Raw genomic sequence first — 57,259 nt, forward strand, 5'->3', positions numbered from 1 at the left:
ACAGGTTGACGGCCGGGTCCAGTGCCGCGTTCACGAGCGGGAAGCGCCCCATCAGCACCCCGATGGGGACGGCCAGCGCCGCCGCCAGCCCGAACCCGGCGAGCACCCGCAGCGCGCTCGCCGTGAGGTGCTCCAGGAGCGTGCCGGAGTAGGCGTCGTCGTACAGGCCGCCGAAGGCGAAGTCCCACAGCAGCCGCGCGACGACGTCCGGGGCCGGGAGGAACCCCATCTTGATGTCGAAGAGCAGCACCCACTCGCCGCGCACGCCGAGGTCCCAGAGCAGCAGGAGGAGGGCGACGAAGCCGAGGCCGAGCGCGCCGTGACCGATCCGGCGTCGCCAGAGCGCGGCCCTCACGAGTCCGCCGGCTCGTCGCGGGAGGCGAAGGAGGTGTCGACGACGTCCTCGATCGCGGGCGCCTGGTCGATCATGCCGAGCCGCTCCATCTGGGCGGCGAGGTTCGCGATCTGCTCCTCGTAGGTGGGGGAGAGGTCGGAGCGCAGCCAGAAGTTCTCGAGCGCGGTGGCGAAGACCGCCTCGTCCCCGCCGTACTCCTCCACGAGCTCGGGGAGCCACTCGTCCTGGTTGTCGACCATGTACGCCGTCGTCGCGGCGTGGGTGTCGACCACCTCCTGCACGGCGTCGGGGTGCTCGTCGATGAAGTCCTGGCTGGCCAGCAGACCGATGTTGACGCGGCCGATCTCGGTCTCGTACGGCGAGGCCAGCTCCGTCCCGCCGGCCCCGAGCGCGAGGGAGACGCCGATCTCGGGCGCGAGGAACGCGTCGATCTGACCGGTGTCGAAGGCGTTGAAGAACTCGGGCGCGGACAGCGACACGAGGTCGACGTCGTCGGTCGACATCCCGGCCTCCTCGAGGAGGAGCTGGAGCACGACGTACTGCGAGCTCGACTCCAGGTAGCCCACCGGGCGACCCTCGAGGTCGGTGATGTCGTCGATGCCCTCGGCGGCGACGAAGCCGCTGCCGCCGTCGGACGCGGCCGCGACGACCTTCACCTCACGGCCCTGCGCGGCGCCGGCGATGGTGGCCGTGATCGAGCCGACCGCCATGTCGACGGTCCCGCTCAGGAGGGCGTCGTTGAGCGCGGGCGCCGTGTCGAGGGTGATGACCTCGTAGTCGATGTCGCCCGTGGCGTGGTCCTCGTAGAGGAACGGGGCGTAGAAGTGCGGCTGGCCGCGCAGGGTGCCGATCGTGACGGTCGTGACCTCGTCGTCGTCACCGCCGCCGGTCGACGTGCAGGCGACGGTGCTGCCGAGCAGCGCGACGAGGGCGGCGGTGGTCCCGAGGCGGGCGGGGATCCGGAGGGGCATCGAGGGCTCCTGAAACGGGGGTCGGGGAGATCCCCACCCTCTGCGACGTTCGTTTCACGCTCGTTGCGCCGACGTTGTGGGGGACGCACTCTCCGGGGCGCCCCGTCACCATCGCGTGACACCGCACGGCGAGCCGTTGGCAGATACTGCTCAACGGGGTACGCCGCGGATCGTCAGACGTTCGGGTACGGGTCCCCGAACTGCTCGAGCGCCTCGAGGTAGCGCCCGCCGACCTCGATGCGCGTCACGTTCCGGTAGCGCCACCGCTCCGGCTCGCGCGCCCACTCGCCGTCCCGACCGAGGTAGTGGATGACGAACCGCTTCCGGCGCAGCTCCAGCAGCCGTCCCAGCGTCATCGGCTCGTCCCGGAGCACCTCGAGGTGGACGGCGACGAGCCGGCCCTCGGCCTGGGCGCGGGCCAGCAGCCCCCGCGCGTCGACGTCCGTCTCGACCTCGTACGTCGCGACCTCCGCCCCCGGCGCCGCGAGTGCCCGGCGGTGGTAGGCGTCGTCGTCGCGGAACAGGATCCGCGAGACGTCACACAGGCGGAGCGCGACGATCCCGTCGAGGTGGACCCCGTCGACGAGCTCGTGCAGCACGACCCAGTCGTCGGTGAGCGCGACGACGAGGCCGTCCGTCATGCCCACCTCGAACCCGTCGCGCACGACCTTCGTGATGCGCCCCTCGGCGAGGGCCGCCTCCAGGCGACGTCGGATCTTCGGTGGCTTCACGGTCCGGATCGTCGCAGAGCCGCGAGCAGCCCGCCTCCGCGTTTCCTCAGACCCCCAGCTCGTCCGCGTCGACGATCCGGTACGCGTACCCCTGCTCCGCCAGGAACCGCTGGCGGTTGGCGGCGAAGTCGGCGTCGACCGTGTCGCGCGAGACGACCGTGTAGAAGCGCGCCACCTTGCGGTCCTCGCCGGGCCGCGGCGTACCGGGGCGGAGCAGGCGGCCCAGGCGCTGGGCCTCCTCCTGGCGCGAGCCGAACGACCCCGACACCTGGATGGCGACCTCGGCCGAGGGCAGGTCGATGGAGAAGTTGGCGACCTTGGAGACCACGAGCCGGCTGATCTCGCCGGTGCGGAACGCCTCGAACAGCCGCTGGCGCTCCTTCACCGACGTCTCGCCCTTGATGACGGGGGCGTCGAGGGCGGCGGCGAGCTCGTCGAGCTGGTCGATGTACTGCCCGATCACCAGCAGCGGCTGGCCCTCGTGCTGCGCGACGAGGTCGCGGACGACGGCCGTCTTCCGCGACGTGCAGGCGGCGAGGCGGTAGCGCTCCTCCGGCTCCGCGGTCGCGTAGACCAGCCGCTCGTCCTCGGGCAGGGTCACCCGCACCTCGACGCAGTCGGCGGGCGCGATCCAGCCCTGGGACTCGATGTCCTTCCAGGGCGCGTCGTACCGCTTCGGCCCGATGAGCGAGAAGACGTCGCCCTCGCGGCCGTCCTCGCGCACGAGCGTCGCGGTGAGCCCGATGCGGCGTCGCGCCTGCAGGTTGGCCGTCATCCGGAAGATCGGCGCCGGGAGGAGGTGCACCTCGTCGTAGACGATGAGGCCCCAGTCGCGGGCGTCGAGCAGCTCGAGGTGCGGGTAGACGCCCTTCCGCTTGGTGGTGAGCACCTGGTAGGTCGCGATCGTGACGGGACGGACCTCCTTGGTGGACCCGGAGTACTCGCCGATCTCGTCCTCGGTCAGCGACGTGCGCTTGACCAGCTCGTCCTTCCACTGCCGCGCGCTCACCGTGTTGGTGACGAGGATGAGCGTCGTGGCCTGAGCCTGCGCCATCGACGCGGCGCCCACGAGCGTCTTGCCGGCGCCGCAGGGCAGCACGACCACGCCGGAGCCGCCGTGCCAGAACGACTCGGCCGCCTCCTGCTGGTAGGGCCGCAGCTCCCACCCGTCGGTGACGAGGCTGATGGGGTGGGCCTCGCCGTCGACGTACCCCGCGTAGTCCTCCGCCGGCCAGCCGATCTTCACCAGCGCCTGCTTGAGGTTGCCGCGCTCGGACGGGTGCACGGCGACGGTGTCGGGGTCGACGCGCTCGCCGAGCATGCCCTGCACCCGCTTCGCGCGCAGCACCTCCTCGAGCACGGGCCGGTCGGTGGTCGCCAGCACGAGGCCGTGCACGGGGTGCTTGTCGAGGCGCAGCCGGCCGTAGCGCGCCATCGTCTCCGCGACGTCGACGAGCAGGGCGTGGGGCACCGGGTAGCGGCTGTAGGTCAGCAGGGTGTCGACCACCTGCTCCGCGTCGTGCCCGGCGGCGCGCGCGTTCCACAGGCCGAGGGGAGTGAGGCGGTAGGTGTGGATGTGCTCCGGGCTGCGCTCGAGCTCGGCGAAGGGGGCGATCGCCTTGCGACACTCGGCCGCCTGCTCGTGGTCGACCTCGAGGAGCAGCGTCTTGTCGGACTGGACGATCAGGGGGCCGTTCACCCGACAAGGGTACGGAGGCGCTCCTCAGACCGCGTCCACGGCGGTGATCCGGTGCACCGCGAAGAGCCGCTGCTCCTCGCTCCGGTGGTCCCACGCGGTGAGCTGCCCGCCCTCGACGCGCACGGGGTCGACGACGCGCTCGAGGTAGCTGCCGTGGTTGTCCACGTACGCGATCCGCACCGTCGCCCGCGCCTCCACCGCCTCGCGCAGCGTCGTCAGCGCGGCGGCGGGGTTCGTGGGGCCGGCCGACGGCCCGGGGCGCTCGCCGGGCGCGGGGGCGGGACGTGCGTCCGCGGCTCGGTCGCCCGCCCGCACGGCGGTGACGACGGCGCTGACCTGGGCGGCCTCGCGGGCGGCGGTCGCCCCGGCGGCGGTACGGCGCGCGCGAGCCGTCCGCGCCCGCAGCACGTCCGGTCGGGCGACGCGCACGGTCCCGTCGGGTGCCTCGACGACGGGTGCGGTGCCGAGCTCGCGGAGGCGGGGGAGCAGCACGTCGAGCGGCGTCGTGCTGATGAGCACCGTCGGCGCGATGCGGCGCAGGCCCAGGGACGCGGCGCGCGGGTCGCGCTCCAGCACGGTGAGGGCGGCCTCGTCGTCGGTGCGGATGAACGCCTCGGCGTGGCCGACCCGCAGCGTGCCGAAGGTGCGCGCGACGTCGTCGACGAGGTAGCTCAGCGGCTGCGGCACCGGCGTCGCCGAGACGTCCGCGACGAACGCGTGCACCTCGGCGGCCGACCAGCCGACGTCGAAGGCCCGCCGCACCGATCCCTTGGTGAACCGGTAGACCCCCGCGCCGCCCGCGGACTCCAGGTCGGCGACGAGCTGCAGCCGCCGGGCGACCTCCGCCTCGAGCGGACCCGGCGCGACCGCCGTGAGGTCCGCCTGCAGCAGCACCTTGTCGACCGGGTCGGGCAGCAGGTCGTCGAGGGCGGTCACGGCCCCCGCGGGGTCGCCGTCGAGCAGCGCGCGGCCGGCGCGGGTGAGCCCGCCGAGGGCGACGAGGCCGAGCACGGCGGCCTCCTGCAGCGTCCAGGCGACGACGTCGTCCCGCAGCGAGGGACGCCGCGGCCGCAGCCACGCGACGTGGGCGACCAGCGACGGCACCCCGGTGCCGGTGGCCAGCACCGCGCCGTCGGGCAGGGAGCCGAGCACCTCCAGCGTCGTGCGCCGCGTCTCCACCGCCACCGGGTGCGTCAGGTCGGGCTCGAGCGCGTTGGTGGCCTTCTTCGAGCGCTCGTCGCGACGACCCACCAGGCCCACGAGGCGGGGCGAGCCGAGCCACGCCTCGACGAGCCCGCGCCAGCGCTCCGCGACGGAGCGGGTGGACCACGCGTCGTACGCGTCCGTCGGCACCCAGACCGGGTCCCCGTCGGCGTCGGCTCCCTCCGCCAGCAGCCCGGCGGCGTGGACCGTCTCCACGAGCAGGGCGGCCTCGCCCTCGGCGACACCGAGGAGACCGGCGACGTTGCGCAGGTCGCGGACGCCGAGCCCACCACCCCGCAGCAGGCCGGGCGGTCGGGTGCCCCAGGTGTCGAGGAGCAGCTCGGCGCGCCGCACCAGCTCGAAGGCCGCGCCCGCGCCGGCCCGGTCGACCACGGCCGCCGCGCGCTCGGACGTGAGGAGCTCCGGTGCCGCGGTCGGGCCGCCGTCCACCCCGAGCACGATCCCGACCTCGCCCGGCACCCGCACCTCGCCGCGTCCCTTCGGCACCAGCAGGCCGGCGGCGACGAGCTCCCCGATGGGGCTGTCGGTGCGGCCGGAGCCGGGGTCCTCCCTGGTGGTGCCGCGCCCACCGTGCGCGTGCACGTGGTCGAGCAGGGCCCGCGCGGGGCCGGACAGCCCGGCGAGCCGGTCCTCGACCTTCGCGCGGTCCCACGCCTCGGCGGTCAGCGGCTCGATCGGCACCCGGGTCTCCGGCGGACCCACCGACAAAGCGTCGGGCACGGTCGTCACCGGTCGCAGCCCGTCGGGCGCCTGCCAGACGAGGGCGAGGTCGACCAGACGGTCGAGCACCGGCGCCACCTCCGCCGGGTCGAGGCCGAGCACGTCGGCCGCCGTCCAGTGCGGGGTTTGTGTCACGAGCGCCTGGGAATGCAGCACCCGCAGCTCGGCCGCGTCCAGCCGGTCGAGTGCGCGCAGCACGGAGGCACGGGTAGCGGCTCGGGAGGCGAGCTGCCGGGAGTCGTGGGGAGCAGGAGTGGCGAGGTCAGGGCGCTCACGCAGCAGCCGACCCAGCCGGTCGTCCGACCAGGCGCGGAGCTGGTCGGCGAGGCTGCGGTACGCCGGGGGTGCGGTCTGCGAGGACATCCCCTCCACGCTACTGCTCCGCCCCCGCGCACCACGGTGGAAGGACGGATCCGAGGCGTGAACGAAGTCGAGCTCCACCACGGTTCCGCCTCCGACGTCGGACGGGTCCGGTCGCAGAACCAGGACGCCTTCCTGGCGCAGCCGCCGGTCTTCGTCGTCGCCGACGGCATGGGCGGCCACGAGGACGGCGACGTCGCCAGCCGCCTCGTCATCGAGGAGTTCACGCGGCTCGGCAGCCCGCGCTGCAGCTCCCGGGAGGGAGCCGCGCTCGTCATCGCGACCCTCCGCGCCTGCCACGACCGCCTCCTGGAGCTGGCGCAGGCGAAGCACGCCGCGGGACAGACCGAGTGGTTCTCCGGGACGACCGCGGTCGTCGCGCTCGTCGTCGAGGACGAGGGCGGGCCCAAGTGGCTGCTGGCCAACCTCGGCGACTCCCGGATCTACAAGCTGAGCGACGGCGAGCTCGACCAGGTCAGCACCGACCACTCCCTCGTGCAGGAGCTCCACGACGCCGGGGAGATCTCGGCAGCCGAGATGCGCACCCACCCCCGACGCAACGTCATCACCCGTGCGCTTGGGGGGACGAGCTTCGCGCAGCCCGACTTCTTCCTCCTGCCGCTGACGTCCGCCGAGCGGATCGTGCTGTGCAGCGACGGCGTCAACGGGATGATCGACGACGCCCAGATCGGGCACATCCTGCGCGAGGCCGCCGACCCCCGCGACGCGGCCGAGCGCGTCGTCCAGGCCGCCGTGGCGGCGGGTGGCGAGGACAACGCCACTGCGGTGGTGGTCGATGTGGTGGGATTGGCGAGGGCCGGGCAGGTCTACGACTCTGAGCAGCAGCGGATGAGTCTCGAGGAGAAGCTGGGAGCACTTCCATGACAGACGACGTCACCACCGGCGCCGCACGGTCCTACCGTCCCGGCGCCTGGTTCGCCGTGTTCGGCACCGGCGCCAGCGTCCTCCTCCCGCCCAGCCACAAGCACCGTGTCGCCGCGCTCTGGGAGCTCGTCGACGACGGCGCCGCCTTCGACGAGGTGCTCGACGCCCTCATCGCGTCGGGGTTGCGGGACCTGCCGGCGTTCGTGCTGCTCAGCGACGGTGACGACGGCGAGGTGCGCGTCGTCGTGCGCGGCGCCGCCACCGTGCTGCTCCGCCAGGGCGACGACGAGGTCGAGGTGTCCGGCACGGCCGGCGGCACCTGGGTCGAGCGCACCGTCTCCTCCGTCACCGCCGTCACCGTGACCGTCGAGCAGCCGTCGGCCCCCGAGGGCCCGTCCGCCGACCTGCCCATCGGCTCCGGCCTGGTCCGGGTCTCCCGCGTCGACACCCCCGCGGTGGTCGCGCCGGCGGCCGTCGACGACGCCGCTCCCGCCGTGCCGGTCGAGGCCCCCGTGGACGCACCTGAGGACGGGGCGTACGGCGCGGCCGCCGCCTCCCTGGCCGCCGCCCCCGCCGTGCCCGCCACCGTGGGGCCGCTCGGCGACACGCCCGCGGAGGGCGCCGCCACCGACGAGGCCGAGCTGGTCGAGGGCCAGCCGGTCGAGGCGGTCGAGGCAGAGCCGGTGGTCGAGGCGGAGCCCGTGGCGCTGTCGTTCGAGAAGGCCGCCGACCCCGAGCCCGTCGAGCCCGTCGAGCCCGTGGCCGAGCTGGTCGCGGAGCCGCAGGAGGAGCCGGCGCCGGAGCCCCCGCCGTACCCGTTCGTCGACGGCCCCGCCGACGACGCCACCATCGTCTCCCCACCCCTGGTCGCGCCGCCGGCACCGGAGGCCCCGTTCGGCGAGGCGGCAGCCGGCGCCGAGGAGCCCGAGGCGCCGCCGGTCGAGCCGGACGACGGTGCCACGTCGTTCTCGCCGGTGCTGTCCGAGGCGCCCCCCGTGGAGCCGGACGACGGTGCCACGTCGTTCTCGCCCGTGCTGCCCGCCGCGCGGGTGGCCCCGCCCTCCCCGCCCGCCCCGCCCGCGCCGCCGTTCGGGTTGCCCGACGCCGACGAGGACGACCGCACGATGGCGGGCTTCCACCTGTCGTCGCGCCCCGGCATGCAGCCTCAGGACGCGCCGTCGGCGCCGGACTACTCCGGTGACGACCCGCTCGGCGTCGGCCCGGCGCAGGCCGAGCCGGACGACTCCGACACCGGGGCGCTGCCGGCCCCGCCGTCGTGGGCCGCTGCGGCCCCGCCGCCGGCGCCGCCGAGCTGGGCCCCTGCACCGCCCGCGCCCGACCCGGACCGGGACGAGGACGCCCAGACCCACGACGGCATGACGCGGGGTGGCGGCGCCGGCTTCGACCCCGGCCAGCTCGCGCCGCCGCGCGGCATCCCGGGCCAGCCGCCCGCGCCGAGCGTGACGTCCCGCCCGGTGGCGCGCCTCGTGTTCTCCAGCGGGGAGACGGTCGACGTCGACCGCGCGATCCTCGTCGGCCGCGCCCCCGAGGCCCGGCGCTTCACCTCCGCGGAGCAGCCGCGGCTGGTGACGGTGCCCAGCCCGCAGCAGGAGATCTCGTCGACGCACCTCGAGGTGCGCCCCGGCTCCGGCGTGGACCACGGCAGCGCGATCGTCACCGACATGGGCTCCACCAACGGCACCGTGCTGGTGCAGCCCGGCCTGCCGCCCGAGGACCTCCAGCCCGGCATCGCCGTGCAGCTCATCCCCGGCGCGATCATCGACCTCGGTGACGGCCTCACGATCCAGGTGGCCAATCCCTGATGACGACCGCTCCCTCCGACGGCCCCTCGGCTCCCGCAGCCGAGATCGACCGCCGGTTCCTCGCTCTCGCCATCGACCGCCTCATCGGCTGGGGTCTGATGGTCGGCATCGGCGTGGCGTCGTGGTACCTCCTCATCGACGCCGGCCAGGCCGCGATCGGCTGGACCGTCGTCGTGCTCGGCGTGCTGCTCGTGGGCCTCCTCTTCGCGGTGCTCACGGGCCTGCGGGGGCTCACGCCCGGCAAGGCGCTCCTGGGGCTGCGGGTCGTGCACCACGGCACGGGCACGCCCATCGGGATCGGGCCGGCCATCATGCGGTCCCTCATCGTCGCCGCCGGCACGGTGCCGCTCGGCTTCGGCCTCGTCACGCTGGCGTGGACCGTCGTGACGGACCCGGGCCGCCAGCGTCGCGGCTTCCACGACGTCATCGCCAGCTCCGTCGTGCTCGACGTGCGTCCCCGCGCGATCGAGGAGGAGCCCGACTCCGACGACGGTCCCCGCCACGTCGTGAACCTCACCGCTATGCGCCTGCGTCCGGCGCCGGTCACCGCACCGCCGAGCCGCCCGGCCGCACCGGCTGCCGCACCGGCTGCCGCGCCGGCTGCCGCGCCGGCCGGCCGGCCCGGTCAGCGTCCCGCGGCGGCGCAGCAGCCCGCCCGGCCCGCCCAGACGCCCGCTCAGACGCCCGCGCAGCAGCCCGTCCGACCGCAGCCGACCCAGCAGCCGACCCAGCAGCAGCCTGGCCAGCCCGCCGGGGGACGCCGGCAGTCCGAGCAGCGCCCGCCCGCATCGCCGCCGGCTCCCCGCCAGCCGGGCCAGCCGGGCCAGCCGGGCCAGCCGGGCTCCACCGGGGCGCCGGGCCCGCAGCGGCCTCCGGAGCCGGGGCGGCGTCGCCGCGACGTACCCCAGGAGACCGCGCCCCCGCGCGCGCCGCAGGCACCGCCCGCCGACCGCGACTCGACGCGGGCCGGGAAGGCGATGACGCGGTGGCGGGTGACGTTCGACAGCGGCGAGACCTTCGTCGTCGCGGGTCTCGGGCTCGTCGGCCGCAAGCCGGACGCCCGGCCGGGGGAGCAGGTGGCCCACCTGGTGCCGCTGCAGTCCACGGACATGTCGCTGTCGAAGACCCACGCGCAGTTCCACCTCTCGCCCGAGGGGTCGCTGGTCGTCATGGACCGCGGCTCGACGAACGGTTCCTTCATCAACCGCGGTGGTGTCGCGCGCGAGCTGACCGCGGGGCGGGCGGCGACGCTCGTCGACGGCGACGTGGTGCGCTTCGGCGACCGCGAGATGCGGGTGACCCGCGAGGGCTGACCGCGGACGGGGGCCGATAGCCTCGCCCGGTGCGAGGGTCGCTGCTGGTCGCCGGGACGACGTCGGACGCCGGGAAGTCGGTCGTCACCACCGGGCTGTGCCGCGCGTTCGCGCGCCGTGGCCTGCGGGTCGCACCCTTCAAGGCGCAGAACATGTCGAACAACTCGATGGTGTGCGCCCGGGTGCCGGGTGGGGACGAGACCGCCGAGATCGGCCGCGCGCAGTGGACCCAGGCCCTGGCGGCGCGCGCCGAGCCGGAGGCGGCGATGAACCCGGTCCTCCTCAAGCCGGGCGGTGAGCGTCGCAGCCACGTCGTCGTCCTGGGGCGCCCCGGCGGCACGGTCTCCTCGGCGGACTGGGAGACGGGGCGCAGGCACCTGGCGGAGGCGGCGCACGCGGCGTACGACGACCTCGCGTCCCGCTACGACGTGGTCGTGGCGGAGGGTGCGGGCAGCCCCGCCGAGATCAACCTGCGGGCGGGCGACTACGTGAACATGGGCCTCGCGCGCCACGCGGGGATGCCCGTCGTCGTGGTCGGGGACATCGACCGCGGGGGTGTCTTCGCGGCCTTCCACGGCACGGTCGCGCTGCTGGAGGCGGCGGACCAGGCGCTCGTGGCGGGGTACGTCGTCAACAAGTTCCGCGGCGACCCCGCGCTGCTCGCCCCGGGGCTGACGGAGCTGGAGCGCCTGAGCGGGCGCCCGACGTACGGGGTGCTGCCCTGGCGTCCCGACGTCTGGCTCGACTCCGAGGACGCGCTCGACCTCGCGGGCCGCCGCGCCGGCGAGGGCCGTGCCGCGCTGCGGGTCGCGGTGGTGCGGCTGCCGCGGATCAGCAACTTCACCGACGTGGACGCGCTCGGGCTGGAGCCCGACGTCGATGTCGTGTTCGCCTCGTCGCCCGCGGCGCTGGCCGACGCGGACCTCGTCGTGCTGCCCGGCACCCGCGCCACCATCGAGGACCTCGCCTGGCTCCGCGAGCGCGGCCTCGACCGGGCGGTCGCCGCGCACGCGGCCGCGGGCCGGCCGGTGCTGGGTATCTGCGGCGGGTTCCAGATGCTCGGCACGCGGGTGCACGACCCCGAGGGCGTCGAGGGCGCACCCGGGGCGGACGTCGCGGGCCTCGGCCTGCTCGACGTCACCACCACCTTCCACGCCGAGAAGACGCTGCGGCTGCCGAGCGGTACGGCGCTGGGGGAGCCCGCGGCGGGCTACGAGATCCACCACGGGCGGATCGCGCGGGGTGGCGACGAGGAGTTCCTCGGGGGCGCGCGGTCCGGCGCGGTGCTGGGCACGATGTGGCACGGGTCGTTGGAGTCCGACGGCCTGCGGCGGGCGCTGCTGCGGGAGGTGGCCGCAGCGGTCGGCGTCGGGTGGACGCCCTCGGACGTGTCGTTCGCCGCGGCGCGGGAACGGCGGTTCGACCTGCTCGGCGACCTCGTGGAGGAGCACCTGGACGTGGAGGCCCTGCTCGACCTGGTGGCGTCCGGTCCGCCCGCAGACCTCCGCCTGCTGCCCCCGGGGAGCGAACGGTGATCCTCGTCCTCGGAGGCACGGCCGAGGCCCGCGACCTAGCCGCCCGGCTGGTGGCGGAGGGCCGCACCGTGGTGTCCTCGCTCGCCGGTCGGGTCGCGCGTCCGCGGCTGCCCGTGGGCGAGGTCCGGGTCGGCGGGTTCGGGGGCATCGAGGGGCTCGGCCGGTGGCTCGAGGAGCACGAGGTCGCGGCCGTCGTCGACGCGACGCACCCCTTCGCCCGCGTCATCTCGGCGAACGCCGTCGCGGCCTGCGCGGGCCGCGGCGTACCGCTCCTACGGTTGGAGCGTCCCGGGTGGGCGGCGCTGCCCGGGGCGGACACGTGGACGTGGGTGGACGACGTGGCGGGTGCCGCGCGGGCGGCGGCGGAGATCGGCACGCGGCCGTTCCTGACGATCGGGCGGCAGGGCCTGGATGAGTGCGTGGGGCCCTTGCGCGCGGCGGCGGTGCTGGCGCGGGTGGTGGACCCGCCGGAGATCGAGGTGCCCGACGGGTGGCGGGTGCTGCTCGACCGGGGTCCCTACACGCTGGAGGGGGAGCGGACGCTGCTGGCGGAGCACGGTGCGGACGTGCTGGTCACGAAGGACTCCGGCGGCCCGTTGACGCAGGCGAAGCTGGACGCGGCCCGCGGGCTGGGCCTGCCCGTCGTGGTGGTGCGCCGCCCGAGCGCCCACCACCCCGGCCCCCTCGCCCCCGACGTCACCACCGCCCTCGCCTGGCTCGCGCGTCCCTCCGGTTGAGGGGCGTCGGGTTCGGCGCGCCGAGTTGTGGACGACGGCCCGGGGCCGCGGGGCCCGACCCGGGGGGCGGGGACACGCCGGGGGAGGGGCGTCGGGTTCGGCGCGCCGAGTTGTCACGTACGCAGCGTCGCAGCGGGACCGAACGCTGCGTACGTGACAACTCGGCGTGTTCAGACGCGGCGTACGTGACAACTCGCTGCAGCCGCCACCGCCACCACCGCAGCCCCGAGGTCGACGAGGCGGGCGAGGCGGCGGGCGCGGGCGATGTCGCGGACCTCGACCGGGCGGCCGTCACCGAGCACCGGGCGGTCCTCGACGCGCGCGGGGGCGCCGGCTGCGCCGTACACCGTCCGCCCGCCCAGCCTGACCCCCAGCGCGCCGGCGAACGACGCCTCGACGGGGCCGGCGTTGGGGGAGGGGTGCGCGCCGGCGTCACGGCGCCAGGCCCGGAGGGCGTCCCCGGGCCGTCCGCCCACGAGCGGGGCGCACGCCGCCGCCAGCAGGGCCGAGAGCCGTGCGCCCGGCACGTTGAGCACGTCGTCGAGCCGCGCCGACGCGCAGCCGAAGCGCTCGAACCGGGCGTTGCGGTGCCCGACCATCGCGTCGAGCGTGTTCGCGGCGCGGTAGCCGACGAGACCGGGCACCCCGGCGACCGCGCCCCAGACGAGCGGCGCGACGACCGCGTCGGAGGTGTTCTCCGCGACCGACTCCGCGACGGCACGGGCGACCTCCTCGGGGGACAGCTCGGCGGTCCGTCGCCCCACGAGGTGCGTCAGCCGCTGCCGCGCCCCCGCCAGGTCACCGGCCTCCAGCAGCTCCTGCACCGCCGCCGCCTCCCGGTCCAGCGACCGGGCGCCGAGCACCGCCCACGTCGCCACCGCGACGGCGGCGGTCTCCAGCGCGGGCACGCCGCGGCGTGCCCGCGACTCCACGGCCGCCCCGAGCACGGTCGTGGAGCCGACGAGGAGCACGGAGTACGCCGCGCCCCGAGCCCGGGAGTCGGCGTGCATCCGCTGCTCGAGGGCCCCCGCCACCCGGCCGAAGCCGGCGACGGGGTGACCGCGCCGGGGGTCGCCGACCAGCCGGTCGAGGGCGACCCCCAGCGCGAGCCCCGCGGCCCGTGCCGCACCGCGGGACGGTCGGACCATCAGAGCGAGGCCGCGAGGTCCCGACGGGCCCGGTCGGCGTCGTCGGCCGCCGTGAGGCGACCGACCAGCGCGCCGAGCACCACGGCGATGCCGGCCCACATCGCGGCCAGCGTCAGCAGCGAGGACAGCCGGAACTCCCACAGCACGTCGGCCGGGAAGTCGCCGAGCTCGTTCACCGGCGTCATGACGGTGGCCGCGACGGCGACCACCGCGACGTACGCCAGCCCACCGCCGACCACGCCCGCGAACGGCGAGACGCTGCTCCACAGCCGCTGGCCGAGGTACGTCGCGCCGATCGCCGCGAGCACCGACACCAGCAGGAACGCGAAGTAGAGCCCGGTGCGCTCGCCGATCGTGTCGCCGGAGCCGACGGCGGGCGGCGCGGCCGGGTACTTCATCCACGGCACGAGCGCCACCGCCACGAAGCCGAGGGCGCTGGCCAGGACGACCGCCTCGACGGGGCGGATGCGGCGCCCGGGCCGCCCGAGGCGGCCCATGACGCCCGCCGCGACGAGGGCGACGAGGCCGCCCAGCGCGGTGCCGACGACCACCGTGGCGGTCAGCAGGCCCGCCGTCTTCTGCGTCGTGCGGCTCGGGCCGGACTCGCCGTGGGAGTGGCCCTCCGCGCCTGCCTCGTCGGAGGACGAGGCGTGGGAGTGCGCCGCCGTGCCCTCGGCGTGGTCGTGGTCCGCCGCGGGCTCGTCGGCCGGGGCGCTGGCGGAGGCGGACTCCTCGAGCGCGATCGCATCGTCGATGGGCGGCTCGCCGACGGCGAAGCCCACCGCGAAGGCGAGCAGCCCGGCCACGAGGCCGGCGAGCAGCCCGCGCACCAGCAGGGCACGCGGGGTGAGCAGGGTGCGCCCGGATGAGGGCGCACGGGTCCCCTGGATCGTCGTCATCGTCGGACCCGCGCTCAGTGGCAGGGGAAGCCGAGCAGGTGCCGGCCGTCGTGGACCCACTCGTGGATCGCCGTGCCGGCGGGGATCGAGACGGCCCCCTGGTCGGCGGAGACGAAGAAGAGGGCCAACAGGGCCAGGAGGCCGAAGAACAGGGCCCAGGGCGCGAGGGCGCGGAGCGGGATCGCGGGCGCCTCGACGTCGGTGGAGGCGGGCAGGGGTGCAGAGATCGACATGGTCGTTCCTCCTCAGGGATGCAAGCGTCCCTGGTCGTGGGGGTGAGAGCGGACCGTCAGGTCTGGCTCCGTCCCACCTCCGCCGCCAGGGATCGACCTGGCGCAGCGAGGAGGGGCGTCACAGTAGCGCGACTGCGCCGGAATCACACCGGCTTCATCGGGCCCGCAGTCGCACCTTAGAGCATCGGTACGCCGCTCGTCAGTGCTCCCAGGGCAGTGAGCATCGGCCGGGTGCGCTCGGGGGGCCGCACGGCGATCCGCACCCAGCTCGCGTCGAGCCCCGGGAAGGTGTCGGCGCGGCGCAGCGCGAACCCGTCGACGCGGAGCGCCTCCCGCACCCCGGCGCCCGGACGGGCCAGCACGAACGGCGCCGCCCCCGGCAGGTGGGGGATCCCGAGGTCGTCGAGGCCCGAGGTGAGGACGCTGCGCCAGGTGGCCAGGCGCCGTACCCGGGCGGCGGCCTCCGCCAGCGCCTCCGGCTCCGTGGTCGCGCGCAGCACCGCGAGCGCGGCCGAGGAGACCGACCAGGGCGTCTGCACGGCCCGGAGGGCGTCGAGCACGGCGGGCTCGCCGAGCACGTAGCCCGCCCGCACGCCCGGGATGCCCCACAGCTTGGTGAGGCTCCGCAGCACGAGCAGGCCGGGCACGGGCGCGTCGGCGAGGGCGTGCCGCTGGTCCGGTACGGCGTCCATGAACGCCTCGTCGACCACGACCAGGCGCTGCGGACGGGTCAGGGAGCGCAGCGTCGCCGCGGGGTGCAGCCGCCCCGTGGGGTTGGTCGGGTTGCCGACGACGACGAGGTCGGCCTCCTCGGGCACGCGGCTCGGGTCGAGCGCGAACCCGTCCTCCGCCCGCGTCACGAGGTGACGCGCGGGGGTGCCGGCGGCCGCCAGTGCGACGTCGGGCTCCGTGAACTGCGGGTGCACGACGAGGGGGTGCTGCCAGGCGCGGGCGCGCGCCACGAGCGTGAACGCCTCGGCGACCCCGGCGACGGCGAGCACCTCGGCGGGGTCGCGGCCGTGCCGCCGGGCGATCGCGGCCTCGACGGCGCGCACGCGGCGTACGTCGGGGTAGGCGCCCACGTCCTCCAGCGACGCCCGCAGGGCGTCGAGCAGCCAGGGCGGCGGCGGCCCGTCGTAGGTGTTGACCGCGAAGTCGACGAGCGGCGTGCCGTCCGGGGCCGAGGTCTCGACGTCGCCGTGGTGGCGCAGGGGGTCGCGGGGTGCGTCGGCCGGGGCCGCGACGACGGGCTCGGGTCCGCGGGGCGCCGCGTCCGCACGGTCGCCCCGGTGGGGCTGCGCGGCCCGCACCGCGTCGACGAACCGCTGGGCCAGGTGGGGGTGGCCGGCCCAGTGGACGTGCAGGTACGACGCGTGCAGCGTCCCCGTCGCGTAGCCGTCGTCCGTGCGGGGGTGGGCCGCCGTGGGCTCGAGGGTCCAGGCCGGGTGGTGCTCGCCGCCGGTGCCGGCGGGGGGCTCGACCCGGGTGCGGTGGAACTCGTGCCCCGTCACCGTCTCGCCGGGGCGGCCGAGGAGCGTCGCGACGTCCGAGGTGGCGCTGCGGTAGGCCAGCGAGAGCCGGCCCGTCATCGCGGCCGTCGCGGGCAGCGCGCCGACCATGGGGGCGTGGTCGAGGCGGTCCGCGAGGTAGAGCAGCCCCGCGCACTCCGCCACCGTCGGCACGCCGGCCGCGATCGCGGCGCGGAGGTCGTCGCGCAGGGCGGCGTTGCGGCTGATCGCGGCGGCGTGCATCTCGGGGAAGCCGCCGCCGAGGTAGATGCCCCGGACGTCCTCCGGCAGCGCCGTGTCGGTGGTCGGGTCGACGACGACGACCTCGCAGCCGGCCGCCTCGAGCAGCTCCGTCGTCTCCGCGTAGGTGAACGTGAACGCCCGACCGCCGGCGACGGCGATGCGGGGGCGCTCCGGCGTCGCGGGGGCCGTGACCTCCGCTTGCGGGTCCCAGGGCTCCGCGTCGAGGTCGGGGGCGCTCCGCGCGATCTCCAGCACGGCGTCGAGGTCGATCCGCTCGGCCACCTGCGCGGCGAGCCGGTCGAGGGCCGTGGCCGCGTCGCCCCGCTCGGCGGCGGGCACGAGGCCCAGGTGGCGGCTCGGCGCGACGATGGCGTCGTCGCGGCCCAGCACGCCGAGCACCGGGATGCCGACGCCGGCGACCGCGCGGCGTACCTCGTCGGCGTGCCGCGGCGAGCCCGCCTTGTTGAGCACGACGCCCGCGACGCGGACGCCGGGGTCGTACGACGCGAGCCCCGCCAGCACCGCACCCACGGTCCGCGAGGCCGACGAGATGTCGGTGACGAGCACGACGGGTGCCTGGACGAGCCCGGCGACGTGCGCGGTCGAGGAGAAGCCGTCGCCGCCGATCTGGCCGTCGAAGAGCCCCATGACGCCCTCGATGACGGCCACGTCCGCGGGCCGCGGGGTGCGCGCGCCGTGGAGGAGGAGCGGCACGATGCGGTGCTCGCCGACGAGGTGGGGGTCGAGGTTGCGGCCGACGCGGCCGGTGGCGAGCGCGTGGTAGCCGGGGTCGATGTAGTCGGGCCCGACCTTGTGGCCCGACACCTCGAGCCCGCGGCGGGACAGCGCGGCCATGAGGCCGGCGGTGACGGTCGTCTTGCCGTGGCCCGAGGCGGGGGCCGCGACGACGAGGCGGGGGAGGGCGGTGCTCCCGGTGCTGCCGGTGCTCACCACTCGATCCCTCGCTGGCCCTTCTGGCCGCGGTCCATCTGGTGCTTGACCTTGCCCATGTCGGTCACCGTGTCGGCGATCTCGACGAGGCGCGGGTGGGCGCGGCGGCCGGTGACGACGACGAACTGCCGCCCGGGGCGGTTCGCCAGGGTCTCGACGACGTCGTCGACGTCCACCCAGCCCCACTCCATGACGTAGGTGAACTCGTCGAGCACGTAGAGGTCGTGGCGTTCCTCGGCCAGCCGTCGCTTGATCTCCTGCCAGCCCTCGGCGGCATCGCGGGCGTGGTCCTCGGCGGAGCCCTCCTTGCGGCTCCACGACCAGCCCGAGCCCATCTTCTGCCAGTCGACGGGACCGCCCTCGCCGGTCTCCTCGTGGAGCCGGCCGAGGCGTTCGAGCACGGTCTGCTCGCCGATGCGCCACTTGGCGGACTTCACGAACTGGAAGACCCCGAGGTCCCAGCCCTGGTTCCAGGCCCGCATCGCGAGCCCGAACGCGGCGGTCGACTTCCCCTTGCCGTCGCCGGTGTTGACCATGAGCAGCGGCAGGTTGCGGCGCTGCGCCGTGGTGAGGCCGTCGTCGGGCACGGTCAGCGGGACGCCCTTCGGCATCAGGCCACCCCCCGCTCGCGGCTCCCGGGCGTCGCGGTGGCTGCGCGGGCGACGCCCGCGAGGGCCTCGGCGCTCACCTCGTCGACGGGCAGGTGGGTGGCGCGCAGCTCGACCGCGAGCCGGGCCGCGAGCCCGAGCCGGAACGGGCCGGCCTCGCAGTCGACCACCACCGTCTCGATGCCCTGCTCGGCCAGCCACGCGGCGACCTGCCGGGAGCGCGCGACCGGGTCGGCGCCGGCCGTGGCGCGGCCGTCGGTGACGAGCACGAGCAGCGGGCGGCGACGCGGGTCGCGGATCCGTTCGCGGCGGAGCACGTCCGCGGCGGCGAGGAGACCCTCGGCGAGCGGCGTGCGGCCGCCCGCGGGCAGGTCCTCGAGGCGGCGGGCGGCGGCCTCGACCGAGCCGGTGGGCGGGAGGACGAGCTCGGCCTCCAGACCGCGGAACGTCACCAGCCCGACCTTGTCGCGCCGCTGGTAGGCATCCATCAGCAGCGACAGGATCGCCGTCTTCACCTGCTGCATGCGCTTGCGCGCGGCCATCGAGCCGGACGCGTCGACGCAGAACAGCACGAGGTTGGACTCCCGGCCCTCCCGCACGGCGCCGCGCAGGTCGCTCGGCCGCAGCACGAGGGCGCCGCTCCGGCGACCGCGGCCGTGCTGGTGGGGAGCCGCCGCGCGCACCGTGCCCGGCAGGTCGATCCCGCCCGCCCCGGTCCCCGGCGTGTTGCCGATCCGGCGGCCGCTGGACGTGATCGCCCGGGAGCGGCGCCCCGCCTCGCCCTCGCCGGTGCCGGCGACGCGGAGCAGACGGGGACGGTACGGCGCGCCCGCACCCACCGTCGTGACCTCGGCGCTGCCCGGGGTGGTCGTGGTGGGCTCACTCGTCTCCCGGGTCTCGGTGCCCTCGGGGTCCTCCGGCGCAGCGCCGGGGTCCTGGGGGGTCTCGTTCGACGGGCCGTCGGTTTTCCGGGGCGGGGGCGGGGGCGTGTCTCCGGGCGAGTCGGGTCCCCCCTCGGACGGGCCGTCCTCGGGTCCGGGCTGGTCGGGCTGCTCCGGCTCCGGCTGGCTGGGGGGCTCGGGGTCGGGCTCGTCGTCGCCGAGGATGCGGTCGAGCAGCTCCTCGTCGATGCCGGGCGCGTCGAAGGGGTTGCGGCGGCGACGGTGCGGCAGCGCCAGCAGGGCGGCTGCCCGGATGTCCTCGCGGAGCACGTGGCGGCGGCCGTGCCAGGCGGCGTGCGCGATGGCGGTGCGCGCGGTGACGATGTCGGCGCGGAGCCCGTCGACGTCGAACGCGGCGCACACCTCGGCGATCTTCGCGAGCGCGCCGTCGCCCAGCGCCACCTCGGTCACCAGCCCCTGGGCGGCGGCGATGCGGTCGCGCAGGGCGGCCTCGCTCGCGTCGTACCGCTCCGCGAAGGCGGCGGGATCCGCGTCGAAGGCGAGGCGGCGTCGTACGACCTCCGTGCGGAGCGCGGGCTCCCGCGGCGCCGCGACCTCGACGGTGAGGCCGAAGCGGTCGAGGAGCTGGGGGCGGAGCTCGCCCTCCTCGGGGTTCATGGTGCCGACGAGCACGAAGCGCGCGGCGTGCACGACGGAGACGCCGTCGCGCTCGACGGTCGCGCGGCCCATCGCTGCGGCGTCGAGGAGCAGGTCGACCAGGTGGTCGTGGAGGAGGTTGACCTCGTCGACGTAGAGGATCCCGCGGTGGGCGCGGGCGAGGAGGCCGGGCTCGTACTCCGCCACGCCCGCCGACAGCGCCTTCTCCAGGTGCAGCGAGCCGAGGAGACGGTCCTCGGTGGCGCCGACGGGCAGCTCCACGAGCCGGACCGGGCGGGTCTCGACACCGGCGTCGGACGTGAACGGGGCGTCGGGCGACAGCGGGCTCGGGTCGGTCGGGTCGGACGAGAACCGGTCGCCGGCGACCACGTCGATGGGGGGCAGGACGGCGGCGAGCGCGCGGACCGCGGTCGACTTCGCCGTGCCCTTCTCGCCGCGGACGAGGACGCCGCCGATCTCGGGACTGACCGTCGTCAGCAGCAGGGCCAGGGTCATGTCGTCGGAGCCGACGACGGCCGTGAAGGGGTAGTGCTGTGGCATGTGGGGCTCCCGCTCGCTCTGCCATCGGATGGATGCGTCGCGAGGCCGGTCTTCGGACTTCCGCCGTCCTGCGCGAGCAGGCGACGGTCACCGCAGCGGGCCCTGTGCCGGACTCTCACCGGCTTCCCAGATTCTCCCCGCACGCTCCGGTTGTCTCTCCGGACCGTGCTCGCGGGGCACCTCACGAACGGCGCTCACCCTAGTCGGGTCGGTGTCGTCGGCCCGCCGCAGGGCGCTAGCCTGCCGGTCGTGCCCGAGCAGCCGCTTCACTTCGTCGTCGCCGCCGTCTGTCTCCGCGACGACCGCGGTCGGCTGCTGAGCGTGCGCAAGCAGGGTACGGAGCGGTTCATGCTGCCCGGCGGCAAGCTGGAGCCCGGGGAGACGGCGCGTGACGCCGCGATCCGGGAGATCCGCGAGGAGGTCGGCGTCGAGCTGGCCGACGTCGAGCTGCTGGGGGAGTTCCACGGCGCGGCCGCGAACGAGCCGGGAGCGACCCTCGAGTCGACCGTCTTCACCGCCCGCGCCCTGGGGGAACCCGTCGCGTCTGCCGAGATCGCCGAGGTGCGGTGGGTGGACCCCGAGGACCTGCCTGTGGGCCTGCCCCTCGCCCCGCTGCTCGAGCACCAGGTCGTACCGGTGCTGCTGGGGCGGACTCCCGACGCCTGAACGCCGAGGGCGCCGGGACATGCTGCGCCGCCCGGCCACGGGGTGTGGGCGGGCGGCGGTGTGCCTGTCGCTCAGGTGGCGTCTGGTTCTCGCCCTGGCTCTGGTGGCCAGGGGCGGGTGCCGTCGGGGTCGACGAGGTAGCGCAGGCCGAGGGGGCTGGTCCAGATGACAGCGTGGGGTGGCTCGCCTCTGGTGGGGTCGGTGGGTCGGTAGGTCCAGCGTTTCCCTGTTGCCATTTCGCGGTGGGTCTTCATGCGGTGGTGGCGTCGGCAGAGGGGGAACAGGTTGCGGGTCGAGGTCTGGCCGGGTGGGCCTTGCGGGTCGTAGGGGTGGCAGTGGTCGAGGTCGGCGGTGCGTGAGCTGCGGGTGCAGTAGGGGAAGACGCAGCGGGGCCAGCGGGCTCTGACGTGGTCGGCGATCCGGTCGGGTGGGGTGTAGCCGTTGACGGCGTCGTGGTGGTTGAGGTCGATGATCGGCTTGACCGTCACTCGGGTGTCGGGCGATCCGCACCAGGACTGGACCTGCTCGACGGTCACTGCGCCGCGGGGTGCGCCTGGGGTGTCGAGGCGGGCGAGGTCGATGCCGGTCATGCCGGTGCAGGTGTCGATGCCGGGGCCGATCCCGTTGAGGGTGCCGGTGATGGCCGCGTGGTCGAGGTGGACGAACAGCACCACCTCGCGACGCGTGCGCTGAGCGCGTCGCGGCTCGGTCTCGGTCGTCCCGTCACCCGCGTCGTACTCCAAGGTCGTCACCCCGTCGCAGCGCCGTGCGATCTCGCCGAGGGCCATCGACCGGCGGATGTCGATGTTCGGGTCGCAGCCGAGCTCGCCGAGCTGGCGGGCGACGTGCGCGATGCTCCGTTCAAGGTCGAGAGCATCCGCCAGGTCCAGGGAGCCGTGGACGTTCACCGTGCCGCGCAGCGTCCCGGTCAACGGATCGGCGTAACCGACCTCGCCCAGCTCGATCGACAGGTATCGATCGCCGTCAGCCGCATGCCGTTCGGCTTCGGTGGTCTCGGGGTCGAACCTGGCCGCGGCCTCGGCCACCAACCGGTCGACCTCGGCACCGGTGGCCTTGCCCGCGACGTACGCGACGTGCCGGTCGACAAACCCGGCCCCGTCGAAGGTCAGGAGGCGGGTGGCTTGGGCGATCCGCCGGCCCCGCCAGACGTCGACCTCACCTGCCGCGATGCGCGCGTGGACGCGGGGGAGTCGGTAGCGCAGCTCGATCGCGTCCCCGACCAGGCGACGCGCAGCGTCGAACGAACACGCACGCGCTGCGGCGATCTCGCTGATGCAGAACTCGGCGACCACGGGCGCGCCCGGTCCGCCGAGCTCGAGGAAGTGATCCCCGGCCAGAGCCTCGGCGTACGCAGCGTCGTGCCACTCGCCCAGCGTCGTGATCGGGTCACCCACGACGGCGTCCGAGGTGTGCGCGGCAGCCCAGTCACCGACTGCGACGAACGCATCAGCCTCCGCGACACGAGCCGCGTGCGTGCGCTCGCGGACAGCGTCGATCAACGCGGTCGCTGTGGTGTGGGTCCCCCGATCCATGGCGCTTACTCTAGTCGAACGGACGTGCGATCACCACCTCTGAATGGTGATCTGTGGATGAGTCGACGGAGTGGTGGCGGGTGAGCAGACGGCCTCTGGCCGGCGCGGCGTGTCGAGCGGGGGTACCCCGCATGCGGGGGAAGCGCGCGACCCCCGCGGGGTTCATCCCCGCACGAGCGGGGAGCACCACTTCGCCTACGTCCGCCCCGCGCCGTACGTGACAACTCGACCCCGACCGGCCCCTCGGCTCATCCCCGCACGAGCGGGGAGCACACTTGCTGACCTGCGGATTGTCGCAGCGATGCTCGTCCTCGGTATCACTTCGGCACACGCTTACCCCGGAATCGTCCCGAGCCCCACCATCATCACTTCTGACTCAGTCGGCGAACCCGTCGCGCCTCAAGGCCCCGGCGCCGCGCCGTACACCCCGAGCCGCGCGCGTACCGCCGCGGTGATGGTCTCGACCGCGGGGCGCGCGGCGACGTCGGCGGCGATCGTCCGGGCGGCCGCGGCGTACCCCGGTTCCTCCAGCACCCGCAGCACCGCCTCCGCCAACCGCGCCGGACGCTCCAGCCGCACCGCGACACCCGCGTCGACGAGCCGCACGGCGTGGTCCGGCTGGTCGTAGTCGACCGGCCACACCACCGCCGGCAGGCCCGCGGCGAGCGTGTGGCCGAGCACGCCCGAGCCACCGTGGTGGACGACGGCGTCGAAGCGCGCGAGGTCGCGCGCGTAGTCAACGAGGTCGTGCACCACCAGCCCGTCGGGCAGCGAGGTGCCCACCGGCAGCGACGCCCCCGCCCGCCCCAGGCTCAGGTGGAGCTCCACACCTCGCGGGGCCAGCACGGACGCAGCCCGCGCAGCAGCCGCCACCAACGCTCCCCGGTGCCACGCCACGTGCGTCCCGGCCGTCACCAGCACGTGCCGCCGGCCGGGCGCCAACCCGGGAGGGTGGGCCGAGGACGGCGGCGTGAACAGCACCGGTCCCACGTACCGCACCGCGGCCGGCAGCGCCCGCGGGTACTCGATCCCCTCCGGCACCAGTGCCAGCACCCGCTCGGTGGAGTAGATGGCCTCCGACCCGTCGGCCCGGTAGAGCGACCGCAGCCCGATGTCGTCCAGCCGCGCCCCCGCCAGCCGCGGCGCCGCGCGCTTGAAGCCCCGCACGAACCGCCGACCACCCGCGTCCCGCAGTCGGCCGAGGGGTCCGCGTCCCGGGCGCCACCCGCCGACGTACGACGGCGGGCCGCTCCGCGCCTCGATCGCGCAGGGGGAGGGATGCGTCGTCCACCACGGCAGGCCGAGGGCGTCGGCGGTCGGCCCGACCGCGGCCATCGTGAAGTCGGCGAGCACGAGGTCGGGCGGATCGGCGCGCCACACCTCCCGCAGCTCGGCGGCGAGCCGCACCTGCAGCGCCGCCGTCGCCCGGAGCTGACGGACGAGGAGACGGGGGTTGCTGCCGACGCGGTACGGCGGGTCGACGACCTCCGCGACCTCGGCGTCCGCGCCGGCCAGGAGCTCGACCCCGACCGCCCCCGTCAGGGCGACCGCAGGCAGGGCGGCTGCCGTGCTCAGCACCCGCACCTCGAGGTCCGGCTCCCGCACGAGCCGCGCCGCGATGCCCAGCACGGGGTGCAGGTGCCCGGCCATCGGCGGCGCGACCAGGTCCACCCGGGCGCTCACCGTGCACCCCCGGAGCGGGGCAGCAGCTCCGCCACCACCTCCCGGCACACCGCCAGCAGCTCCGGCGCCGCCAGGTAGTCGAGGTGGCCGGCCTCGACCTCGACGTCCGCGGCCCACCAGCGGGCGAGCCAGTCGTGGCGGCTCGCCACCCGCACGGTCCGGCAGGCCGGCGGCCGCGTCGCGACCGGCCCGTAGGCCACGACCACGACCCGCGCCAGCACGTCGTGCGGGAGATCGAGGCGGCCCAGCAGGTCCAGTCCGATGCTCCCCGCGAGCACGAGCGTCCGGTCGGCCTCCCGGAGCCGGGCCTCGACCCGAGCCCGATGCGCCGACGACCACCTCGGCAGCCGGATCCGCACGGCCAGCACCAGGTGGCGCAGGCTCGCCAACCACAGCGGTACGGCGCGGTGCGGCGCCAGCCCCGCGTCGTACGGGAAGTTCCACGGCACCGCCACCCCGTCCGGCAGGTCGAGCGCGTCGAGGAACGCCTGCTGCTCGGGCGACAGCGCGCAGCTGCGGGGATCGCTCTGCCCCGTGCAGAACAGCACCTGCAGGGGCACGCTCATGCGTCGCGGAAGTCGTCGTCGGCGCGCACGCGGTAGGTGCGCGTCCGCCACCGGATCGTGGGGCGCACGGCGCCGTGCACGAGGTGGAGCGGCTGCACGAGCTCGGCCACCACGGACGCGACGGGCCGGTGGAGCACCCGCCCGTGGATCCTCCGCTGCAGGCTCCGCAGCAGGAACCCCCGCGCTGCCAGCACCGCGAGGGCCCCCAGCGGCCGACGCCGTCGCACGGCGTCGCCGAGCACGATCGCCAGCAGCGTCGGGTGGAGCCCGTGGAGCACCGTGATAGCCGCGGCCGTCGCCGGCGGCTGCCGCCGCAGCAGGAGCGTGGCGAAGAGCATCCAGCGGTGCATGAGCGCGACGTAGTGCCGCGGACCGTCGACCGTCGTCGTGATCCACTGCGGCGCGGCCGTCTGGCAGATCGAGCCGCCGCTGCCCAGCACGAGCCGGGCCAGCGCGAGGTCGTCGGTGAGCGCGTGCGCGATGGGCGCGAACCCGCCCAGCGCGCGCAGGTCGTCGACGCGCATCGCCCACGTCATGCCGTTGATGGTGACGGGCGGCAGCGTCAGGTAGGTCGTCGCGGCGTTGGCGTCGACGAACTGGTCGACGAGCGCCGCCCACGGCGTCGCCCCGCGCAGGTAGCCCGGCAGCCCCGTCGCGATCGTCGCCCGCTCCAGGCCGTCGAGCAGCGCTCCGAGGCTCGCGGCCGGCAGCCGCGTGTCGTCGTCGAGGGCGAGGAGCACCTCGTCGTCGGCGCACCCGTCGAGCGCGACCTGCAGCTTCGCGAGCTTCGGGTTCGTGCGCTCGGGGGTGACCGGGCACGTCACCACCTCGATCCGGGTGGCCCCTGCGGGGACCGCCTGCGCCGCCTGCGCCGCCAGCCGCTCCGCGACCGCCCGGCCCTCCGGGTCGTCCTCGTCCACGAGCCACACGAACCGCACGCCGTCGAGCGCCAGCAGGTTGTCGCGCAGCGCGTCCTCGAGGCCGGGGTCGCCCGACAGGATCGGCTGCGCCACCACGACGCGGGCCGACTCGGAGCGTGCGGGCACCCGCGGTCCGGGCACGGCCCGCGCCGTGCGCAGCGCCCACGCCGCCTTGCCGCCCTGGAGGGCCAGGTACCCGGCGGCCGCCGCCGTCCCGACCCTCACGCGCCCTCCCGTTCCCACTCGGCGCGCTGCCACGCGACGAACTCCTCGATGCCCTCGGCCACCGACACCCTCGGCGGGCCGAGGTCGCGCAGCATCTTGTCGGGCACGAACGTCTTCGACCAGGTGAGCACCCCGACGCCGTACGGCGTGATCGGGGGCTCGCCGGGCAGCCGCGCCACCCTCCAGAGCGCCTCGAGCGCGCGGGCTGCGCGCATCGCGGAGCGGATGCTCACGCGTCGCGTCGGCGGCTCGAGCCCGAGCCGCTCGACGACCTCGGTGAGCACCGACTGCATCTCGACGGGCTCCGCGTTCGTCAGGTGGTAGACGCCCCCCAGGTCGTCGCGCTCGGCGAGCAGGAGGAGGTGGTCGGCGAGGTTGTCGACGTAGATCACGTCGCCCACCGCGGGCGTCTCCCGGCCGGTCAGCAGCGGCAGCCGCCCGGCCCTCGCCGCCGCGAGGATGCGGGGGAACAGCACCGTGTCGCCCGGCCCGAAGACCGCGCGGGGGCGGGCGACCACCCACGACCCCTCGTACTCCGCCACGACCTCCTCCGACGCCGCCTTCGTGCGGGCGTAGTCGTTCGCGAAGGGCGGCCCCACCGGGGACTCCTCGGTGAGGTCCAGCTGGTCGCCGTCGCGGTACAGCACCGAGCTCGACGACACGTGCACGAGCCGCGGACGCCCCCACGAGCGGGCGCACCAGTCGACGACCGTCCGTGTCGCCGTGACGTTGTCGGCCTCGAACTCCCGACGGCGGGCGTACGGCGTGGCCCGCGCCGCGCAGTGCACCACGGCCTCCGGCCGCCAGGGCAGGGTCGGGGGCTCCTCGCCGTGGGCGCGCCCGAGGTCGACGCTCAGGTAGCCCTCCGCGTCGAGCCGGCGTCGGCCGATGCCGACCACGTCGTGCCCCGCCGCGCGAGCGAGCTCCGCCAACCGCCCGCCGACGAAGCCCGAGGCCCCCGTCACCACGATCCTCATCCGTCCCCCTCGCTCACACGCTTGATCCGTCGTCGCTTCGCCGTCGGGTCCTCGGTCGGCCACGGCATCGCCACGACCTCCGGGGACCGAGCACCGAGCCGCTCCGCGAGCCGCCCGACCTCGGCCGCCACCGCGGGCAGCCGCTCGGGCCGCCGCAGCGCCACCCGCCACTGCCGTCCGTGCTGCTCCACGCGGTGGTCGCCGAGGTCGCCCGCCAGGGCGAGCGCGTGGCGCAGCACGTCCGGATACACCGGTACGGCGCGGGGCCGGCCCCCGTCGTCCCCGTCGTCCCCGTCGTCCCCGTCGGCCGCGCGGAGCGTCAGCACGTCGTCGGCCCGTCCCAGCACCTCGGTGATCGTGCGACCCGGCCGGCCGCACGGGCACGGGCCGGGCGCCGCGACGAGCACGTCGTCGAGCCGGTGGCGCACCACGAGCTGCGTGGTGCGGGTGAAGTCGGTGACGACCGGGTGGAACCTGCGGTGGTCGAGCCACGCAGGCTCGACGTGCACGTGGCCCTCGTTGAGGTGGAGCCGACCGGCGCGGCAGCTCGTGGCCAGCAGGCCCTCCGTCGCCTGGTAGATCTGCTCGACCGGCCGACCGAAGGTCGCCCGCACGACGGCCTCGTCCTCCTCATCGAGGGTCTCGGCGACGGAGACGACCTGCAGCGGTGCGACGCCCTCCGTCGGGCCCGTGCGCTCGGCGATCGCCCGCAGCACGCTGGCGGGCGCGACGAGCACGTCGACGCCGACGAGCGCGGGCAGGTGCTCCTCCAGCGGTGCGCGCAGGTCGTGCCACGAGAAGTGGACCCGGCGGCTGGCGAGCGTCTGGTAGAGGTTCGAGTCGGCCCGGAGGAACAGCGCCACCCGCAGCGGGCGCCGCGCGATCGTGCGCAGCGAGGCCGGCGCGAGCACCTGGCCCATGAGGATGCCCGCCCACAGCTGCCGCTCCTCGGGGGAGACGAGGAAGACGCCGCGCGTGCCGGACGTCCCGGAGGAGAGCCCGACGGTGACGTCGTGCGGGAGGGTCGGGGCGAAGTCGCGCGACCGCTCGGCGGCCTCGGCCACCGCGAGAGCGTCCTCCAGCGCGATCCCGTGCCGGTTGAACGCCGCGAAGTCCGCGAGCACCTCGGCCTTGGTGACGACGGGCAGGTCGGCGAGCGGTCGGCCCGCCCAGGGCCGGTAGAACGACGCCCGCGGCACGTCGCGCCGCAGGAAGGTCGCGAGCCCGCGTGCCCGGGCCGCGTCGTGGTGGCGGGGCAGCCACCAGCGCTCGCGGGCCAGGGCCGCGAGGGTCGCCGGCGAGGCGCCCACCTAGCGGGCGCTCCGGTCGGCGCGGGCGGTCCACGCGGCGTACCCGTCCGGACAGTGCGCCGGGAGCACCAGCAGCCCCGCGTCGGCGTGGGCGCGGTGGAGCCGGTGCAGGTCGCCGAGGGTGCCGAGGGCGGCGGTCCAGTCGTCGAACGCGACGCCGGCGAGCCGCGACGGCGGGACGTCCTCGACCACGGCGCGGGTGGACCAGGCAGCGTCGCCGGCGAGCAGCACGGGGGAGCCGTCCTGGGCCGTGAGGACCACCCCGAGGTGGCCCGGCATGTGGCCGGGCAGGTCGACCGCGACGAGGCTGCGGTCGCCGAGGAGATCCCAGCCGCGGAGCGTGGCGGCCCCCTCCAGCACCAGCGGCGTCGCCGACTCCACCGTCGCGACCCGGTCGTCGAGGTCGTCGGGCAGCAGGCCGGGGAGCAGGCCGTGGCGCGTCGCCGCCAGCCGCGACAGGGACCGCACCTGCCGGAGGCCTGCCGCTCCGCAGTGGATCCGCGCGGCCGGGTAGTCGCGCAGACCGGCGACGTGGTCGCCGTGGAAGTGCGTCACCACCACCCGTCGGACGTCGCCGGGATGGATCCCGCGGGCCGCGAGCTGGCGGGGCAGCTCCTCGTCGGACGGCAGGGTGACCGGCAGCAGCGCGCCGTACAGCCGCTCGGGGAGCCGCGCCGTCGCGGTGCGGAAGTGCGACGCGTAGCCGGTGTCGACGAGGGTCCAGCCGAGCTCCGGGCGGTCCACGTGGCGGACCAGCGCCGCGTACGACGGGAACTCGATCATCCGCCGACGCCCGTCACGGTGCGCCAGCGCGTCGAGCTGGCGGCAGTGTCCGACGCGCAGGAGGTGCAGCTCGACCCGCGGCTGGTCGGCCAGCAGGTCGGTCAGTAGCACAGCAGCACGCCGCCCATGCTGATCCCCGCGCCCGTCCCCAGCAGCAGGGCGTGGTCGCCCCGCTGCAGGCGCCCGCTCGAGACCGCGGTGTGCAGCGCGAACGGCAGGGACGCCCCGACCTGGTTGCCGTGGTCGGCGTAGACGTCGACGAGCTGGTCCTCGCCGAGCGCCAGGGCGTGGCGCAGCCACGCGAGCCCGAGGTGGCTGGCCTGGTGGGGCACGACGACGGTGTCCGCGACGGCGACCCCCGCCGCGGCGGTGAGGCGCTCGACGAGCGGCGGCAGGTGGCGCACGGCGAGGCGCAGCGCCGCACCGCCGTCCATGCGGAACCGGGCCCAGTCCGCGTAGTCGCCCTCGCCGGCCACCCGGTCGGGCGCCCAGCGGGAGCCGCCGCCCCTGATCTCGCAGGCGTGCGCGCCGGAGCTGTAGGTCTCGAACCCGGCCGCCAGCACCGCCGACCCGGTGGCGCCCGCGGGGCCGAGCACGGCGGCCGCGGCGCCGTCGCCGAAGATCCCCGACGCGCCGAGGTCGGAGAAGTCGAGGCCGACGGAGGCGAGGTCGCTGGAGACGACGAGCACCCGCTCGTAGCGTCCCGCGTCCACCAGCGTCGCCACGAGGTCGACCGCGGTGAGGAAGCTGAGGCAGCTGGCGCCGACGTCGAAGGACGGCAGCGGTCGCGCCGGCGCGAGCTCCTCGTGGAGCAGCGCCGCGTTGTAGGGCAGCGGCTGGTCGGGCGTGCCGCTGGCCGCCACCACGAGGTCGATGTCGTCGAGGGTGAGGTCCGCCGCGGCCAGCGCCTGCCGGGCGGCCCGCGCGCCGAGGGCGGCGGCCGTGCCCTTCTCGACGTAGCGGACCCGCACCCCCGTCGTCGACTCGACCGTGCCCGGCGCGAGGCCGAGCCGGTCGTCGAGCTCGGCGCTGGTCACCGCGTCGGCCGGCAGCGCGGCGCCCGTGCCCAGGATGCGGAGCGAGCGTGGTCCGAGAGCAGGCACGAGGCCTCCCTTGCGTCGTCGGGGACGGTGGGTGCTCGCGACCCTAACGTCTCGGTGACCTAGCCTTCGGGACCGTGAACCCCACCCGCCCCGTCGTCACCGTCGTCGGGATCGGGGCCGACGGCTGGCCCGGGGTCCCCGAGCGGCTGCGCTCGCTGGTCGCGTCCGCCGAGGTCCTGCTGGGCGGCGAGCGACACCTGGCGCTCGTGCCGCCGGTCGCCGGCCAGGCCCGCACGCCGTGGCCACGTCCCCTGCGCGGGGGGCTGTCCGGCCTCCTCGCGGAGCACGCCGGTCGGCGTGTCGTGGCGCTCGCCTCGGGCGACCCGCTCGTCTCCGGGATCGGTACGACGCTGATCGACCTCCTCGGTGCCGACGCGGTGCGGATCGAGCCCGCCGTGTCCTCCGTCGCCCTCGCGCACGCCCGCCTCGGCTGGGCCGCCGAGAGCACCGTCGTCGTGAGTGCCGTTGCCCGCGACGTACGGCGTGTGCTGCGGGAGCTGGCTCCCGGCCGTCGCGTCGTGGTGCTGTCGTCGGACGCGTCGACGCCCGCGGACCTCGCCGCCCTGCTGACGATGAGCGGCTGGGGCCCGTCGCGGATGACGGTGCTCGGGGACCTCGGCGCCGACGACGAGTCGCGGCTCGAGGGGGACGCGTACGACTGGTGCGACGACGCGCCCGCCTTCAGCCCGCTCAACGTCGTCGCGCTCGAGACCCGCGCGGAGGGAGGCGACGGCGTCGTCACCTGGGCCTCCGGCCTGCCCGACGAGGCGTTCGAGAACGACGGTCCCCTCACCAAGCGTGACCTCCGCGCGAGCGCGCTCGCCCGGCTCGCGCCCGGCCCCGGGGAGCTGCTCTGGGACGTGGGGGCCGGCGCCGGCAGCGTCGGCATCGAGTGGATGCGCGCGCACCCCACCTGCCGCACGATCGCGATCGAGGACGTCCCGTCGCGCGCCGCGACCGTCCGGCGCAACGCCGGCCGCCTGGGCGTGCCCGACCTCCGCGTGGTGCAGGGCCGGGCTCCTGGTGCGCTCGAGGGCCTGCCGACGCCCGACGCGGTGTTCCTCGGCGGCGGCGCGACGGTCCCCGGGGTGCTCGAGGCGTGCGTCGACGCGCTCCGACCGGGCGGGCGGCTCGTCGTCCACGGGGTCACCGTCGAGACCGAGGCCCTGCTGGCCGAGCGCCACGGCGCGGTGGGAGGCGAGCTGACCCGGCACTCCGTCGAGACCGCCGCGCGGCTCGGCAGCTTCCGCGGCTTCACCCCGGCCCGCGCCGTGACCCAGTGGGCCTGGACCAAGACCCAGGAGGAGTCCTCGTGACCGTCCACTTCGTCGGTGCCGGTCCCGGCGCCGCGGACCTCATCACGCTCCGCGCCGCACGGATGCTGGAGGCGGCGGACGTCGTGCTCTACCCGGGCACCTACCTCGACGCCGCCGTGCTCGGCCACTGCCGTGCGGACGCACGCCTCGTCGACACCCAGGACCTCGACCTCGACGCCATCACCGCGGCGCTCGTGGACGCCGACCGGAACGGTGCGGACGTCGTGCGCCTCACCTCCGGCGACCCGTCGCTCTACTCCGCGCTGTTCGAGCAGACCCGCCGCCTCGACGCGGCGGGCGTGGCGTGGGACGTGACGCCCGGGGTGCCGGCGTACGCCGCCGCGGCCGCCCGCGTCGGCCGCGAGCTCACGGTGCCGCTCGTCGCGCAGTCCGTCGTGCTGACCCGCACGCAGGCGCGCTCGACGGCCATGCCCGACGGCGAGCGGCTGGAGGCCTTCGCCGCCACGGGCGCCACGCTCGTCCTCCACCTCGCGGTGACGCGCACCCGCGCCCTCGCCGCGGACCTGAGCGCGTCGTACGGCGCGGACTGCCCCGTCGCGGTGGTCTACCGCGCCTCGCAGCCGGGGGAGCGGGTGCTCACCGGCACGCTCGGCGACATCGCCGACGCGGTCGAGGAGGCGGGGCTGCGCCAGGCGGCGGTCATCCTCGTCGGCCGCGCGCTCGCGGGTCCGAGCGCCTCGGGCGCGGGGGAGTCGTACCTCTACGACGCCGCGCGCGACCGGTCGCTCAAGCGGACGGGACCGGGAGCGTAGGTCGGGTCAGCCCCGCAACGCGTCGCGCACGACCGACTCGCCCGCGTCGACGAGCCGCTGGGCGACGCGCACGGGGTCGGCGTCGAGCGTGCCGGCCACCATGGCACCGTCGCGCAGCATCTGCAGCTGCGCGGCCGCCTCGTCCGCCCGCTCCGGCGCCACGCCGAGGTCGGTGAGGACCCGGGCCAGCTCGCCCCGCAGCCACGCCCGGTGGGTCGCGACCACCGTGCGCACGGGATGGGTCGGGTCGGCGTACTCCGCCGCGGCGTTGAGGAACGCGCACCCGCGGAAGCCCTCGGCGCAGGTGAGGGCGCCGACGCGGCGCGCGTAGGCGCGCAGGACCTCCGCGGGGTCGTCCGGGTGGGTGCGGTGCGCCTCCGCCAAGGCGGCGCGCTCCTCCGCGACGACCTCGTTGAGGTAGGCCACCACGAGGTCGTCCTTGCTCCGGAAGTGGCGGTAGAAGGTCATCTTCGAGACCTCGGCGTCCGCGATGAGCCGGTCGGCGCTCACCGTGCGGATGCCGTCGCGGTAGAAGCGGCGACGCGCGGCGCCGAGGATCCGCTGCCGGACGGCGCTGGGTCGCACCGTCGTCGTCGCCGTGTCCTCCATCGATCTCGTCCTTCCTCGAACCGGGGCTTGTGTCCGGGGCCCGGACCTGTCAACCTGATGTAGACGTACTAGTCACTCTACCTCTCCCGGAAGGAGATCGCGATGCCCACCTCGATCGCGTACACCGCCTCTGCCACGGCCACCGGCGACGGCCGCAACGGCCACGCGCGCACCTCGGACGGCCAGATCGACGTCGAGCTCGTCGTGCCGAAGGAGATGGGCGGCGCGGGTGGCGGGACCAACCCCGAGCAGCTCTTCGCGACGGGCTACGCCGCGTGCTTCCTCGGCGCGCTCAAGGCCGGTGCGAAGCAGCACGGCATCGAGCTCCAGGACGTCGCCATCACCGCCGAGGTCGGCATCGGCCCGCGCGAGGACAACGGCTTCGGCCTCGCGGTGAAGCTCATCGCCGAGTTCGGCGGCGGCGTCTCGCAGGAGGACGCGGAGAAGGCGGTCGAGGTCGGCCACTCGATCTGCCCCTACACCCACGCCACCAAGGGCAACGTCGAGGTCGTCACCGAGGTCGAGGTCGCCTGACCTCCGTCCCCGCGGCGACGGCTCGACGACGCCCCGGCATCACGAAGCGCCCGCTCGTGCCACCCCCTCGGTGGCGCGGGCGGGCGCTCGGCGTTCCCGCCCCACTAGGCTCCCGCCATGTCCTCGGGAACGCCGGTGCTGGCCGCTGACGTCTACACCCTCGAGCTCGTCGCGGTCCGCCGCTCGTGGCCGCGCCGGCTCGGTTTCGCGGTCTACGCGATCCTCGGTGGGCTGCTCGGGGACACGCCCCTGCAGAGCCGCGGCGACATCGTCGTGCGGCGTCGCGACGACGGCAGCGAGGCGCTGCGGATGGACGCCGGGGCCGATCCCGACGCCGAGCGGTTGCTCCAGCACGTGCACGACCACCTGCACCACCTCGACGCCGCGACCTTCGAGGAGTCGTGGGGCATCCGCTGATCGCGGCCGGGTTCAGCCCACCGTGCGGGGCGTCCACACCCTCCCGTGGTCGACCCGGGTGGACGTCGCCCCGACGATGAGCAGGCACTTCATGTCGATGCTCGTCGGGTCGAGCTCGCCCAGGGTCGTGACGCGCAGTTCCTCCTCGTCGCGGCCGACGTCGCGGCCGACGACCACGACCGTGCCGGGGGCGCGCACCTCGAGAAGCACCTTGAGCGCGTCGCCCAGCTGGTCGGGACGGCTCGCCGAGCGCGGGTTGTAGATCCCCAGCACGAGGTCCGCCTCCGCGACCGCGCGCAGTCGCCGCTCGAGCACGTCCCACGGCTTCAGCCGGTCCGAGAGGCTGACGACGGCGAAGTCGCCGCCGATCGGAGCCCCCGCGCGGGCCGCCACGGCCTGCACCGCCGAGACCCCCGGGACGACGCGCACGCCCACGGCGGCGTACGTCGCGTCCTCGGCCGCCGCCGCGACCTGCGCCTCCAGCACGGCGGTGGCCATGCCGAAGACCCCGGCGTCGCCACCCGAGACGACGGCGACGCGCTCACCGCGCCGGGCCAGGTCGAGCGCGAGCCGGCCGCGGTCGACCTCGACGGTGTTGCCGCTCGCGTGCCGGGTGAGGCCCTCGCGGTGGGGGACGCGCTTGACGTAGGGCGCGTAGCCGACCACGTGGTCGACCTCGGCCAGCACGGCGGAGGCCTCGGGCGTCAGCCAGTGGGCGGGCCCGGGGCCGAGCCCGACGACGACGACCTCGGCGGGGGTGTCGCGCGCTGCGGACACTTCCGCGGACACCTCCGCGGACGCCGCGCCCAGCCGGGGCGTGGCTGCCTCCTGCGTCCGTCGGCCGACCCCCTGCAAGGAGTCGCCGGCGACGACGATGAGCGAGAAGTACGGCACCGTGTCGGGGTCGACGTCCGCCACGCGCAGGTGACGCTCGGTGTCCATCGAGGCGCGCTCGACGTAGACCGCGTGCTCCAGCCGACCCGCCGTGGCCAGGGCCCGCCGCACGGTCGGGAACCGCCGGCCCAGCTTCATGATGATGGCGCCGTCGGTGTCGGCGAGCCGGCGCGCGAGCTCCGTCTCCGGCAGCGTGCCCGGGAGGATCGTCAGCACGTCGGTCTGCCGCACCAGGGGCGAGGCGATGGTGGCGGTGGCGGCCGCGAAGGCCGGCACGCCCGCGACGACCTCGGTCGCGAAGCGCTCCGACAGCGCGTCGTGCATGTACATGTAGGACCCGTAGAACATCGGGTCGCCCTCGGCGAGCAGCACGACGTCGCGCCCGGCCTCGAGGTGGGCGGCCAGGCGCGCCGCGGACTCCAGGTAGAAGTCCGCCATCGCCCCGGCGTACCCGCCCGGGTGGTCGGTGCCGCCCGTCGTGACCGGGTAGACGAGCTCCTCCTCGAGCGCGGTGGGCGGGATCAGCCCCGCGGCGATGCGCCGCGCGTTGGACTGCTTGCCGCGCCCCGCGTGGAAGGCGACGACGTCGGCGGCGCCGATGAGCCGGGCGGCCTTGAGGGTGACGAGCTCGGGGTCGCCGGGGCCGACGCCGACGCCGTAGAAGCGACCCGGGGTGACGGCCGGCGTGCTCATTCCGCCTCCTGGGCGATCGCGTTGAGGGCCGAGGCGGTCATCGCGGACCCGCCGCGCCGGCCGTGGACGGTGAGGAACGGGATGCCGTGCGCCGCGGCGTACTCCGCCAGCGCCTCCTTCGACTCCGCCGCCCCGATGAAGCCGACCGGGCAGCCGACGATCGCGGCCGGGGGAGCGCACCCGTCGGCGAGCATCTCCAGGAGGTGGAAGAGCGCCGTGGGCGCGTTGCCGATGGCGACGACGGAGCCGGGGATGCGGTCGGCGAGCACCGAGAGCGCGGCGGCGGAGCGGGTGGTGCCCCACGCGCGCGCCAGGCCCGGCACGCGCGGGTCGTGGAGCGCGCACAGCACCTCGTTGTCGGCCGGCAGGCGGCGGCGGGTGACGCCCGAGGCGACCATGTGGGCGTCCGCGACGATCGGGGCTCCCGCGGCCAGCGCCCGGCGGGCCGCGCCGACGAGGTCGGGCGAGACGACGACCATCGGGGCGAGGTCGGTCTGCCCGGTGCCGTGCACCATCCGCACGACCACCTTCTCGGCGTCGGCGGGCACGTGGGTCAGGTCGGTCTCGGCGCGGATCGTGGCGAACGAGTCGACGTAGATCGCCTGCCCGTCGCCCTCGTAGGGGTAGCGACGGGTCGGGCGCACCGGCTCCGGCTCGTCCACCACCGGGGCGCCCGCGCCGGGGAGCAGCAGCGAGCGCCACGGCGTGACGACGACGCGGGCGTCGTCGGCCAGGCCGTCGAGCAGGATCGTGAGCGTGCCCGGCTCGAGGCGCCCGTCGGGCACCTCGACGTGGCGGTGGGGACCGGCGGGGGTGTCGAGCTCGCCGTACGCCGGCGGGTCCGTCGGCGCCGCGAGCCGCGGGTCGGGCGGGGTCTCCGGGAGGCCGGGTACGGCGAGGGCGGCGGGCAGCTCGTCGACGTGCCACGGCGCCTCGGGGCCGAGGTCCAGCGCGGCCCGGGCGGCCCGGAACGCGTGCGCGACGCGGACCATCGCGGGGACCGCGTCGCCGACGGGCAGCACCGGACCCCACGTGCTGCCCCAGCGCAGCTGGACGGTGGACGCGTCCAGGGCGACGAGGCCGACGTCGGCGCTGCGGGCGACCACGTCGCCGCGGCCGTCGTCGAGCACGAGGAGGAAGCGGGCCGGGAGGTCGGCGAGGTCGGCGTCGGCGCGGATCGCGGCGTCGAGGTCGGCCGCCACGCCGCGGAGGTCGGCCCGGCCGCCGACGAGACCGGTGAGCGGGGAGACCAGGATGTTGCGCACCAGCTCGTGGGTGGGCGACGGCAGCAGGCCGGTGGCCGCGATCGCCGCGACCACGTCGGCGGGGAGCACGTCGTCCACGAGCGGGAGCGCCCGCACCTGCACGTTGGCGCGGCGGGTCAGGTGCAGGTCACCGTCGCCGTACGTCGCGGAGACCGCCGCGAGGGCGCGCAGCTGCCCGACGGTCACGGCCCCGCCCACGAGGCGGAGGCGGACGAGGCCGCCGTCCTCGGCGGGCCAGGGACGGGAGACGCCGGGGCACAGGTCGGTGCGGGTGCGCGTCGTCATGCGGGTCCTCGCTGGTCAGCGGGCCCGTTCGCGAAGCCCGTCGTCCTCGACCAGGTGGCGGCTGCCACCGGGTGCCAGCAGGTCTTCGGACTCGGGGTCGTCCGAGCGGAGCGCCTTCCCGGAGAGCCCTCCAGTGGCTGCGTGCCCCGCCCGTCGCCCACACCGCTGCGCGTCAGTCCCGGACTCGCACCGGGTTCCCTGCCCCCTCGCGGGGGTCGACTGGCGGCGGTGACCCTACCAACCGTCCTCGGTGACGAAGTCGGCGAGCGGTCGTGCGGTGGTCCAGCCGTCCAGCTCGAGCGCCGGTCGGTCGGGGAACGCGGGCACCGGACCGAGGCACAGGACGGCCACCGGCTCGGCGCCCGGCGGCATGCCGAGCAGGTCCGCCAGGGCGTCGGGCTCGAACAACGAGACCCACCCCATGCCCAGTCCCTCCGCCCGCGCGGCGAGCCACAGGTTCTGGATGGCGCAGGCCACCGAGGCCAGGTCCATGTGGGGCATGGTGCGGCGCCCGAACACGTGCGGTTCACGGCCCTCGCGCAGCGCCACCACGAGCAGCTCGGCGCACTCCCGGATGCCCTCGACCTTGAGCCGCAGGAACTCCGCGGCGCGCTCGTCGAGGGCCGCGGCCGTCGCCCCGCGCTCCTCGTCGACGAGGGCGTGGATGCCGGCCCGCAGGGCGGGCGAGGTGATCCGCACGAAGCGCCACGGCTGCATGAGGCCGACGCTGGGACCGGCGTGCGCAGCGGCCAGCAGGCGGGCGAGCACGTCCTCCGGCACCGTCGCGCCGGGCACGAAGCGCCGCATGTCCCGCCGCTCGCCGATGACGCGGTAGATCGCCGCGCGCTCGTCGGCGGCGAAGGCGTGGGGCCGCTCGTGGAGCGGTGCGAGGGTGGGGTCCGAGGGCGTCACGGCGGGCGAGGCTAGCGCCTGTCGCCCGTGGGACGTACGCCACACGACGCCGTGCGGCGGTGTGCTGCTAGGTTCCGGAGCGCCAGTCGTGCTCACGCAAGAGCCAGGGAACCCGGTGCGAATCCGGGACTGACGCGCAGCGGTGAGGGTGACGGGCGGGACATGCGCCACTGGGCCTCGGCCTGGGAAGGCGTCCCGTCCGGACGAGCCCGAGTCCGAAGACCTGCTGGCCGCGGCGTCCGCGCTCCGAGCGGCTGTCGCGTCACCTGTCCTCCTGGCTCCGCGACCGAGCCACGACACGAAGGATGGCCATGCCCACCCGTGCCCGCACCCTGCCCACCCGCGCCCTGCCGGCGCTCGTCGCGACCCTCGTCGCCGCGCCGCTCGCCCTCAGCGGCTGCGCCGCCTCGGAGGCCGAGGACGCGGCCGGCTCCGTGACCCTCGAGAACTGCGGCGAGGAGGCCACCTACGACGCGCCGGTCGAGCGCATCGTGGCCACCAGCAACTCGGCCAACGTCGGCACCCTGCTCCGCGTGGGCGCCCTCGACCGGATCGCCGCGATGTCGCTGAGCGCCGGCAACGACGCGCTCGTGGAGGCGCTCTTCGACGTCGAGGTCGGTGACGTGCCGCGCCTCGCCAGCCCGATCTCGATGGAGGCGGTCGTCGGCCAGGAGCCCGACCTGCTCGTCGGCTCCTACTCGGGGCTGTTCTCGGGCTCGTCCGGCGTCACCCGCGAGGACGCCGCCGAACGCGGCATCCCGACGTACGTCATCTCCGACTCCTGCCGGCAGGATCCGGCGGCCGGCGCCGCCTCGGCGCTCGGCACGATGGACCCGTGGGACGCCGTGCGTGCGGACCTCGAGAACTACGGCACGCTGACCGGCAACGAGGACGAGGCGGCCGCGGCCCGCGCGGAGCTCGACGAGCGCCTCGCCGCCCTGGCCGACGCCCCGCGTGGTGACGCGGCGCCGAGCGTCCTGCTCTTCGACTCGGGCGAGACGGACCTCTACACGTCGGGCCGCAACGGTCCGCCCCAGGGGATCATCGAGGCCGCCGGTGCGACGAACGTCTTCGACGACGAGGACACGACGTGGTTCCGGGCCTCGTGGGAGGCCGTCGCGGAGCGCGAGCCCGACGTCGTCGTGGTCATGGACTACCGCAGCGACGCGGCGGACGAGGTCGAGCAGAAGATCGCGACCATCCGCGGCCAGGCGGCGCTCGCCGGGTCCGCCGCCGTCGCGGAGGACCGCATCATCGTGCTCCCGCTGGCCCTGTTCACGAGCGGCTACGGCAACATCGAGGCGGCCGAGCAGCTGCGGGCCGGGTTGGAGGAGCTGGGCCTGCTGCCCGACTCGGGCACCACGGGCACGATCGACCTCGACGACCTGCCGTGACGAGCGCGGCGACCGAGGTCGCCCGCCGCGTCCCCTCCGCTCCGCTCCTGCTCGTCGTCGGTACGGCGCTGCTCGTCAGCCTGCCGGTCGCCACGGTGTGGGGCACGACGACGCTCGAGCTCGCCGTGGTCGTCGACGTGTGGCGGGCTCGCCTCGGCGGAGCGCCGCTGGCGTCGTCGGCCGACACCATCGTCTGGAACATCCGGGCGCCCCGCGTGGTGCTCGCCGCCCTCGTGGGCGCCGCTCTGGCGGTGGCGGGGACCGTCGTGCAGACGCTCGTGCGCAACCCGCTGGCGGACCCCTACCTGCTGGGGGTCTCCGCCGGAGCCAGCGTCGGCGCGACCGCCGTGCTCACCCTGGGGGTGCTGAGCGTGCTCGGCACGTGGGCGCTCACGGCGGGCGCGATGACCGGGGCGGTGCTGGCGGCGCTCGTCGTCTTCGGGATCACGCTCGCCCAGGGCGGGCTGACGCCGCTGCGGCTCGTGCTCACCGGCACGGTGCTCGCCTCCGCGTTCTCCGCGCTCGCGAGCTACCTCGTCTTCCGCAGCGAGGAGCCGCAGGTCGCCCAGGGCGTGCTGTTCTGGCTGCTCGGGTCGTTGGCCCGCGCGGCGTGGGACCAGCTCCTCCTCCCGGCGCTCGCCCTGGCCGTGGCCGTGGTCGTCCTGGTGGCGGTGCGGGGCTGGCTGGACGGCCTGCTCGCGGGGGCCGACGTCGCCCGCTCGCTCGGCGTCCCGGTGCGCCAGCTCCGCGTGCTGCTGTTCGTGCTGCAGGCGCTCCTGGTCGGGGTGACGGTCGCCGTCGCCGGGGGCATCGGTTTCGTCGGCCTCGTGGTGCCGCACCTCGCCCGGATGCTCGTCGGGCCGCTCCACGGCCGGGTGCTGCCCGTCGCCGCGCTCCTCGGTGCGCTGTTCCTCGTCTGGGTCGACGTGGCCGCGCGGGTGCTGGCGCCCCCGCAGGAGATCCCCCTGGGCGTGGTGACGGGCATCGTGGGCGCGCCGGTCTTCCTGCTGCTGCTCGGACGCCGCCGCTACCGGTTCGGGGGCGAGGCGTGAGCGCGCCGCACCTGGCGGCCCGCGGGGTCGCCTGCGGCCGGGGTCGCCGACCGGTCCTGACGGGCGTCGACCTGGCGGTACGTCGCGGCAGCCGCCTCGCGCTCGTCGGACCCAACGGTGCCGGCAAGTCGACCCTGCTGCGCGTGCTCGCCGGGCTCGACGCGCCCCACGCGGGCGTCGTCGAGCTCGACGGGCGGGCGCTGCGCGCCGTACCCGCGCGGGAGCGGGCCCGGCGGCTCGCCGTCGTCTCCCAGCACGAGCTGCCCCCGGCGGACCTGCAGGTGCGGGAGCTCGTCGCGCTCGGCCGGCTGCCGCACCGCTCGCCGTGGCGGTCCGACGACGCCGACGGGCACGCGGACGCGGCGCTGGAGCGGCTCGGGCTCGGCCACCTCGCCGGTCGGGCCGTCGACCACCTCTCGGGTGGTGAGCTCCGACGGGTGCTGGTCGCGCGCGCCCTCGCCCAGGAGGCGGAGGTGCTCCTGCTGGACGAACCGACCAACCACCTCGACCTCCGCCACCAGCACGAGCTGCTCGCGGCGGTCCGCGAGCTGGGCGTCACGGTGGTGGCCGCGATCCACGACCTGGACCTCGCGGGGCGCTACTTCGACGACGTGGCCGTCGTCGACGCCGGCTCCGTGTCGGCGCCCGCGCCGGCTGCCGACGTCCTCACCCCCGCGCTGCTCGCCGACGTCTTCGGCGTCGCAGCCGTCCGTCTCCAGCACCCGGTCACGGGACGCTGGCACCTCGTCGTCGACCCGGAGGAGAACGCACGATGACCGATCCGACGACCACCCCGAGGACGGACCCGGTCCTGCTCGTGGGGATGTCCGCCCGCGAGGCAGCGGCGCCCGACCGCATGGCGGCGATCGCCGCGACGCTGGGCGCCGAGGTGGCCCACCTCCAGGTGGGCGACCCGTCCCTGTCCGCGGCGCTGACCCGGCTCGCGGACGCGGGCGCGCGCCGCGTCGTGCTGCTCGGCGCGAGCCTCGGCACCCTCGCCCCGGCGAGCTCCTGGCTGCGACGCGTCGCCGCGCACTGGTGGCGCGAGCGGGGCGAGGCGGGGGAGCACCGCCCGGAGGTGGCGGTCGCGACGACGCTGGTGCGCGACGAGTCCGACCTCGAGCGCGGCCCTCTCGACGTCACCCGCCCGATCCACGGCAACGAGGCCGGACTGACCTCGGAGGCGTGGGAGGCCGTCCCCACCCACCGCCACCACGTGCTCGTCTGCCGCGGTCCCCGGTGCAGCGCGCGGGGCGCCGACCGCCTCGCCGAGGGGCTGTCGGCCCACCTCAAGCGGGAGGGGATCGGCGACGACACCGTGCTCGTCACCGGCACCGCCTGCCAGTTCCCCTGCAACCAGGCACCGGTGGTGACGGTGCAGCCCGACGACGTCTGGTACGGCGCGGTCCAGCCCGACGACGTACCGGAGCTGGTCGCGGAGCACCTGCTCGCGGACCGCCCGGTGGACCGCCTGCGGCTCCCGCGGGTCAGGTCATCGACAGCGGCTGCGCCGTCGACTCCAGCACGCTGAGCCACAGGTCGCCGTCGGGGGAGACGTTGTGGGAGCGCTGCGTGACGGCCGGGATCGGCACGTTCACGAAGCGGTGCCGGCGACGACCGACCACCATGTCGGTGCGTCCCGACATGGCGGCGTGCACGGCGGTCTGCGCCAACCGCGCGCAGTAGACGGCGTCGGCCGGGTCGGCCGGCACGGAGCGGATCGTGTAGCCGGGGTCGAAGTAGCGCAGGGTGACGACCTCGTCGCGGGCCGCGTAGTCGGCCCTGATCCGTTCGAGCACGTAGCGGGCCGGGTCCGCGAGCACCGCGTTGCCCGACGCGTCGGTGCCGCCCTCGCCGGCCTCGGCCAGCAGCTCCTGGGCGGCGCCCTCCGCGACCACGATGACGGCGTACCCGCGGTCCGAGACACGGCGCCGCAGGTGCGCCAGCAGGCCGTTGGGCCCGCCCATGGCGAACGGCACCTCGGGGATGAGCACGAAGCTCGCCGTCTGCGCGGCCAACGCGGCGTAGCAGGCGATGAAGCCCGCGTGCCGGCCCATCGTCTTGACGACGGCGACGCCGTTCAGCGCTCCCTGCGCCTCGACCTTGGCCGCGGTGATGGACTCCGCGGCCTTGGCGAAGGCCGTCTGGAAGCCGAAGCTCTGCCCGATGTGGGGGATGTCGTTGTCGATGGTCTTCGGCACGCCGACCACGGCGATCTCGAGTCCGCGGCGCTCGATCTCCTCGTGGATGACGTGCGCCCCGCGCATCGAGCCGTCGCCCCCGACCACGAAGAGGATGTCGATCCCGTGGCGCACCAGGGTGTCGACCATGACGCCCGGGTCGCGGGCGCCGCGCGAGGAGCCCAGCACGGTGCCGCCACGCTCGTGGATGTCGGCGACCGTGTCGCGGGTCAGCACCACGGGGGTGAGGCCCGAGGCGGGGTCGAGCCCGGCGTACCCGTTGCGGAAGCCGAGCACCTCGGGCACGCCGTAGTGGTCGTCGAGCGCCCGCACGACGGCGCGGATCACGTTGTTGAGCCCCGGGCAGAGCCCGCCGCAGGTGACGATCGCGGCGCGGGTGCTCCGCGGCGGGAAGTAGAGGCGCGCCCGCGGTCCTCCGGCCTCGAAGGTCGCGATCTCCTCCCAGGGCACCTCGCGGCCCTGCACGAGCTCGACCGTGTCGTCCATGAGGATCCGGTCGCTCTCGGCGACGTAGTACTGGTTCGTCGCCCGACCCTCGACGTACGAGGCGAGGGGGGAGTCGAACCTCGGGGCTCCGAGGGTCTTGACCTGCAGGTCGGCGAGGGTCACCACGGGTCCTGACCCTAGCGGGCGCGGAGCCTGTCGGCACGGTGGCCTAGGCTGCCTCCGACCTTCCGCCGACGGACCCAGGAACCCGGTGCGACTCCGGGGCGGTTCCGCCACTGTGAACGACGCCGCGACGTGCGACGTCCAGCCAGACACTGACCGACGGCGGTCCGATCCGACGGGGCGAGAACCCCGAGGAGGAGCTCTGCCGTGCCGCGCTTCGCGCTCGTCTCCACGTCCGACACCGACCTGCTCTCGGCGCGCGCCAGCGGCGCCGACTTCGTCGTCGCCAACCCGTCGCGCCCCGCCCACGAGGGCATGGGGGCCGAGCTGGCCGCCGCCGACCTCGTCGTCGCCCGCATCCTCGGCGGCCCCGACGACCTGTGCAGCGGCTTCCGCCGCGTCGTCGGCACCGGGGTGCCGACCGTCGTGCTGGGCGGCGAGCAGGTGCCCAACGCCGCGCTGATGGAGCTCTCGACGGTGCCCGTGGGCGTCGCCGCCGAGGCGCACCGCTACCTCGCCGAGGGCGGCCCGGGGAACCTCGCGCAGCTGCACGCGTTCCTCTCCGACACGGTGCTGCTGACCGGCGAGGGCTTCGAGCCGCCCGTCGTGCTGCCCGCCTGGGGCTGGGCCGAGCGCCCGGACGCCGCGCCGACGGCCGACGGTCCGCGGGTCGGGATCCTCTACTACCGCGCCCACCACGCCTCGGGGAACACCGCCTTCGTGCACGACCTGGCCGACGCGGTCGACGCCGCGGGCGGGGTCGGCCTGCCGATCTTCTCCTCGTCGCTGCGCACCGCTCCCGACGCGCTGTACGACGCGCTCGGCTCCCTCGACGCCCTCGTCGTCACCGTCCTCGCGGCGGGCGGCTCGACGCCGGCCGGGGCCAGCGCCGGCGGGGCCGACGAGTCGTGGGACGTCGAGCGGATCGCCGCGCTCGACATCCCGGTGCTGCAGGCGCTGGCGCTCACGAGCAGCCGCGCCGAGTGGGAGGAGTCCGACGACGGCGTCACGCCGCTCGACTCCGCCACGCAGATCGCCATCCCCGAGTTCGACGGCCGCATCATCACGGCGCCGTTCTCGTTCAAGGAGGTCGACGCGGACGGGTTGCCGCGGTACGTCGCGGACGCCGAGCGCTGCCGCCGCGTCGCCGGCATCGCCACGGCCCACGCCCGGCTCCGGCGCACCGAGGCCGCCGAGAAGCGGCTGGTGCTCATGCTCTCGGCGTACCCGACCAAGCACTCCCGCATCGGCAACGCCGTCGGTCTCGACACCCCGGTCTCCGCGATCCGGCTGCTGCGCGCGCTCCGCGCGGCCGGCTACGACCTCGGTCCCGCCGACGGCGAGATCACCCGCCTGCTCGACCTGCCCGACGAGACGGCGGCGGGCGACGCGCTCATCCACGCCCTCATCGCGGCCGGCGGGCAGGACGAGGAGTGGCTCACCGCCGCGGACCTGACGGACGCCCACGTGCGGATCACGCCGGAGCAGTACGCCGCGTGGACCGCCGACCTCACCCCGACGCTGCGCGAGGGGATCGAGGAGGCCTGGGGTCCCGCGCCCGGGAAGCTCTTCGTCAACGACGAGGGCCACCTCGTGCTCGCCACGCTGCGGGCCGGCAACGTCGTGCTGATGATCCAGCCGCCCCGTGGGTTCGGCGAGAACCCCGTGGCGATCTACCACGACCCGGAGATGGCGCCGAGCCACCACTACCTGGCGGCCTACCGCTGGATCGCGGCCGACCGGGCCGACGGCGGCTTCGGGGCCCACGCGGTGGTGCACCTCGGCAAGCACGGCTCGATGGAGTGGCTGCCCGGCAAGAACGCCGCGCTGTCGGCGGACTGCGCGACCGACGCGGTCGCGGGCGACCTCCCGCTGGTCTACCCGTTCCTCGTCAACGACCCGGGCGAGGGCGCGCAGGCGAAGCGCCGCGCCCACGCCACGATCGTCGACCACCTGGTGCCGCCCATGGCGCGGGCCGAGGCGTACGGCGACATCGCCCGCCTCGAGCAGCTGCTCGACGAGTACGGCAACATCGCCGCGATGGACCCGGGCAAGCTGCCCGCGATCCGCGGCGAGATCTGGACGCTCATGCAGGCCGCCCAGATGCACCGCGACCTCGGGCTGGACGAGCGTCCCGAGGACGACGACTTCGACGACTTCATCCTCCACGTCGACGGCTGGCTCTGCGAGGTCAAGGACGCCCAGATCCGCGACGGTCTCCACGTGCTCGGCGGTGCTCCCCAGGGCGAGGCTCGGGTCAACCTCGTGCTCGCCATCCTGCGGGCCACCCAGGTGTGGGGTGGCCAGGCGGGCGCCGTACCGGGCCTGCGGGCGGCCCTCGGCCTCCCGACGGGGGCCGGCAAGGAGCCGACCACCGCGGAGGTGGACGCCGTCGAGACGCGGGCCCGGGCCCTCGTGCTCGGCCTGGAGGAGCGGGGTTGGGACCCGGCCGCCGTGCCGGAGGTCGTCGCGGCGCTCGAGGGCGACGCCGACCCGGCGGTCGCGCAGGTGCTGACGTTCGCCGCGACCGAGGTCGTGCCGCGCCTGGCGCGCACCACCGACGAGCTGACGGCGGTGCTGCACGCACTCGGTGGCGGGTACGTGCACGCGGGTCCGTCGGGATCGCCCCTGCGTGGCCTCGTCAACGTGCTGCCGACCGGCCGCAACTTCTACACGGTCGACCCGCGCGCCGTGCCGTCGCGCCTGGCCTACCAGACCGGCGCCGCGATGGCGGAGTCGCTGCTGGCCCGCCACCGCGAGGACACGGGGGAGTGGCCCGCCTCCGTCGGTCTCTCCGCCTGGGGCACGTCGGCGATGCGCACCAGCGGCGACGACGTGGCCGAGGTGCTCGCGCTCCTCGGCGTGCGCCCGACCTGGGACGAGATGTCACGCCGGGTCAACGGCCTCGAGCCGGTGCCCCTCGACGAGCTGGGCCGGCCGCGCATCGACGTGACGCTGCGCATCTCCGGCTTCTTCCGCGACGCGTTCCCGCACGTGGTGGAGATGCTCGACGACGCGGTGCGCCTGGTGGCCGAGCTCGACGAGCCGGCCGAGCTCAACTTCGTGCGCGCCCACGCCCAGGCCGACCTCGCCCGCCACGGCGACGAGCGCCGGGCCACGACCCGCATCTTCGGCTCCGCGCCGGGGGCCTACGGCGCCGGTGTGCTGCAGGCGATCGAGTCGGGGAACTGGCGCACCGACGACGACCTCGCGGAGGTCTACACGGCGTGGGGCGGCTTCGCCTACGGCCGCGACCTCGGCGGCGTCGCGGCGACGGAGGACATGCAGGAGAACTACAAGCGCATCGCCGTCGCGGCGAAGAACCTCGACACCCGCGAGCACGACATCGCGGACTCGGGCGACTACTTCGAGTACCACGGCGGCATGGTCGCCACCGTCCGCGCGCTGACGGGCACCGCACCGCGGGCGTACGTCGGTGACTCGACCTCGCCCGACGCGGTCCGCACCCGCTCGCTCGCCGAGGAGACGGCGCGCGTCTTCCGGGCGCGCGTCGTCAACCCGCGCTGGATCTCGGCGATGCAGCGCCACGGCTACAAGGGCGCGTTCGAGCTCGCGGCGACGGTCGACTACCTGTTCGGCTTCGACGCGACGGCCGGCGTGGTGCGCGACGACATGTACGAGTCGCTCGCCCGCGCCTACGTGCTCGACGAGGGCGTGCAGGCCTTCCTGCGCCAGTCGAACCCGTGGGCGCTGCGCGGCATGGTGGAGCGGCTCTCCGAGGCGGCCGACCGCGGCATGTGGGCCGAGCCGGACCCCGAGGTCATCGCGGCCATGCAGCAGGTCTACCTCGAGGTCGAGGGCGAGATCGAGGACCGGTGAACCCGTCGTGAGCCAGCGCCGCCTCCACGTCGTCGGCCTCGGCTGCGGCGACCCCGCGCAGCTGACCGGCCAGGCGGTCGCGGCGCTGCGCGGGGCGGCCTACGCGCTCGCCCCGCGTAAGGACCGCGGCGCCGGCGACGACCCGCTCCTCGCCGTACGACGTGCCCTCCTCGCCGAGGTCGCCCCGGGTCTCGAGGTGGTCGAGGTCACCGACCCCGAGCGCGACCGGTCGGCGCGCGTCGCGGGTGACGCCGCGGCGTACCGGGGTGCGGTGGCGGACTGGCACGCGGCGCGGACCGCGGCGTACGAGCGGGTGCTCCTCGAGCGGCCCGGCGACGTGGCGCTGCTGGTGTGGGGCGACCCGGCGTTCTACGACTCGACGCTGCGGATCGTCGACGCGGTGCTGGCGCGGGGCGCGGTGACGGCGGAGGTCGTGGTGGTGCCGGGCATCTCGAGCCTGCAGCTGCTGGCCGCGGCCCACCGCATCGTGCTGCACGAGGTGGGCCAGCCGATCACCGTGACCACGGGGCGGCGGCTGCGCGAGGCGGTCGACGGCGGCGCCGACAACGTGCTCGTCATGCTCAACGCGTCGCTCGACCTGGCCGGGCTCGAGGACTGGACGATCTGGTGGGCGGCCAACCTGTCCGCGCCCAGCGAGCGGCTCGTCGCGGGACGGGTCGGCGACGTGCTCGGCGACGTGCTCGCGGCGCGCGCGGCGGCGAAGGCCGAGGCCGGGTGGGTCATGGACGCCTACCTGCTGCGGGCGCCGGGGGCCTGACGGGTGCGGGACGGACCGGAGAGACCGGCTGAGCTCGACGCGCTGCTGGCCGCCGTCGACGCCGTGCACGCGGCTGACGCGCGCTTCGCGACGTGGCCGGACCCGTGGGACGGCCCGCCGTCCGACGACGCCTACCGCCGGGTCACGGACCCGGAGCGCTACCGCACGGTCGGCGCGCGGGTCGAGGCGTGGTGCCGCGTGCTCGTGGAGGCGGGCCTCGGCGTGCGGGAGCCGGCGGTCGTGCCCTGGGGCTGGACGCCCACGAACGGGCCGGAGGACCTCATCCGGTTGCGACCCGCCGTCGACGGCGCGCTGCCGCTGCTGCTCGACGTCGGATCGACCGGCGTGCAGGGCGACAACGTCCGGATCGGGGTCGGTGAGCCGGCGGTGGAGGTGGCGATGGTCCCGCAGTGCGGCTGCGACGCCTGCGACGACGGGTCGGAGGAGCTGCTCGACGCGGTCGACCGTGTCGTCGGCTCGGTCGTGGCGGGCGTGCTGGTGCACGAGTCCGGCGACGGGTGGTCGAGGACGGTGACCCCCGAGGGGTGGTCCACGTCCAACGCCGACCGGGCTGACGCCGAGCGGGCGGAGGCCGAGCGCACCGGCCGTCGGCGGTGGCGGACCGTCGCCGGGTCCGCGTGGTGGAGCTGACCGGGACGAGCGGACCTCGCCGGTGACAGATCTGCGGAACGGATGCCGTCGGGAGGCCGCGAAAGGGGCACGAACGACGTCGGATCAGCCCCCGTCGCTGTCGTCCGTGACCCTTTCCGGGAGGGGCCTCGCACCACGCGTCGTTCAGGCCCCGGGGTCGTGGCGATCGAGCACAGATCTGCGGAACAGATGCCCACGGGAGGCACGCCGAACTGCGTTTGTTCCGCAGGACTCCGGGGCGGCGGCCTCAGCCCCAGCCAAGCTCGTCGGGTGGGTACCTCCAGGTGTTCCACGACGGCCCCACGGTGACGAGCAGCCCGTGGTCGGGCACGCGGCGTACCCGCCCCTCGACCTCCACCTCCGCGAGACCGGCGCGGACGCGGCAGACCTTGGCGCGGAAGTCGCGGGTCTCCGCGTTCAGCCAGTTGACCGTCTCCAGCCCGTCCGTGTGCCGGGTCGCGGGGTCGTCGAGACGCTCGCCCGCGGTGGCGGCGCCGATGTCCAGCGTGCGCCACCCGCGCTCGCCCGCCACGTGCACCGCGAGCACGAGGGTCTGCAGGTGGGTCGACTGCACGAGGAACACGTCGGCCCGGAGGTCGCCGTTCCGGTCGTTGAGGAGGTGGCGCGTGGTGGGGTACGGCGCGAGCGCGCCCATCTCCTCGTCGCGCACCCAGCGGCCGATGGCGTCGAGCAGGCCGTCGAACGCGTGGCCCTTGTTCTCGCGCTCGGCAATCCGGAACGGGGCCACCTGGCGTGGCTCCCGCAGGTCGTCGCCCGACGGGGGCGGCGCCGAGACGATCCGCAGCCGGTCGTCCGGATGCCGCGGATGCTCGGCCTCGAACCGCGCCTGCGCCTGACGCTGCAGCTCCGCCATCTCCTCGTCCGAGGGCATGGTGTCGTCACCGTCGTCGCTACGGGCGATCACGACCGAGACGAACGATCCGCTGACGTCGCCGGGCTCACCGTCGTCGACAACGTACGGAGCCATCTCAGCCACCGGGCCGTCGAGATCGATCAAGGAGGTCGGTGGCCGCCAGGGCGACTCCTCCGGACCCAGCGGTCGCACGACGGCGGGCTGACCGCCGCGCGCCTTGTGCCAGTACGCCGCGTCCTCGGTCGTCGTCCGGAGGATCGCGTCGGGGCCGGGTGGAGCGGGCCAGAGCTCGAGGAGGTAGCTGTCCCGCACTCCCTCACCCACGAAGTCCCGGGCGGCGTCCCGCCCGCGGGCGGAGACTCGCAACCGGTAGTGCCCCGGAGCGATGTCGAGCGGTCCGCTGTCGTCGTACCCCCACGAGGTCCAATGCGGTGCGGGCTCGTCGAGCGGCAGCACGGGCACCTCCGTCGACACCTCGACGACGTCCTCCCACTCGGGCTCGGGATCGGCTGGTGCGTTGTCGCGGGCGACGATGCGCACGCGGGCCTCGTCGGGCAGGCAAGACGCGAGCGTCAGGTAGACCCGCCCCGGCCAGCCCGCCCCGACGAGGCCGTTGGCCTGGCCCCCGAACATGACGTCGTCGTCGAACTCGTCCATCGCGGCGGGATCCCACACGAGGTCGAGCTGTCCATAGCTGGTGCACAGCACCCGGTCCAGCAGCACCCGTTCCATGGCGTCATCCCAGCACCTCGCCGGTCCGCGGCGCAGCACTTCACAGCACACCCCGACGCCCGTCTCAGCGGACCTGAAGGATCACCCGGCACCGTCGAGGGCACCCGACCCCGCCGACCGAGGAGCCCCGATGACGTCGTTCCCCGTCCCGCCCGACCCCGCCCCACGCCCGGCCGACCACAGCGACCACAGCGACCTCGTCGTCGTCGGCGGTGTGCCGGGCGCCGGCAAGTCCACGGTGATCGCGAGCGTCGCCCAGGCCCCCGGGGTGGCGGCGCTCGATCCAGACCAGCTCCGCGCTCCGGTGGCGAGGCGTTGGCCGGCGGTGCCGCCGCGGGCGTACCGCTGGGCGATCCACACCGTCCACACGGTCCTCGTGTGGGCGGCGGTCCTCGCGGGGCCGCGCCTGCTCCGGCACTGGCCGGGCCGTGCGGCCCGCGTCCTGCTGCTCCACGAGACCGCGACCCGCCACACCCGTCGCCGTCTGCTCCTCCGTGCTGCCGTACGACGCGGCTGGCGCCCCACCCTGCTCCTCGTCGACGCCACCCGCGACGAGGCGATCGCCGGGCAGCAGGCCCGCGGGAGGGTGGTGCACCCGCTGGCGTTCGACCGGCACTGGACGCGGTGGACCGACCTGCGGTCCGCACAGATCCTCCGTCAGCTGGACGGTGCGGAGGAGCCGTGGGACACCCGCCTCGTCCCGCGGGGCTTCGCGGTGCCGGTGCTCGTCGCCGCCGTCGGCGTCGGAGCGCTCACCGCCGCCGCTTGACAGAGTCGTGGGGGGGGGGGGGGGGGGGCGGGGGGGCGGGGGGGGGGGGGGGGGGCGGCGGGGGGGGGGGGGGCCCCCCCCCCCCCCCCCCCCCCCCCCCCCCCCCCCCCCCCCCCCCCCCCCCCCCCCCCCCCCCCCCCCCCCCCACGACTCGGACCAGGGCCAGGAGGTCAGCAGCACCGCCCCTGCGCTGAGTGCTCGCGCAGGTGGTCGCGGTGCCGCTCGAACTCGCGCCGCGACATCGGCGAGGTGCCGTCGGCGGCGCAGGCCGCGACGTACGCGTCCCAGCGGGACTCGCCGCTGAACTCCCGGAGGTACCAGCGCACCCCGGCCACGGCGCGACGCAGTGCGGTCACGACCGCGTCCCCGCGGTCGTCGAGCGCTCCGCCTCCCACGCGGCGAGCTCGGCCTTCTCCTCCTTCGTCGCCACGAAGTCGGCGGGCGCGACGATCTCGGACGGGACCGCAGGCACCTCGGTGGTCGGCAGCGAGCCCGCGCGCACCGCCTTCACCCAGATGAGGACCGCGTTGGCGACGATGACGATCACCAGCAGGGCGAAGGTTGCCTGCAGCACGCCGTTCGTCGTGGAGTTGCGGATGATGACGTCCATCTGGTCGGCGTTCGTCGCCGCCCCGCGCAGCTCCCCGGCGTCGCGGGCGGTGCGCGTCGCGTCGGCCTGCGCGAAATACCCGATGGCCGGGTTGTCCGAGAAGACCTTCTGGTACGACGCGGTCATCGTCACCACGAGGTCCCAGGCCAGCGGGATGCCGGGCACCCAGACCCACTTCAGCCAGCCGTGCTTGAGGAAGAGGGTCACGCACAGGGTGAGGGCGATGGCCGCCAGCAGCTGGTTGGCGATGCCGAACAGCGGGAACAGCTGGTTGATGCCGCCGAGCGGGTCGGTGACGCCGACGTACAGCATGTAGCCCCAGCAGGCGACGACCACGGCCGAGGCGCCCCAGGCGGCCGGCTTCCACGACGTGTCGCCGAACTTGGGCCAGACGTTGCCGATGGTGTCCTGCAGCATGAAGCGGCCCACGCGCGTGCCGGCGTCGACCGCGGTCAGGATGAAGAGGGCCTCGAACATGATCGCGAAGTGGTACCAGAACGCCGCGAGCCCGCCGCCGAACGCGGTGTCGAAGATCTGCGAGATGCCGAACGCCAGCGTGGGTGCGCCGCCCGTGCGGGAGATCAGCTCCTCCTCGACGGAGGCGGCCGCCGCGTTGAGCGCGTCCGGCGTGATGGAGAAGCCCAGCGTCGCCACGAACTCCGAGGCCGACGCGGCGTCGCCGCCGGTCGCACCGACGGGGGAGTTCATCGCGAAGTAGAGGCCCGGGTCGATGACGCACGCGGCGATGAGCGCGGAGATCGCCACGAACGACTCCATGAGCATGCCGCCGTAGCCGATCATCTTGACCTGTCGCTCCTTGGCGACGAGCTTCGGCGTCGTGCCCGACGAGATGAGGGCGTGGAACCCCGACAGCGCGCCGCAGGCGATGGTGATGAAGAGGAAGGGGAAGAGCTTGCCGGCGAAGACCGGGCCCTCGCCCGACGACGCGAACGGCGTCACGGCGTCGGTCGACAGCACCGGGTTCGCCAGCACGAGGCCGACGGCCAGCAGGATGATGACGCCGACCTTCATGAACGTCGACAGGTAGTCGCGGGGCGTCAGCAGCATCCACACCGGGAGGATCGAGGCGACGAAGCCGTAGCCGACGAGCAGCAGCGTCAACGTCTCCTTGTCGAGCGTCAGCGCCTCGCCGAGGCCCCACGTCTCGACGTACCCGCCGCCGATGATCGCGAGCAGCAGCAGCACGACGCCGATGCCCGTCGTCTCGAGCACCCGCCCGGGTCGCAGGTAGCGCAGGTAGAAGCCCATGAACAGCGCGATCGGGATCGTCAGGCCGATGGAGAAGACGCCCCAGGGCGACTCGGCGAGCGCGTTGACCACGACCAGCGACAGCACCGCCAGGATGATGATCATGATGGCGAACACGGCGATGAGCGCCGCGGTGCCGCCGACGACGCCGATCTCCTCGCGGATCATCTGGCCGAGGCTCTTGCCGTCGCGCCGCATCGAGAAGAACAGCACGACCATGTCCTGCACGGCGCCGGCGAAGATGACGCCGACGATGATCCAGATCGTGCCGGGCAGGTAGCCCATCTGCGCCGCCAGCACGGGGCCGACCAGGGGGCCGGCTCCGGCGATCGCCGCGAAGTGGTGGCCGAAGAGCACGCGGCGGTCGGTGACCTCGAAGTCGGCGCCGTTCTCGAGCCGTTCCGCGGGGGTGGCCCGGCGGTCGTCGAGCTTCAGCACCTTGCGCCCGATGAAGCGCGCGTAGAAGCGGTAGGCGATCGCGTAGGAGGCCAGCGCCGCGAAGAGGATCCAGAGCGCGGAGACCTCCTCGTCACGGCTGAGGGCGAGCACCGTCCAGCAGGCGGCACCGACGACGGCGACGAGCACCCAGACGGCGATGCTCGCGGGTGAGGGACGGGACGAGCGGGATGGAGGGGCGGCGGTCGACGTCGACATGGGCACTCCCGAGGGGCCGGTGGAGGGGACAGAGCACGCTACCCCGTCCGCGGCGGCGGGGGAGCGTCCCTAGGCTGGCGGCGTGGCTGCTCCTCTCGTCGTCGGGTTCGACCTCGACATGACGCTCATCGACACCGTCCCCGGCTTCGCCGCGACCCTGGAGGCACTGGGGGCCGAGCTGGGTGTCGCGCTCCCGATCGCCGAGCTCACCGAGAGGCTCGGTCCGCCGCTCGACGCGCTCCTCGGCCCCTACGTGCCGGCCGACCGGCTCGCCGAGGCGGGCGACCGCTTCCGGGCGCTCTACCCCGAGCTCGCCGTCACCAGCGTCCCCGCCCTGCCCGGCGCGCACGAGGCGCTCGCCGCCGTGCGGCGGCACGGCGGCCGCATCCTGCTCGTCACCGGCAAGTACGCGCCGAACGCGCAGCGCCACGTCGACCACCTCGGCCTCGACGTCGACCACCTGGAGGGCTGGGTCTGGGGCGTCCTCAAGGGCGAGGCGCTCCGCGAGCACGGGGCGCAGGTGTACGTCGGCGACCACGTCCACGACGTCGAGGGTGCCCACGCGGCGGGCGTCACCAGCGTGTCCGTGCTGACGGGCGGCTGCGACGAGGCCGAGCTGCGGGCCGCCGGCACCGACGTGGTGCTCCCCGACCTGCGGGCGTTCCCCGCCTGGTTGGACGAGCACGTCCTCGCGCTCACCGGATAGGCTCGGTCCTGCGGCCGGGCTGGTGTGCCCGGCTGCTGTGCGTCCCGGGCGTTCCCGGGGGACTCGAGAGGGGTGGAGGACGGTGCCGACCGGCAAGGTGAAGTGGTACGACGCGGCGAAGGGCTTCGGGTTCCTGTCGACCGACGCCGGGCAGGACGTCCACGTCCGCGCCGAGGCGCTGCCGGACGGCGTCACCACGTTGAAGGCCGGCACCCGCGTCGAGTTCGGCATCGCGCAGGGGCGCCGCGGCGACCAGGCGCTGCAGGTGCGCCTGCTCGACGCCCCGGCCTCGGTGTCGCGGAACGTCGCCCGTGCCGCCCGCAAGAAGCCCGACGAGATGACGACGATCGTCGAGGACCTCATCACGCTGCTGGACCGCGTCGGCGAGACCTACCGCCACGGCCGCCACCCCGACGCGCGCACCGCCGCCCCGACGGCGAAGCTGCTGCGCGCGCTCGCCGACGAGCTCGACCGCAGCGCCTGACCGCCGCTCACGCAGCCGTACGACGCGGGCTCAGCGCGCGTCGTACGGCTGGGTCGGCACGTCGGTCTCGTACGGCGCGGTCGGCGCCGCCCGGGGAGCCGGGTCCGGGGCCGGGGCCGGTGCGGGGGCCGGAGCGGGGGCCGGTGCCGGTGCCGGTGCCGGGGCCTTGCGGCGGCTCGACGCGTCGCGGGCGCGGGTGCCGAGCACGAAGACCGCCCAGGCGACGAGCACCGCGGCGGCGATCCACAGCCCGAGGTTGCCGGGGTCGAGGGGCACGGCGATGCCCACGAAGCCGCCGATCACCCACGCGAACTGGAGCATCGTGTCGGAGCGGGCCAGCGCGCTGGTGCGCACCCGCTCGTGCACGTCGTGCTGGATGGTCGAGTCGAGGGAGAGCTTCGACAGCGACTGCGCGAGGCCTGCGGTGAGGCCGAGCAGCGCGAGCGTCAGCACGCCGTAGAACAGTGCGGCCGTCGTCGCCATCGCCGCCGCGGCGACCAGGGCGAGCACCACGGTGATGGCCGGGTTCACCTTCTTCAGCATCGACGCCAGGGCGATGCCCAGGGTGTTGCCGAGGCCGGCGGCTCCCACGACGAGCGCGAAGAGCACCTCGGTGCGCCACCCCTCGAAGGGGTTCGTCGTCAGCAGAAACGCCATGAACATGGTGAGGAAGCCCGACAGCCACCGCGGTCCGCAGTTCGCGCGCAGCGCGAAGGCGACCGAGGCGGGCATCCGCAGCGCGGCACGCCGGCGGTTCCCCGGGTCCTTGGCCATGCTCTGCGCCGAGTCGTCGGTCCGCAGCGAGAGGCGGGTCTCGCCCGCGTCGGAGTCCACCCGCGCCGGGAGCAGGATCGCCAGCACCGTCGCGATGATGAAGACGACGAACGCGTAGCGGAGCGACCACTCCGCGCCGGCCAACGACGCCAGACCGGCGAAGGGTGCCGAGACGGCGGCACCGACGACGCCCGCCAACGACACCCGTCCGTTCGACTTCACGAGGGTCAGCCCCGTGGGCACGAGCCGGGGGACGGCGGCGTTGCGGGCCACGCCGTAGGCCTTCGACGAGACGAGCACGCCGAGCGCCGCCGCGAAGAGCCACGTCGACTCGGTCGCCACCGCTCCGGCGAGCACCCAGCAGAGGAAGGCGCGGATCGCCATCGTGCCGCCGATGGCCCAGCGGCGACCGTGGCTGAAGCGGTCGAGGAACGGTCCGATCAGCGGCGCCACGATCGCGAACGGGAGCATGGTGAGCCCGAGGAACAGGGCGACCTGGCCGCGGGCCTCCCCGGTGGGGACCTGGAAGAACAGAGTGCCCGCCAGCGAGATGGCGACCGCCGCGTCGCCGGCGGCGTTGACGGCGTGCAGCTCGATGAGCCGCGAGAGCCCGCTGTCGCCGGCGCCCTCCGCGTGGGAGGCCCGCCGCGCCTGGAGGAACGTGAAGCGCCCGAACCGCCCGGTGGCCCGCGCCACGACCGCGACCCCGTGCCCGGTCGCCTTGGCCGTCCGGGCGGCGATCTCCGCGGGCCGCGCGGTCTCGCCCGCGCCGCTGCCGTCGGGAGGAGGCGGGGGGAGCTGCTCGGGACCGGGCTGGGGCTGGTCGCCGTACGGCGTGCTCATGGCGGGGCCCTCCTCGTCAGGACCGTCGGACCGCCCCGGGGGGAGGGTCGCGCCGGGATGCGGGTGCTGGCGCTCCATCCTGCCACCTGCTCGGGTGGGGCAGCCGGTCCTGCGGCCCCGCCGGGACACGGCCCGGCGGGATGCGTCATGATCGGACCGTGAGCACGACCGCACCCGCGCACGCCCAGGAGCACGAGCCGTCCCACGAGCCCGCCCGCTCGCGGTCGGTGGACGGTGCGCTCGCTCGCGCCGTCGAGGTCGCCCGCGCGGCCCTGCTCGAGCAGGTCCCGGCGTCCGACGTGGGGGACCACCTGGAGGCGGTCCCCGAGGGCGACCGGGTCGTCACCCACTCCTTCGCCTGCCGTCGGGCGGGCTACCGCGGCTGGCGCTGGTCGGTGACCATCGCGCGCGCGTCCCGCCAGCGCACGGCCACCGTCGACGAGGTCGTGCTCCTCCCCGGCGACGAGGCCATCGTGGCGCCCGCGTGGGTGCCCTGGAACGAGCGGGTGCGCCCCGGCGACCTCACTCCCGGCGTGCTCCTGCCGGTGGACGAGGACGACCCGCGTCTCGTGCCCACCTACTCGTTCGGCGACGACGTGGACGAGACCCTCGACGCCACCCTCGACGACGACGACCGCGCCCAGGTGCGGCGCGTCGCCAAGGAGCTGGGTCTCGGCCGCGTCCGCACGCTCTCGGTGGAGGGGCGCGACCTGGCGGCGGAGCGCTGGTACGAGGGCGACGGTGGGCCGCACGCCCCCATCGCGAAGTCCGCGCCCGACGCCTGCACCTCGTGCGGGTTCCTCGTGCGCCTCGCGGGCCCGCTGTCGACGATGTTCGGCGTCTGCGCCAACGGCAACGCCAACGACGACGGCCGCGTGGTCTCCCTCGACCACGGGTGCGGCGCCCACTCCGAGGTGCAGATCGCGCGCAAGAACCTCCCGGCGCCGCTGCCGGACCCGGTGGTCGACGAGCTGACGCTCGACGACCTCGAGCGCTTCTGAGCCCCGCTCAGTCGCCGACGGACGCGGGCCCCGCGTCCGTGTCGGCCACGGCGGGGTCGACCCCGCCGGCGTCCACGCGCGTGCGGCGCCGCCGTCGGCAGTACTCCAGGCCGAGCAGGCCCAGGCCCAGGCCGGTGAGGCACGTCCACAGCACCCAGACGTCGTCGGACTCGGCGAGCCGGGAGTAGAAGGGGAGCAGGCCGACGAAGGCCAGGCCCCACAGTGCGCAACCGACCTGCACGGTCCACACGCCGTCGACGTCGAGCGGCTCGACGTCGGCCACGATGTAGGTGCGCCGCCCGATCTCGTGCTGGGCCGGCTGGTCGTCGCGCAGTTCCACGTCCGCCAGCGTAGGACATGGGCGACGCCCCGCCGGCGGGAGCACCGACCACGTCGCCACCCGCAGGACGTCATGCGCGGCGGCGGCCCGGAGCGCCGGACCGCATGACGTCCCGGTACGGCGCGGGTTCCGGATCCGCCACCTGCACAGCG

The 57,259-nt window shown here is 75.3% G+C and carries 50 protein-coding genes and 4 riboswitches (1 of these 54 cut by a window edge); of the genes, 21 read left to right on the forward strand and 29 right to left on the reverse strand.

From position 1 onward, the window contains the following. The 5 genes from G3T38_RS21780 to G3T38_RS14890 form a co-directional block, all read right to left on the reverse strand. Nucleotides 1–355, reverse strand: the 5' end (the start) of a protein-coding gene (locus tag G3T38_RS21780; RefSeq protein ID WP_206675890.1) for an ABC transporter permease subunit. Its footprint begins 467 nt before the window's first position; 355 of the gene's 822 nt are visible here — the first part of the coding sequence; its start codon is at nt 353–355; its stop codon lies beyond the left edge, outside the window. Then, a complete protein-coding gene (locus G3T38_RS14875) occupies nt 352–1,326 on the reverse strand; it encodes an ABC transporter substrate-binding protein (RefSeq protein WP_163773108.1) in 975 nt (324 codons plus the stop codon). The genes G3T38_RS21780 and G3T38_RS14875 overlap by 4 nt, the downstream gene beginning before the upstream one ends. A 173-nt stretch (nt 1,327–1,499) precedes the next feature. Continuing rightward, nucleotides 1,500–2,057 carry a hypothetical protein gene (locus tag G3T38_RS14880; protein ID WP_163773109.1) on the reverse strand — a complete coding sequence of 186 codons (558 nt, stop codon included), beginning with the start codon at nt 2,055–2,057 and terminating at the stop codon, nt 1,500–1,502. 46 nt (nt 2,058–2,103) lie between these two features. Continuing rightward, complete coding sequence (locus G3T38_RS14885) at nt 2,104–3,756, reverse strand: DNA repair helicase XPB (RefSeq protein ID WP_163773110.1); 1,653 nt, start codon at nt 3,754–3,756, stop codon at nt 2,104–2,106. A 24-nt stretch (nt 3,757–3,780) separates the two neighbouring features. Then, on the reverse strand, nt 3,781–6,063 hold the full coding sequence (locus G3T38_RS14890; protein ID WP_163773111.1) for a helicase C-terminal domain-containing protein: 2,283 nt from the start codon (nt 6,061–6,063) through the stop codon (nt 3,781–3,783). 57 nt (nt 6,064–6,120) lie between these two features. On the opposite strand from G3T38_RS14890, the gene G3T38_RS14895 reads away from it, so the two are divergent. The 5 genes from G3T38_RS14895 to G3T38_RS14915 are packed head-to-tail and all read left to right on the forward strand — an operon-like array spanning nt 6,121 to nt 12,353. Further along, complete coding sequence (locus tag G3T38_RS14895; RefSeq protein WP_338037675.1) at nt 6,121–6,945, forward strand: PP2C family protein-serine/threonine phosphatase; 825 nt, start codon at nt 6,121–6,123, stop codon at nt 6,943–6,945. Continuing rightward, complete coding sequence (locus G3T38_RS14900) at nt 6,942–8,768, forward strand: FHA domain-containing protein (protein ID WP_163773113.1); 1,827 nt, start codon at nt 6,942–6,944, stop codon at nt 8,766–8,768. Before G3T38_RS14895 ends, G3T38_RS14900 begins: the two co-directional genes overlap by 4 nt. Then, nucleotides 8,768–10,081 (forward strand): RDD family protein, encoded by a 1,314-nt coding sequence (locus tag G3T38_RS14905; RefSeq protein WP_163773114.1) that lies wholly within the window; start codon nt 8,768–8,770, stop codon nt 10,079–10,081. The genes G3T38_RS14900 and G3T38_RS14905 overlap by 1 nt, the downstream gene beginning before the upstream one ends. Nucleotides 10,082–10,110: 29 nt before the next feature. Further along, nucleotides 10,111–11,616, forward strand: a complete 1,506-nt coding sequence (locus G3T38_RS14910) for a cobyric acid synthase (RefSeq protein ID WP_163773115.1) — start codon at nt 10,111–10,113, stop codon at nt 11,614–11,616. Beyond that, the gene (locus G3T38_RS14915; RefSeq protein ID WP_163773116.1) at nt 11,613–12,353 is read left to right on the forward strand and encodes a cobalt-precorrin-6A reductase; all 741 of its coding nucleotides are present in this window, start codon (nt 11,613–11,615) and stop codon (nt 12,351–12,353) included. Before G3T38_RS14910 ends, G3T38_RS14915 begins: the two co-directional genes overlap by 4 nt. 170 nt (nt 12,354–12,523) lie before the next feature. On the opposite strand, the gene G3T38_RS14920 is transcribed toward G3T38_RS14915, so the two are convergent. The 6 genes from G3T38_RS14920 to G3T38_RS14945 form a co-directional block, all read right to left on the reverse strand. Beyond that, nucleotides 12,524–13,501, reverse strand: a complete 978-nt coding sequence (locus G3T38_RS14920; protein WP_163773117.1) for a cobalamin biosynthesis protein — start codon at nt 13,499–13,501, stop codon at nt 12,524–12,526. Next, nucleotides 13,501–14,400, reverse strand: coding sequence for a CbtA family protein (locus G3T38_RS14925; RefSeq protein ID WP_163773118.1), 900 nt, complete (start codon nt 14,398–14,400; stop codon nt 13,501–13,503). Before G3T38_RS14925 ends, G3T38_RS14920 begins: the two co-directional genes overlap by 1 nt. A 14-nt stretch (nt 14,401–14,414) precedes the next feature. Continuing rightward, entirely contained in the window at nt 14,415–14,633 is a 219-nt protein-coding gene (locus G3T38_RS14930; RefSeq protein ID WP_163773119.1) for a CbtB domain-containing protein, read from the reverse strand. A gap of 176 nt (nt 14,634–14,809) precedes the next feature. Beyond that, nucleotides 14,810–17,335, reverse strand: a complete 2,526-nt coding sequence (locus G3T38_RS22750; protein ID WP_338037676.1) for a bifunctional hydrogenobyrinic acid a,c-diamide synthase/histidinol phosphate aminotransferase CobBC — start codon at nt 17,333–17,335, stop codon at nt 14,810–14,812. Then, the gene (gene cobO, locus G3T38_RS14940) at nt 17,332–17,946 is read right to left on the reverse strand and encodes a cob(I)yrinic acid a,c-diamide adenosyltransferase (RefSeq protein ID WP_163773120.1); all 615 of its coding nucleotides are present in this window, start codon (nt 17,944–17,946) and stop codon (nt 17,332–17,334) included. Before cobO ends, G3T38_RS22750 begins: the two co-directional genes overlap by 4 nt. Further along, entirely contained in the window at nt 17,946–20,042 is a 2,097-nt protein-coding gene (locus G3T38_RS14945; protein ID WP_163773121.1) for a putative cobaltochelatase, read from the reverse strand. Before G3T38_RS14945 ends, cobO begins: the two co-directional genes overlap by 1 nt. A 26-nt stretch (nt 20,043–20,068) precedes the next feature. Beyond that, a riboswitch (cobalamin riboswitch) is annotated at nt 20,069–20,241 on the reverse strand. Nucleotides 20,242–20,291: 50 nt separating this feature from the next. Between G3T38_RS14945 and G3T38_RS14950 the strand changes: the two genes are divergently transcribed. Continuing rightward, nucleotides 20,292–20,708, forward strand: a complete 417-nt coding sequence (locus G3T38_RS14950) for an NUDIX domain-containing protein (RefSeq protein ID WP_163773122.1) — start codon at nt 20,292–20,294, stop codon at nt 20,706–20,708. Nucleotides 20,709–20,779: 71 nt separating this feature from the next. Here G3T38_RS14950 and G3T38_RS14955 read toward each other — a convergent pair whose 3' ends face one another. From G3T38_RS14955 to G3T38_RS21795, 8 genes are all read right to left on the reverse strand, one after another. Beyond that, complete coding sequence (locus G3T38_RS14955) at nt 20,780–22,261, reverse strand: HNH endonuclease signature motif containing protein (protein WP_163773123.1); 1,482 nt, start codon at nt 22,259–22,261, stop codon at nt 20,780–20,782. Between the two features lie 399 nt (nt 22,262–22,660). After that, nucleotides 22,661–23,944: a nucleotide disphospho-sugar-binding domain-containing protein gene (locus G3T38_RS14960; RefSeq protein ID WP_163773124.1), complete on the reverse strand. Its 1,284-nt coding sequence runs from the start codon at nt 23,942–23,944 to the stop codon at nt 22,661–22,663. After that, entirely contained in the window at nt 23,941–24,510 is a 570-nt protein-coding gene (locus G3T38_RS14965; protein ID WP_163773125.1) for a hypothetical protein, read from the reverse strand. Before G3T38_RS14965 ends, G3T38_RS14960 begins: the two co-directional genes overlap by 4 nt. Further along, nucleotides 24,507–25,655, reverse strand: a complete 1,149-nt coding sequence (locus tag G3T38_RS14970) for a glycosyltransferase (protein ID WP_174268045.1) — start codon at nt 25,653–25,655, stop codon at nt 24,507–24,509. The genes G3T38_RS14965 and G3T38_RS14970 overlap by 4 nt, the downstream gene beginning before the upstream one ends. Next, a complete protein-coding gene (locus G3T38_RS14975) occupies nt 25,652–26,632 on the reverse strand; it encodes an NAD-dependent epimerase/dehydratase family protein (protein WP_163773126.1) in 981 nt (326 codons plus the stop codon). Before G3T38_RS14975 ends, G3T38_RS14970 begins: the two co-directional genes overlap by 4 nt. Beyond that, the gene (locus G3T38_RS14980; RefSeq protein WP_163773127.1) at nt 26,629–27,942 is read right to left on the reverse strand and encodes a F390 synthetase-related protein; all 1,314 of its coding nucleotides are present in this window, start codon (nt 27,940–27,942) and stop codon (nt 26,629–26,631) included. The genes G3T38_RS14975 and G3T38_RS14980 overlap by 4 nt, the downstream gene beginning before the upstream one ends. Then, nucleotides 27,943–28,836 (reverse strand): MBL fold metallo-hydrolase, encoded by an 894-nt coding sequence (locus G3T38_RS14985; protein ID WP_163773128.1) that lies wholly within the window; start codon nt 28,834–28,836, stop codon nt 27,943–27,945. It lies immediately after the preceding gene. After that, nucleotides 28,827–29,828 (reverse strand): 3-oxoacyl-[acyl-carrier-protein] synthase III C-terminal domain-containing protein, encoded by a 1,002-nt coding sequence (locus tag G3T38_RS21795; protein WP_163773129.1) that lies wholly within the window; start codon nt 29,826–29,828, stop codon nt 28,827–28,829. The genes G3T38_RS14985 and G3T38_RS21795 overlap by 10 nt, the downstream gene beginning before the upstream one ends. Before the next feature lie 74 nt (nt 29,829–29,902). Between G3T38_RS21795 and cbiE the strand changes: the two genes are divergently transcribed. Beyond that, the gene (gene cbiE, locus G3T38_RS22755) at nt 29,903–31,144 is read left to right on the forward strand and encodes a precorrin-6y C5,15-methyltransferase (decarboxylating) subunit CbiE (protein WP_163773130.1); all 1,242 of its coding nucleotides are present in this window, start codon (nt 29,903–29,905) and stop codon (nt 31,142–31,144) included. After that, a complete protein-coding gene (cobM, locus tag G3T38_RS15000; RefSeq protein WP_163773131.1) occupies nt 31,141–31,917 on the forward strand; it encodes a precorrin-4 C(11)-methyltransferase in 777 nt (258 codons plus the stop codon). The genes cbiE and cobM overlap by 4 nt, the downstream gene beginning before the upstream one ends. Before the next feature lie 6 nt (nt 31,918–31,923). On the opposite strand, the gene G3T38_RS15005 is transcribed toward cobM, so the two are convergent. After that, nucleotides 31,924–32,526, reverse strand: a complete 603-nt coding sequence (locus tag G3T38_RS15005; protein ID WP_163773132.1) for a TetR/AcrR family transcriptional regulator — start codon at nt 32,524–32,526, stop codon at nt 31,924–31,926. A 102-nt stretch (nt 32,527–32,628) separates the two neighbouring features. On the opposite strand from G3T38_RS15005, the gene G3T38_RS15010 reads away from it, so the two are divergent. Continuing rightward, a complete protein-coding gene (locus G3T38_RS15010) occupies nt 32,629–33,060 on the forward strand; it encodes an organic hydroperoxide resistance protein (protein WP_163773133.1) in 432 nt (143 codons plus the stop codon). 117 nt (nt 33,061–33,177) lie between these two features. Then, on the forward strand, nt 33,178–33,477 hold the full coding sequence (locus tag G3T38_RS15015) for a hypothetical protein (RefSeq protein WP_163773134.1): 300 nt from the start codon (nt 33,178–33,180) through the stop codon (nt 33,475–33,477). A 12-nt stretch (nt 33,478–33,489) separates the two neighbouring features. Here G3T38_RS15015 and G3T38_RS15020 read toward each other — a convergent pair whose 3' ends face one another. The 3 genes from G3T38_RS15020 to bluB form a co-directional block, all read right to left on the reverse strand. Then, the gene (locus G3T38_RS15020) at nt 33,490–35,064 is read right to left on the reverse strand and encodes a precorrin-2 C(20)-methyltransferase (protein WP_163773135.1); all 1,575 of its coding nucleotides are present in this window, start codon (nt 35,062–35,064) and stop codon (nt 33,490–33,492) included. Then, a complete protein-coding gene (locus tag G3T38_RS22925; RefSeq protein ID WP_338037677.1) occupies nt 35,061–36,614 on the reverse strand; it encodes a precorrin-8X methylmutase in 1,554 nt (517 codons plus the stop codon). Before G3T38_RS22925 ends, G3T38_RS15020 begins: the two co-directional genes overlap by 4 nt. Nucleotides 36,615–36,673: 59 nt before the next feature. After that, nucleotides 36,674–36,852: riboswitch (cobalamin riboswitch) on the reverse strand. Then, nucleotides 36,849–37,526: a 5,6-dimethylbenzimidazole synthase gene (gene bluB, locus G3T38_RS15035; RefSeq protein ID WP_163773136.1), complete on the reverse strand. Its 678-nt coding sequence runs from the start codon at nt 37,524–37,526 to the stop codon at nt 36,849–36,851. (Overlaps the previous riboswitch by 4 nt.) A gap of 81 nt (nt 37,527–37,607) precedes the next feature. Continuing rightward, nucleotides 37,608–37,757, forward strand: a riboswitch (cobalamin riboswitch). Nucleotides 37,758–37,837: 80 nt separating this feature from the next. Here bluB and G3T38_RS15040 point away from each other — a divergent pair. The 4 genes from G3T38_RS15040 to G3T38_RS15055 are packed head-to-tail and all read left to right on the forward strand — an operon-like array spanning nt 37,838 to nt 41,503. Continuing rightward, nucleotides 37,838–38,920, forward strand: a complete 1,083-nt coding sequence (locus tag G3T38_RS15040; protein WP_163773137.1) for an ABC transporter substrate-binding protein — start codon at nt 37,838–37,840, stop codon at nt 38,918–38,920. Then, nucleotides 38,917–39,972, forward strand: coding sequence for an iron chelate uptake ABC transporter family permease subunit (locus G3T38_RS15045; protein WP_163773138.1), 1,056 nt, complete (start codon nt 38,917–38,919; stop codon nt 39,970–39,972). Before G3T38_RS15040 ends, G3T38_RS15045 begins: the two co-directional genes overlap by 4 nt. Beyond that, nucleotides 39,969–40,748: an ATP-binding cassette domain-containing protein gene (locus tag G3T38_RS15050; protein ID WP_163773139.1), complete on the forward strand. Its 780-nt coding sequence runs from the start codon at nt 39,969–39,971 to the stop codon at nt 40,746–40,748. The genes G3T38_RS15045 and G3T38_RS15050 overlap by 4 nt, the downstream gene beginning before the upstream one ends. Further along, nucleotides 40,745–41,503, forward strand: a complete 759-nt coding sequence (locus tag G3T38_RS15055; RefSeq protein ID WP_206675892.1) for a (2Fe-2S) ferredoxin domain-containing protein — start codon at nt 40,745–40,747, stop codon at nt 41,501–41,503. Before G3T38_RS15050 ends, G3T38_RS15055 begins: the two co-directional genes overlap by 4 nt. On the opposite strand, the gene G3T38_RS15060 is transcribed toward G3T38_RS15055, so the two are convergent. Further along, nucleotides 41,460–42,785 carry an ATP-dependent 6-phosphofructokinase gene (locus G3T38_RS15060; RefSeq protein WP_163773140.1) on the reverse strand — a complete coding sequence of 442 codons (1,326 nt, stop codon included), beginning with the start codon at nt 42,783–42,785 and terminating at the stop codon, nt 41,460–41,462. The genes G3T38_RS15055 and G3T38_RS15060 overlap by 44 nt on opposite strands. 52 nt (nt 42,786–42,837) lie before the next feature. After that, a riboswitch (cobalamin riboswitch) is annotated at nt 42,838–42,957 on the forward strand. Between the two features lie 32 nt (nt 42,958–42,989). Between G3T38_RS15060 and cobN the strand changes: the two genes are divergently transcribed. Genes cobN through G3T38_RS15075 form a run of 3 tightly spaced genes read left to right on the forward strand, consistent with a single transcriptional unit; the run spans nt 42,990 to nt 48,051 of the window. Further along, nucleotides 42,990–46,622 (forward strand): cobaltochelatase subunit CobN, encoded by a 3,633-nt coding sequence (gene cobN / locus G3T38_RS15065; RefSeq protein ID WP_163773141.1) that lies wholly within the window; start codon nt 42,990–42,992, stop codon nt 46,620–46,622. Between the two features lie 7 nt (nt 46,623–46,629). Then, nucleotides 46,630–47,400: a precorrin-6A synthase (deacetylating) gene (cobF, locus tag G3T38_RS15070; protein ID WP_163773142.1), complete on the forward strand. Its 771-nt coding sequence runs from the start codon at nt 46,630–46,632 to the stop codon at nt 47,398–47,400. A 3-nt stretch (nt 47,401–47,403) separates the two neighbouring features. After that, on the forward strand, nt 47,404–48,051 hold the full coding sequence (locus G3T38_RS15075; protein ID WP_163773143.1) for a DUF6226 family protein: 648 nt from the start codon (nt 47,404–47,406) through the stop codon (nt 48,049–48,051). Between the two features lie 247 nt (nt 48,052–48,298). On the opposite strand, the gene G3T38_RS15080 is transcribed toward G3T38_RS15075, so the two are convergent. Further along, nucleotides 48,299–49,657 (reverse strand): hypothetical protein, encoded by a 1,359-nt coding sequence (locus G3T38_RS15080; protein ID WP_163773144.1) that lies wholly within the window; start codon nt 49,655–49,657, stop codon nt 48,299–48,301. Between the two features lie 130 nt (nt 49,658–49,787). On the opposite strand from G3T38_RS15080, the gene G3T38_RS15085 reads away from it, so the two are divergent. After that, a complete protein-coding gene (locus tag G3T38_RS15085; protein ID WP_163773145.1) occupies nt 49,788–50,426 on the forward strand; it encodes an AAA family ATPase in 639 nt (212 codons plus the stop codon). 170 nt (nt 50,427–50,596) lie between these two features. Here G3T38_RS15085 and G3T38_RS15095 read toward each other — a convergent pair whose 3' ends face one another. Together G3T38_RS15095 and G3T38_RS15100 are read right to left on the reverse strand one after the other, a co-directional pair. Then, complete coding sequence (locus G3T38_RS15095; RefSeq protein WP_206675893.1) at nt 50,597–50,782, reverse strand: CstA-like transporter-associated (seleno)protein; 186 nt, start codon at nt 50,780–50,782, stop codon at nt 50,597–50,599. Continuing rightward, nucleotides 50,779–52,959, reverse strand: a complete 2,181-nt coding sequence (locus tag G3T38_RS15100; protein ID WP_163773147.1) for a carbon starvation CstA family protein — start codon at nt 52,957–52,959, stop codon at nt 50,779–50,781. Before G3T38_RS15100 ends, G3T38_RS15095 begins: the two co-directional genes overlap by 4 nt. Before the next feature lie 82 nt (nt 52,960–53,041). Between G3T38_RS15100 and G3T38_RS15105 the strand changes: the two genes are divergently transcribed. Together G3T38_RS15105 and G3T38_RS15110 are read left to right on the forward strand one after the other, a co-directional pair. Further along, nucleotides 53,042–53,665 (forward strand): HAD family hydrolase, encoded by a 624-nt coding sequence (locus tag G3T38_RS15105; protein ID WP_338037678.1) that lies wholly within the window; start codon nt 53,042–53,044, stop codon nt 53,663–53,665. Nucleotides 53,666–53,747: 82 nt separating this feature from the next. Then, nucleotides 53,748–54,149, forward strand: coding sequence for a cold shock domain-containing protein (locus G3T38_RS15110; RefSeq protein WP_163773148.1), 402 nt, complete (start codon nt 53,748–53,750; stop codon nt 54,147–54,149). 30 nt (nt 54,150–54,179) lie between these two features. Here G3T38_RS15110 and G3T38_RS15115 read toward each other — a convergent pair whose 3' ends face one another. Further along, entirely contained in the window at nt 54,180–55,766 is a 1,587-nt protein-coding gene (locus G3T38_RS15115) for an MFS transporter (protein WP_163773149.1), read from the reverse strand. A gap of 158 nt (nt 55,767–55,924) precedes the next feature. Here G3T38_RS15115 and G3T38_RS15120 point away from each other — a divergent pair, with 158 nt between their 5' ends. Then, a complete protein-coding gene (locus G3T38_RS15120; RefSeq protein ID WP_338037679.1) occupies nt 55,925–56,767 on the forward strand; it encodes a DUF3027 domain-containing protein in 843 nt (280 codons plus the stop codon). A gap of 7 nt (nt 56,768–56,774) precedes the next feature. On the opposite strand, the gene G3T38_RS15125 is transcribed toward G3T38_RS15120, so the two are convergent. Further along, nucleotides 56,775–57,107 carry a DUF2530 domain-containing protein gene (locus G3T38_RS15125; RefSeq protein ID WP_194247581.1) on the reverse strand — a complete coding sequence of 111 codons (333 nt, stop codon included), beginning with the start codon at nt 57,105–57,107 and terminating at the stop codon, nt 56,775–56,777. Between the last annotated feature and the right edge of the window lie 152 nt (nt 57,108–57,259).

The organism is Nocardioides zeae, from assembly GCF_010686755.1.
GTDB lineage: Bacteria > Actinomycetota > Actinomycetes > Propionibacteriales > Nocardioidaceae > Nocardioides > Nocardioides zeae.

Coding starts and splice junctions, on each gene's coding strand:
- G3T38_RS14875 (WP_163773108.1), bottom strand. CDS start 1,326: ATGCCCCTCCGGATCCCCGCCCGCCTCGGGACCACCGCCGCCCTCGTC.
- G3T38_RS14890 (WP_163773111.1), bottom strand. CDS start 6,063: ATGTCCTCGCAGACCGCACCCCCGGCGTACCGCAGCCTCGCCGACCAG.
- G3T38_RS14900 (WP_163773113.1), top strand. CDS start 6,942: ATGACAGACGACGTCACCACCGGCGCCGCACGGTCCTACCGTCCCGGC.
- G3T38_RS14905 (WP_163773114.1), top strand. CDS start 8,768: ATGACGACCGCTCCCTCCGACGGCCCCTCGGCTCCCGCAGCCGAGATC.
- G3T38_RS14920 (WP_163773117.1), bottom strand. CDS start 13,501: ATGGTCCGACCGTCCCGCGGTGCGGCACGGGCCGCGGGGCTCGCGCTG.
- G3T38_RS14925 (WP_163773118.1), bottom strand. CDS start 14,400: ATGACGACGATCCAGGGGACCCGTGCGCCCTCATCCGGGCGCACCCTG.
- G3T38_RS14930 (WP_163773119.1), bottom strand. CDS start 14,633: ATGTCGATCTCTGCACCCCTGCCCGCCTCCACCGACGTCGAGGCGCCC.
- cobO (WP_163773120.1), bottom strand. CDS start 17,946: ATGCCGAAGGGCGTCCCGCTGACCGTGCCCGACGACGGCCTCACCACG.
- G3T38_RS14945 (WP_163773121.1), bottom strand. CDS start 20,042: ATGCCACAGCACTACCCCTTCACGGCCGTCGTCGGCTCCGACGACATG.
- G3T38_RS14955 (WP_163773123.1), bottom strand. CDS start 22,261: ATGGATCGGGGGACCCACACCACAGCGACCGCGTTGATCGACGCTGTC.
- G3T38_RS14965 (WP_163773125.1), bottom strand. CDS start 24,510: ATGAGCGTGCCCCTGCAGGTGCTGTTCTGCACGGGGCAGAGCGATCCC.
- G3T38_RS14975 (WP_163773126.1), bottom strand. CDS start 26,632: ATGAGGATCGTGGTGACGGGGGCCTCGGGCTTCGTCGGCGGGCGGTTG.
- G3T38_RS15005 (WP_163773132.1), bottom strand. CDS start 32,526: ATGGAGGACACGGCGACGACGACGGTGCGACCCAGCGCCGTCCGGCAG.
- G3T38_RS15010 (WP_163773133.1), top strand. CDS start 32,629: ATGCCCACCTCGATCGCGTACACCGCCTCTGCCACGGCCACCGGCGAC.
- G3T38_RS15015 (WP_163773134.1), top strand. CDS start 33,178: ATGTCCTCGGGAACGCCGGTGCTGGCCGCTGACGTCTACACCCTCGAG.
- G3T38_RS15020 (WP_163773135.1), bottom strand. CDS start 35,064: ATGAGCACGCCGGCCGTCACCCCGGGTCGCTTCTACGGCGTCGGCGTC.
- G3T38_RS22925 (WP_338037677.1), bottom strand. CDS start 36,614: ATGACGACGCGCACCCGCACCGACCTGTGCCCCGGCGTCTCCCGTCCC.
- G3T38_RS15040 (WP_163773137.1), top strand. CDS start 37,838: ATGCCCACCCGTGCCCGCACCCTGCCCACCCGCGCCCTGCCGGCGCTC.
- G3T38_RS15055 (WP_206675892.1), top strand. CDS start 40,745: ATGACCGATCCGACGACCACCCCGAGGACGGACCCGGTCCTGCTCGTG.
- G3T38_RS15080 (WP_163773144.1), bottom strand. CDS start 49,657: ATGGAACGGGTGCTGCTGGACCGGGTGCTGTGCACCAGCTATGGACAG.
- G3T38_RS15085 (WP_163773145.1), top strand. CDS start 49,788: ATGACGTCGTTCCCCGTCCCGCCCGACCCCGCCCCACGCCCGGCCGAC.
- G3T38_RS15100 (WP_163773147.1), bottom strand. CDS start 52,959: ATGTCGACGTCGACCGCCGCCCCTCCATCCCGCTCGTCCCGTCCCTCA.
- G3T38_RS15115 (WP_163773149.1), bottom strand. CDS start 55,766: ATGAGCACGCCGTACGGCGACCAGCCCCAGCCCGGTCCCGAGCAGCTC.